Raw genomic sequence first — 54,565 nt, 5'->3', positions numbered from 1 at the left:
TCCCTTGCCGGCTTCGCTGGTCAGAGTCACATCGCCGCCCAGCAGCAGGCAGAAGCTCTTGGTGATGGCGAGGCCGAGCCCGGTACCGCCATAGGCGCGGTTCGTCGATTCATCGGCCTGAGTGAAGGCCTCGAACACCTTGGCCTGCTGATCTGGCGTCATGCCGATACCGGTGTCGCGCACCTGAAACTCGATCCCGTCGCCGGCGTCGGTTGTATCGCGGAGCGCGGTCAACGTGATCGTCCCGTTCCTTGTGAACTTGCAGGCATTGCTGAGAAGGTTGAACAAGATCTGCCGCACCTTGGTCAGATCGCTGTGGATCGTGCCGACCTCGTCGGCGCAGTTGACCATGAGCGCATTGCCGGTCTTCTTGGCTAGCGGGATGACGGTCGCGGCGACGCCATCGATCATGGGCCGCAGTTCGAACGCCTCCAGATAGAGCGTCATCTTGCCGGCCTCGATCTTGGATAGATCGAGGATGTTGTCGATCAGGCCGAGCAGATGCTTGCCGGCATCCTGAATTTTGCGCAGGTCCGCCGTCTCCGATTCGCGCCCGGCACCCTGGGCGTCCTCGAGCAGCATCTCGCTGTAACCGATGATCGCGTTCAAGGGCGTGCGCAGCTCATGGCTCATGCTGGCGACGAAGTCCGACTTCGCACGGGTCGCCTGCTCGCTCGCCCAGATCGCTTTGTGCAGCTCGCCTTCCATGCGCTTGCGGTCGCTGATGTCGGCGAGGCCGTTGATCATCGCCGGCCGCCCCTCGAACTGGACTTGCTGCGAGGCTATCAGCGCCCAGAACTCCTCGCCTCCGGCCCGCTTGAGCAGCATCTCCATGCCTCCACATGGCCATGCTCGGTCAGCGCGCCGATGAAGCGCTCGCGATGCTGCGGGTCGGCGTAGAGAGTTTTCGCTTGAACGCCCAGGGCGGCGGAACCTTCGAGCCCGAACATTTCGCCAAAACGTTGATTGGCATACCGGATGATCCCGTCGTCGAATGTGACGATCGCCACCGCCATCGGTGCGGCCTCGGCAATGACACGGAGCCGCTGCTCGCTCTCCTGAATCGCCTGCTCCGCCTGCTTCACGTCGGTGATATCGGTGTAGGTCGCGACCGTGCCGCCGTCGTCGGTTTTGCGCTCGTTGATCTGGATCCAGCGCCCGTTGGAGCGTCGTTGCAGATGCGTACCCTTGGGATCGTGGTGCCTGGTTAGGCGTTCCGCGACCCAAGCCTCGTCGCGCCCCTTGGCGTCGCGGATCTCGCCTCTTGCGACTGCATTGCGGAGGATCGTTTCGAATGATACGCCCTCCTTCACGACATCGATGGTGCGGGTGCCGTGCATGTCTAAGTACCGCCGGTTGTATATCACCAGTTTGTCGTCGGCGTCGTAGAGCGAGAAGCCCTCCGAGATGCTCTCGATCGCGTCGGTCAGCCGGGTCTGGGCCTGCGTAGCCTTGTCGCGCGCCTCCGACAGCTCCTCGACGCTCAGCTCCAGCGAGCGCTCGAGCATCGCCCGATCGCTGTCGAAATCGGCGTATGCGGCATCGACGGCTGCTACGAAAGGCTGCAGCCCAGTCGGCAATTCGCCCTCGACACCGAGGTGCTTTCTGAGCTGACGTCGTAGCAGCCTGTGCATCTGTGCCCTGTGACGGTCAGTCCTCGGCGAAAGTCGTGATGGTCATGGTTTGATTGTGCAGGCGGCACTCGCCACCGTGTACGAAGGGGCTAAGCTCGCCGTACGAGTAGAACCCGGAAATCTTCGTATCCTTCCCGAACACATTCCTGATTGCTTCGATCTCTTCTTCGGTACGCTGCTTCATCACAAGCTTGCGACCGACGCAGCTCACCAGAATGGCAAGATCCGGCTGCTTATCGCTCAGCCCGCTGAGGCTGGCCCTGGCGGCGGACGTCGCGCCGTCGACGAGATCGTCAACGTTGGTCTTCATCAACCGCGCCGTTCCGCCCTGTGGGATGTCGCCGGCGAAGGTCATCGACTTTTTCTGCTCGTCTATGGACAGGACGGTCCGGACGACACCCTGGCCTCCCTTTGCGTCGGTAACCAGGATTGGGAAAAGCAAGGCAGAGCTTGGCAACTGCTCGGCGTGCGAGCCCAGGTACGATTTATAGAGATCGAGCGCCGACCGCCCATCCAGCTCATAGAGGATGTTGCCCTCGGCCCGAGTGATGGTGCGCAGCGGCCCGAACGGCTCCCAGCCGCCCATCGATGCGTAGCCAATGCGCAAATCGTTGCCGTACAGACCGACCGCTGCCACGCGCTGAGGGCCCGCGGCATCGTCGGCAATGACCCAAGTCTCGGAAAAGTTGGTTCCATCTCCGGAAAGGCCGCCAGTGATCGACACGCCTTCCGAGACGCCGCCCGCGAGACCGCGCGCCAGGTCGGAGCCATTGACGTGTAAGCCATCAGAAAGCACGAACACGTGGCGCAACGAGGCGTCGTTGAGCTGCCGCGCGAGCTCCTTGCCGACGTCATAGCTCGCCTTCGCCTCGCCAATCGCAGCGGAGGCGAACCGGAGCCGCGTATGTTCGAAGTCCGCAAGGGTGGCAATCACCGAGTCGTCGACGACCATGTCGCCGACGATCTCGCCGGAAGTCGAGCAACCGAGCATGGCGGCCCCTTTAAAATGGTCGCGCAGCTCATCCACGGGGGCGCCTGCCTGCATCAGTGATCTCGCGCCAAAAACGAACACGACACTTTGTCGTCCGACTTCATCGGTCGGCAAATTCGGGCGCCATCCCTCACTTTGAGACCATTTGTATTGAGCCGTTTTCATGAGTTGCTCCCTCTCATCGCTCGTTCGGACCTTGTGATCGTCTACCGTCCCGCAGCCGCGAGGAGCGCCTCGATCTTACCAAGCAGCCTCTGCAGCTCGATCGGTTTTGTGTCATAGTCGTCGCAGCCGGCCTCGAGGGCCTTGGCCCGGTCGGTCGCCATAGCGTGCGCCGTGAGCGCGATGATCGGGATCTTGCGCAGCTCAGGCGCGGCCTTGATCCGGCGCGTCGCTTCCCAACCGTCGATCACCGGTAGGCTCATGTCCATCAAAATGAGATCGGGCCTCTCATTCGTCGCCATTTCGACGCCGCGCGCTCCGTCCTCGGCGACGGCAACTTCGTAGCCGCCGCGCACGAGGCGCCGCGAGAGCATGTCGCGGTTCATCTCGTTGTCTTCGATCAGCAGGATCTTGGGCATCGCACAGCCTCGAGCCGGACTGTGAGCACTGCTTACCGGGATCGCCCGGATGACATCAATAGACGCTAAAAAAAATAGCTTAGCACCCCAGCCTGCCTGTCGCATCACAAAAATGGCGAGTAGGCCGACAGGGAATTCCCAAAGTTCGAGGTGATTTTTCAGTGGTACAGTGGGTCACAGCCGAGTTTTTGTACTCAGGAACTGCAACCAATAGATGCGAGAGGCGATCATTCATACTCGATAAAGCCCATAATTCGCACATGTGGGAGGCTTTCCATTCCTTGCATGTATGTACGCTGACATGCCATATCGTAGCAGCAAGGCGAACTCGCTGTTCAAGACTGTGAGCGACGAAGCATCAATCAAGCGGGGCAGCCGTAAGTTGGCGCCCTCTTTCATTTTAGACCAAACTTGTGATGTCGCCTGTTGGCCCATCGCGTCGATATTGGCTTGTCTGCTCTTGCACCGCTCTTCAGGACTCAGCGGGCGTGAATCACTTTATGAGTGCACGGCCTGATCGTCGTTTCCGCCGCCAGTCTCCGCCGGCTCCGCCTGCGCGATCTCGGCCGCGGCGATATCCCCCTTGCTGACTTCCCCGGTATCGGCGATCCGCGCTTCCGCGGTCTCCTTCACGTGCGCGGCAAGCGCCGGCAGGCGTTCGATCAAAGCGTGAAAATCCTGGGCGTCGAGCGCGAGCAGCCTGGTCTTGCGTGTCGCCGTCACGGTGCCGGAGCGGCTGGTGCGCTTGAGCAGCGCGATCTCGCCGAAGAAGGTGCCGTCGGAGAGCCTGACTCGCTGGCTCGGCAATTCGATCTCCACCTCGCCCGCGGTGATGAAATACATCGAAGAGGCCACGTCGCCGCGGCGGACCAGCACCTCGCCCTGCTCGATGGTCTGGGCGCGGAGCAGCCGCATGATGTCGGCGATCTCTGCGGCGCCGAGATGGGAGAACAGCGGCACCCGCGCCAGCATGCCCCAGGTGACGACGAAATCGCGCCGGCGCACCTCGTCGGCGAAGGCGGTCGAGATGATCGCGACCGGCAGCGCGATCATGGCAAATCCGAACACGATCGCGAACACCGTAACGATCTTGCCGAGCGGCGTCACCGGGATCACGTCGCCATAGCCGACGGTGCCGAGCGTCACCATCGCCCACCACATCGCCTGCGGGATGGTGCCGAACTTGTCCGGCTGGACCTTGTGCTCGATGGCGTAGAGCAGCGAAGCGAACAGCAGCACCGCGCCGGCGAGGATCACGAGGCAGCCGACCAGTGTGCGCCGCTCGGCATGCAGCGCCGCCAGCAGCGAGCGCATCGCCGGCGAATAGCGCACAAGCTTCAGGAACGGCAGCATGCCGAACAACACCACCGCGGTCTTGTCGCCCAGCATCAGCGCGATCGCCGACGGCAGGAAGGCGATGAGGTCGATGATGCCGAAGCTTGAGAACACATATTCGAGCCGCGCCCGCGCGGCCGTCGTGGCGTGCAGGGAGTGGCCGGCCACGCTCCAGATCCGCACCGCATATTCCAGCGCGAAGACAATGACCGCGGCGATCTCGATGGTCGCAAACAGCGCCCCGAACGAGGCATCGAGTTCCGGCACCGACGCCAGGATCGCCGCCAGCACATCGATGGCGATGATGAGGACGAGCAGCCGGACCAGGCGCGCGCCGGGCGTATAAGGCAGATGGTCGTGCTCGAGCAATTCGTAGAGCCGGTCCCGCAACTCAGGGGCACCGGTCTCGCGCTTGCCGGGCATGGTCGCTTACACGCCGGCGAGCGCTTGCTCGATCGCCGATAGCGCCGCATTGGCCTTGGCGCCATCCGGCCCACCGGCCTGCGCCATGTCGGGCCGGCCGCCGCCGCCCTTGCCGCCAAGCGCCTCCGATCCCTTGCGCACCAGATCGACCGCGTTGAAGCGCGAGGTGAGATCGGCGGTGACGCCGACCACGATGCCGGCCTTGCCGTCCTCGGTGACGCCGACGATCGCGACCACGCCGGAGCCGATCTGCTTCTTGCCGTCGTCGACCAGGCTCTTGAGGTCCTTGGTCTCGACGCCCTCAACGGCGCGCGCCAGCAGCTTGACGTTGCCGACCTCGCGCACGCCTGCGCCGCCGCCGTTCGAGGCGGCGCCGCCGCCCATCGCGAGCTTCTTGCGCGCATCCGACAGGTCGCGCTCGAGCTTCTTGCGCTCTTCCATCAATGAGGCGATGCGCGCCGGCACGTCCTCGACCGACGTGCGCAGCTCCTGCGCCGCGGTCTTCGCCAGCGCGATGGTGTCATTGGCGTGCTTGCGGGCATAGCTGCCCGTCAGCGCCTCGATGCGGCGGACGCCGGAGGCTACGGCGCTTTCGTTGGTCACCGAGATCAGGCCGATGTCGCCGGTACGCCGCACATGGGTGCCGCCGCACAATTCCACCGACCAGCCGAGCGCGTTCTGGCCCTGCTCGCGCGGGCCCTTGCCCATCGAGACCACGCGGACTTCGTCGCCGTACTTCTCGCCGAACAAAGCGCGGGCGCCGGCTTCGCGGGCGTCATCGACCGCCATGACGCGGGTGGTGACCTCGTCGTTCTCGAGCACCACGTCGTTGGCGATGTCCTCGACCCGGGCGAGTTCCTCCGCCGTGATCGGCTTCGGGTGCACGAAGTCGAAGCGCAGCCGGTCCGGCGCGACCAGCGAGCCGCGCTGGGCGATGTGGTCGCCGAGCACCTGCCGCAGCGCCTCGTGTAACAGATGCGTCGCCGAGTGGTTGCGCCGGATCGCCGAACGCCTGCCGTGATCGACGTCGAGCTGCAGCGCGGTGCCGGCCTTCAGGGTGCCCTGCTCCACCTGGCCGATGTGAACGAAGAGATCGCCAGCCTTCTTCTGGGTATCGGTGACACGGAACGTGACGCCTTCGCCGGTCAAAACTCCGATGTCGCCGACCTGGCCGCCGGACTCCGCATAGAACGGCGTCTGGTTGAGAACCACCGCGCCGCTCTCGCCGGCCTTCAACCCGTCGACCTCCTGGCCATCCTTCACCAGCGCCGCGACCACGCCCTCGGCGCGCTCGGTCTCGTAGCCGAGGAATTCGGTCGCGCCGAGCTTCTCGCGCAACGGGAACCAGACGCTCTCGGTCGCAGCCTCGCCCGAGCCCGCCCAGGCCGCACGCGCCTTCTCGCGCTGGCGATCCATCGCGTCGGTGAAGGACGCCTGGTCGACGCTGATGCCGCGCGACTTCAGCGCGTCCTGGGTCAGGTCGAGCGGGAAACCATAGGTGTCGTAGAGCGTGAAGGCGGTGTCGCCGTCGAACATGTCGCCCTTTTTCAGGCCGGCGCTCTTCTCATCCAGAATGGCAAGGCCGCGCTCCAAGGTCTTGCGGAAGCGGGTCTCTTCCAGCCGCAGCGTTTCTTCAATCAGTTTCTCAGCGCGCACCAGTTCCGGATAGGCCTGGCCCATCTCGCGCACCAGCGCCCAGACCAGGCGATGCATCAGCGGCTCGCGTGCGCCGAGGAGCTGCGCATGGCGCATCGCGCGGCGCATGATGCGGCGCAGCACGTAACCGCGGCCTTCATTGGAAGGCAGCACGCCGTCGGAGATCAGGAATGAGGACGCGCGCAAATGATCGGCGATCACGCGCAGCGAGGCCTTGTGCTCGCCCCTGGGATCGGCGCCGGTGAGATCGGCGATGGCGCGGATCAGCGAGACGAACAGGTCGATGTCGTAATTGTCGTGCACGCCCTGCAGCACGGCGGCGACGCGCTCCAATCCCGCGCCGGTGTCGATCGAGGGCTTCGGCAGCGGATTGCGCGCGCCGCCCTCGAGCTGCTCGAACTGCATGAACACGAGATTCCAGATCTCGATGAAGCGGTCGCCGTCCTGCTCCGCCGAGCCGGGCGGGCCGCCCCAGACCTTGTCGCCATGGTCGTAGAAGATTTCCGAGCACGGGCCGCAGGGGCCGGTGTCGCCCATCTGCCAGAAATTGTCGGAGCCGGCGATGCGGATGATGCGCGAGTCCGGAAGGCCCGCGATCTTCTTCCAGAGATCATAGGCCTCGTCGTCATCGATATAGACGGTCGCCGTCAGCTTGTCCTTGGGCAGGCCGAATTCCTTGGTGACCAGGTTCCAGGCCAGCTCGATCGCGCGATCCTTGAAATAATCGCCGAAGGAGAAGTTGCCGAGCATCTCGAAGAAGGTGTGATGGCGCGCGGTGTAACCGACATTGTCGAGGTCGTTGTGCTTGCCGCCGGCGCGCACGCATTTCTGCGAGGTGGTCGCGCGCTGATAGGGGCGCTTCTCGACCCCGGTGAAGACGTTCTTGAACTGCACCATGCCGGCATTGGTGAACATCAAGGTCGGGTCGTTGCGCGGAACCAGCGGCGACGACGGCACGATCTCGTGGCCGTTCTTCGCGAAGAAATTCAGAAAGGTCGACCTGATGTCGTTGACGCTGCTCATAGCCATCCAACCGGAAAAGGGGCCCGGAATCCGCCACAAAAGGGTTAATCTTCCGGCCGAACGCTTTTAGACAAGGCGCACGGCGGTGTCCAGAAACTGTGCAAGCACATCATAGGCTTGCCGCGATCGCGTAAAGGGCCGTTGATAGTTGCCGCGGCCGCGTTGACAGCCTTGGCCGCGCCGTGTTTCCCTCCTATCTACTCTCAGTCACGTCGGGAGAGACCGGCCTTGCGCCGGCGCCGAAGGAGCAACCGCCCCGGAAACTCTCAGGCAAAAGGACCGCGTGACCACTGACATCTGGAAAGAGGTGCGTGAGGCTTCAAGCCGGGCGCGCCCGCCGACGGGATAATACTCTCAGGCAAAGCGACAGATGGGGCTTTTGGGTTTCCAGGGGATGGTCCCCAGGGGAACCGCGAGGGCCCTGCAATGCTTGCGCGAGACGAATCCGACCTCAAACGCACTCCCCTTTACGCGCTGCACCTCGCCCGCGGGGGCAAGATGGTGCCGTTCGCGGGCTATGGGATGCCCGTGCAGTACCCTGCGGGCGTGCTGAAAGAGCACCTTCATACGCGCAGCCACGCCGGGCTGTTCGACGTCTCCCATATGGGCCAGATTGCGCTGCGGCCGAAATCCGGCAAGGTCTCCGACGCGGCCGTGGCGCTGGAGCGGCTGGTGCCGCAGGACATCCTCGGCGTCGCGCCGGGACGGCAGCGCTATGCCCAATTCACCAATGCCGATGGCGGCATCCTCGACGATCTCATGGTCGCGAATTTCGGCGATCACCTGTTCCTGGTGGTGAACGCCGCCTGCAAGGCCGAGGATGAGGCGCACCTACGGAAACATCTGTCCGATGCCTGCGACATCGATTCGCTGTCGGGCCGCGCGCTGATCGCGCTGCAGGGGCCGAAGGCCGAATCGGCGCTGGCGAAAATTTGTGCAGACGCGCCGGCGATGAAATTCATGGACGCCGGCCCGCGCCGCGTCGCTGGGCTCGACTGCTTCGTCTCCCGCTCCGGCTATACCGGCGAGGACGGTTTCGAAATCTCCGTTCCCGCGCAGCATGCCGAAGCACTGGTGACCCGGCTCCTGGATAATCCCGATGTGCTGCCGATCGGGCTCGGCGCGCGCGACAGCCTCCGGCTGGAAGCCGGGCTCTGCCTCTACGGCCACGACATCGACACCACGACGACGCCGGTCGAAGCCGCGCTGGAATGGTCGGTCCAGAAGAGCCGCCGCAAGGGCGGCGCCCGCACCGGCGGTTTTCCGGGTGCGGAAAAGATCCTCGATCAGTTCGAGCGTGGCGCGCCGCGCCGCCGGGTCGGCCTGAAGGCGCAGGGACGCGCACCGGTGCGCGAGGGCGCGCCGCTGTTCGCCGATGCGGATACAGGCGAGGCGATCGGCAAGGTCACGTCGGGAGGCTTTGGCCCGAGCCTCAATGCGCCGGTCGCGATGGGCTACCTGCCCACCGCGCTCTCCGGCATCGGCACCACCGTTTTCGCGGAGGTGCGCGGCCAGCGCCTGCCGCTTGCGGTCGCCGCCACGCCTTTCGTTCCCAACACCTATAAACGCTAGAGGACACTTTTCATGACGACGCTCTACACGTCCGACCACGAATGGCTCCACATCGAGGGCGATGTCGCCACGATCGGGATCACCGACTACGCGCAGCAGCAGCTCGGCGACGTCGTGTTCATCGAATTGCCAAAGGTCGGGCGCGCGCTGAAGAAAGCGGAAGCCGCCGCCGTCGTGGAATCCGTGAAAGCGGCCTCCGATGTCTACGCGCCGATCTCGGGCGAGGTGCTCGAGGTCAATGACGCGCTCACAGCCGAGCCGGCGTTGGTCAATTCGGATGCCGGCGGCAAGGCCTGGTTCTTCAAGATGAAGATCGCCGACAAGAACGAGCTCGGCGGCCTGATGGACGAAGCCGCCTACAAAGCCCACACCGCCTGAGAGGTTTCCATGAACGCGCCGTTCAAACCGACCAGTGAAGCCGCGGCCACCTTCGTGCGCCGCCACATCGGCCCCTCGCCGCGCGACGTCGACGCGATGCTGCAGACCGTCGGCGCCACCAGCCTCGCCGCGCTGATGGGCGAGACGCTGCCCTCATCGATCCGGCAGACGGCGCCGCTCGACCTCGGCCGCGCGCTGAGCGAGACCGAGGCGCTGGCCCATATGAACGAGCTGGCGGCGCAGAACCAAGTGTTCACCTCGCTGATCGGTCAAGGCTATTCCGGCACGATTTTACCTGCGGTGATCCAGCGCAACATCCTGGAAAATCCGGCCTGGTACACGGCCTACACGCCCTATCAGCCCGAGATCAGCCAGGGCCGGCTGGAAGCACTGTTCAACTTCCAGACCATGATCTGCGACCTGACCGGGCTCGACGTCGCCAACGCCTCGCTGCTCGACGAGGCAACCGCGGCCGCCGAAGCGATGGCGCTCGCCGAGCGGCACTCGCAGGTGAAGGCGAAAGCATTCTTCGTCGATCACGAAGTCCATCCGCAGACGCTCGCGGTGCTGCGCACCCGTGCCGAGCCGCTCGGCTGGAGCCTGATCGTCGGCGATCCCCTCACCGATCTCGACAAGGCCGACGTGCTCGGCGCCCTCCTGCAATATCCGGGCACCTCGGGCGCAGTCCGCGACCTGCGGCCCGCCATCACATCGCTGCGCGCGAAGGGCGCGCTCGCGATCGTCGCCGCCGACCTTTTGGCGCTGACGGTCCTTGCGTCGCCGGGCGAGCTCGGCGCCGACATCGCCATCGGCTCGGCGCAGCGCTTTGGCGTGCCGATGGGCTATGGCGGCCCGCATGCCGCCTACATGGCGGTGCGCGATGCGCTGAAGCGCTCGCTGCCCGGCCGCCTCGTCGGGCTATCAGTGGATTCGCGCGGGATGGCGGCCTATCGGCTGGCGCTGCAGACCCGCGAGCAGCATATCCGCCGCGAGAAGGCGACCTCCAACATCTGCACCGCGCAGGTGCTGCTCGCCGTGATCGCCTCGATGTATGCGGTCTATCACGGCCCTGAAGGCCTCACTCATATCGCGCGCAATGTGCATCGCCGCGCCGCCGTGCTGGCAGCGGGATTGCGCAAGCTCGGCTTTGCGCCCACGAGCGAGGCGTTCTTCGACACGCTGACCGTCGAGGTCGGCGCGAAGCAGAACGAGATCGTCGCCCGTGCGCTCGCGGAGAAGATCAATCTGCGCGTCGGCCAAGGGATCGGCCAAGGGATCAGCCAAGGCACGCTCGGGATCGCCGTCGACGAGACCACGACATCGGAGACCGTCGAGGCGGTGTGGCGCGCATTCGGCGGTACGCTGGCCTATGCCGACGTCGAGACCGGCGCGCGCGAGGCGCTGCCGGCGGAATTGAAGCGCACCACCGCGTTCCTGACCCATCCGGTGTTCCATGCGCATCGCTCCGAGACCGAGCTGCTGCGCTACATGCGCAAGCTCTCAGATCGCGACCTCGCGCTCGATCGCGCGATGATCCCGCTCGGCTCCTGCACCATGAAGCTGAACGCGACCACGGAGATGGTGCCGCTGACCTGGCCGGCGTTCGGCAGCCTGCATCCGTTCGCGCCGGCAGATCAGGCCAAGGGCTATCACGCGCTGTTTGCACGATTGGAAAAATGGCTGTGCGACATCACCGGCTATGACGCGGTCTCGCTGCAGCCGAATTCGGGGGCGCAGGGCGAATATGCGGGCCTGCTCGCGATCCGCGGCTATCATGCCGCGCGCGGCGAGGACCATCGCAGGATCTGCCTGATCCCCTCCTCCGCCCACGGCACCAATCCGGCATCCGCCGCGATGGTCGGCATGGACGTCGTGGTGGTCGCCTGTGATGCGCGCGGCGACGTCGATGTCAATGATCTCCGCGCCAAGGCGGAGAAGCATTCGGCTGACCTCGCGGCAGTGATGATCACCTATCCCTCGACGCATGGCGTGTTCGAGGAGCACATCAGCGAGATTTGCGACATCGTGCATCAGCATGGCGGACAGGTCTATCTCGATGGCGCCAATTTGAACGCGCAGGTCGGGCTGTCGCGGCCCGGCGACTATGGCGCCGACGTCAGCCATCTCAATCTGCACAAGACGTTCTGCATCCCGCATGGCGGCGGCGGCCCCGGCATGGGCCCGATCGGCGTGCTGGCGCATCTGGCCCCTTATCTGCCCGGCCACCCCGCAACCAATGGCGGAACGCCGCACCCGGTCGGACCGGTGTCGGCCGCGCCGTTCGGCTCGGCGTCGATCCTGACCATCTCCTACATTTATATCCTGATGATGGGCGGCGAAGGCCTGACGCGCGCCACCGAGATCGCGATCCTCAATGCCAACTACATCGCGGCACGCCTGCAGGCGCATTTCCCGGTGCTGTACCGCAACGCCAAGGGCCGCGTCGCGCATGAATGCATCGTCGATCCGCGTCCCCTGAAGACCTCGGCCGGCGTCACGGTCGACGACATTGCCAAACGCCTGATCGACTACGGCTTCCACGCGCCGACCATGAGCTTCCCGGTGCCGGGCACGCTGATGATCGAGCCGACGGAATCCGAATCCAAGGCCGAGCTGGATCGTTTTTGTGATGCCATGATCGCGATCCGCCAGGAGATCGCCGAGATCGAAAGCGGCCGCTTCAAGGTCGAGGCCTCGCCGCTCCGGAACGCGCCGCACACCGTGCACGACATCGCGGACGATGCATGGAATCGCGCCTACAGCCGCGCCGAGGGCTGCTTCCCGGACGGCGTCTCCCGGTCAGACAAATATTGGAGCCCTGTCGGCCGCGTCGACAATGTCTACGGCGACCGTAACCTAGTGTGCTCCTGCCCGCCGGTGAGCGATTACGCGGAAGCTGCGGAGTGAGGTGACCACATCAATGCGGGGGCGTGCCAAAGCGCGCCCCCGGAATGACGAAATTGTAGAATTGTAAGATGGGTAGAGCGCTGCGAAACCCATCGCCCTATGCGCTTGGCGGCAATGATGGGTTTCGCTGCGCTCTACCCATCCTACGGGATCGTCAGGACGCGACCAGCCCTGGATTCCAGCGCCAGAGGTTATCGTTGGTCAAATGTGTGCCGCCCCACCAGCGGTCGATTGGGTTGTGACGGCTGAAATCTTCCTTGTGGGCAAGCACCGCCTTGCCAAACTTGGTGAGCGACAGTCGGCTTCGCTTGTATGCCGCGCCGCGGCCGCGGTAGTTATCTCTCCTGAGGGTACGGAGTTCATCATCGAGACCAGCCACGGCGGGCGTCGGACCGTGCGCCAGCCCCTCCAGCAGAGACCCGATCTCCCACTCCTTGAACACACGACGCTGGCGAAGGCCGCGAAGATGGAACAGCGAATTCGTATCCCGGTATCCTGCGGCAATCAGCTCCAGCAGGCGCATCTCCGTCGCGCCGAGTCCAGTTGTGCTGGAGGGAAGCTCTTCGAGAAGGTCAATCAGAGCTGTCCTCAGCAGCGGTAGTGCGCTCAACTCCTTGCCGAGGAGGTTGAAGCAGGCTTCCGGCGTCGGCGCCCGATACGCCTGCCAGCTCATGCTTCCCGTTTCAAGCTTCGCCTCGGTGACGTCGACTTTGCGTACGTCCGTCGCGGCGGGTCCCTCGTGGTCCATCATGAGCAGATCGAAGTCGACAATGAGCAACCTCAACTTGGCCACTGTTTCCGGGTGGGAGCGAAAGAAATCGAGCAGCGAGATCAATTGCAACTGATCATCCGGCCCTGGATCAAACCATAGCTCGACAGTTTTGTATGGCTCGCAGAAGTCGACCAAGGCGAGGTCCTTGCGAGCTTCGCTGTTGTTTCGAAACTCGCCGACGAAGTCCGACCAATGAGATCCCGGACCGTGCTGCTCAGAACGCGCGGCGACATAGGTGGCGAAACTGTCAGGAAACGGCAATGGACCCCATACAAGACGAGTGGTGAAAGGAATGACGGCTTCAGCTAGATCCATGCGCATGAGGCAGTAGCCGGACGAGCTGGTCAGGATCAGGCGCTTCATGGCCCCCTCGGCAATCACCCGAACAAAACGGGCGCCGAAGACGTCGGCAACTCAACGTCCTCAGCGCCCGCTTCCCGCGAAGAAATCGGATATCTTGAAACTTACTCTTCCGCCGGCTCATCGCCGTCGGCGTCACGCTCGGGGGTGCCGGCGAGGATCTGCTCGGCGATCAGGCCGGAGTTCTGCCGGATCGCGAGCTCGATCTTGCTGGTGATGTCGGGGTTGGACCTAAGGAACGCCTTGGAGTTCTCGCGGCCCTGACCGAGCCGCTGGCTGTCATAGGAGAACCATGCGCCGGACTTTTCGACGATGCCGGCCTTGACGCCGAGGTCAAGGATCTCGCCCATCTTGGAGACGCCCTCGCCATACATGATGTCGAACTCGACCTGCTTGAAGGGCGGCGCTAGCTTGTTCTTCACCACCTTCACGCGCGTGGTGTTGCCGACCACCTCGTCGCGCTCCTTGATCGCACCAATGCGGCGGATGTCGAGGCGGACGGAGGCATAAAACTTCAGCGCATTGCCGCCGGTCGTCGTCTCCGGCGAGCCGTACATCACGCCGATCTTCATGCGGATCTGGTTGATGAAGATCACCATCGTGTGGGACTTGTTGATGGAGGCGGTGAGCTTGCGCAGCGCCTGGCTCATCAACCGCGCCTGCAGGCCCGGCAGCGCATCGCCCATCTCGCCTTCGAGCTCGGCCTTTGGCACCAGCGCCGCCACCGAGTCCACCACCAGAACGTCGACCGCGCCGGAGCGCACCAAGGTGTCGCAGATTTCAAGCGCCTGCTCGCCGGTATCGGGCTGCGAGATCAGGAGTTCGTCGATGTTGACCCCGAGCTTGCGCGCATAGACCGGGTCGAGCGCGTGTTCGGCGTCGATGAAGGCACAGATGCCGCCCTTCTTCTGGGCTTCAGCCACCGTGTGCAGCGCCAGCGTGGTTTTCCCCGAGGATTCCGGCCCGTAGATCTCGACGACGCGTCCCTTCGGCAGGCCGCCGACGCCCAGCGCGATGTCGAGCCCGAGCGACCCCGACGATACCGTCTCGATATCCATCGAGCGGTCGCTCTTGCCGAGCTTCATCACCGAGCCCTTGCCGAACTGGCGCTCGATCTGGGACAGCGCAGCAGACAGAGCTTTGGACTTATCCATGGAGGATCCTTCGACAATACGCAGCGTAGTGACGGACATGGGATGTGCTCCTTATGACGGGGATTCGCTAGCGGGACAAACGGGGCGCGATAAGAAATCGATGGTTTATTGCGTCGGAAATTATGTACCACCTTTGTTCCATGTTCGCAATATGTTCTTTTTGAACTCGGGCGCCCCAAGTTCCAGAGAGAGAGAGAGAGCGACAATCCGTAGTTCTCCGACCGAGAACGAAGTTCCTTTCGAACTTAACGCAAGTTAGCGGGTATCCGGGTTTCCTTCCTAGCGAGAGAGCATCTCTTCCGTTCCGGAATTGTCTTTCGGACAGATCAGAACGGGAAATGCCATGAGAAACACGCTGCAAGACCCGCGCTACTGGCGAGAGCGAGCGGAAGAGACGCGCACCAACGCAGAGTCGTTTGCGTACCGTAACTCGCGCGAAAGGCTGCTTAAGATCGCCGAAGAATATGATCGACTGGCTGTCTACGCCGAGCAATGGCAGTTGCAACGGTAAGGCCGCGCCATCCCGCCGAGATGGGTGGGAAGAACTGGCAGTCGTGAACTCGGCTGCGATCGATCAGGGCGCTCGCGCAAAGCTCGTCGTGCGCCCTGCGAAGGTTTCTCGGAACACGCGTTCCAGATCGATGCTTGCGCGCGATCGTTTGCTCGCGGGCATCGATCGCCGCCGCCGGCAAGCAGTGGTGCAACGACTCGCGCAGACCCGCAGTCCCCATTGCTCAGCTACGATTGCCTCGCCGCGACGACAGCGATCGTCCGCGACTGAAACTCAATATGGGCGAGGACGGGTGCCCATGTACCGATCGAGCCCGCGCGGGCGCCGTAGTTCTCCGGAGAAGAACAAAGTTCCATCAAAATGTTCGCGATTTGGTGCATCTGCCCGAGAACGCACGGGTTTTCGAACGGGGGCTGCTTGACGGTATCCCTCCACGCCTGACGGGATCGCAGGGTGCTTCGGGTTCCTCGGACGACAAGTTGCTCGTGGGTCCGGACCTGTAGCGGGCTTGTCCGAGGGGCCGCGGCCGGCTGCCACGTTTCCGAGATAGTTCCGTCACGCATCGCATGAAGCAATTTGATCGAACGTGGCAACGGCGCGTCCTGGCGGAACTGACCAAGCTTTGGGAAAAATATGCACTCCGCTGGAACGGTGGGATTCGATCGATGTTAACTTACGTTAAACCCGGGGACGGCGATTGGTAGGGTTTGGGAATACCGGGACCAGCGATCGGATCGCGCAAGGCTGCGGCAACTGCCCTTCGGCAGATTGCGATGTGGCGCAACCTTTCGTTCGGCCTCGAATACCGCCGGCTGTGCGCGGAGCCTAAAAGATGATCCATAAGGGCGTCGAATATACCGTCACACTGGCCACCCCCGGTGTGTGGAAGTGGCAGTTTCAGATCGGCGATACAATCAAGACCGGCAAGACCGAGGCGAAGCTTCAATTGCTGGCGATCCGACGGGTTCAGTTACGCATCGACCGCGAGCTGAAGAAGGCCAGCCGCGAAGCGAGCAGCGCCGCAAACTCATCATTGCGCTGACAGCACTACCGTAAATAACCGGGATTGATCTTTCCCCTGTCAGGACCTCCACTGAGTTTTTGCTCCCAGTGGGTTGCCGGTCGGCGGCCTTTGATGCGCCGGTGCCATCTCATGCCGCTCTATTTCTTTCGCATCCGAACCGCCAACGGCACCGGCATCTGCAATGACGGTGCGGAGTTTGCTGATCGCGATGCTGCCTGGAAGGAGATGACTCGTGTCTGCGCCGACATGATCAGCGGCGTATCGCGTCATCTTCGGGAAAACGCGGAGTGGCAGATCGAACTGCTGGATGAGGCCAAGAGCCCGATCTTCCGGATTCGGCTGGTCGCGAAAACGCTGGACTAGGGCATATTCGGTTCTGATTGAATCAGAACCGAAGCTCTAGATTCTTGTTTTGACGCGTTTTCTTCACGCGAACCGGTGTCCACTTCGCTCGAAAACGCTCTACCTCTCAATCGGCGCTGGCAAGACGCCGCATCGTGAATTCGATCCTGTCGCCGGGCAATTCGCGCCAGCTTTCCACCGCGCTCATATAGGCGGCCTTGGGATACCGGTTGAGGAAGTCGCGCGCCTTCAGCCGCGCCTCGTCGCGCGGCAGGGTAAAGGTCTCGCGCATGAAGCCGTCGCCCCGCTTTCGCCGGGCAGCCATTCGGCTCGCAAGATCACGCGGACGCAAGGCCATGTCGCAATTCCAAACCAGGTGACGACCGGCCAAATATAGGGAGAGCGGAGACCGAATCCGAGTCTCCGCGTCGACGCCGGCGCTTACTGCTGCGCGCTGCCGGTCTTGGTCTTCGGCTTGGCCGGGGTGGCGGCCTTGGGGGCGTCGCTCCGCACGGTACCCCACGGATCGGATGACGTCTTGGCGTCCGGAATCTTCTTCAGCGATTCCCTGTAGGCCTTATCCCTGATCTGGTCCTGCTCGATCTCGTCCGGCGTCTTCGTCGGCCCGTCGCCAAGCAGGTTGATATGGGGGGTCGAAATTTGCGCGTAGGCCGGCGTTGCCAGCAGCGCCGCGACAGCGATGGCGCCCAGAATTCTCATGAGATGCTCCCTTACTACTCCCCTCGGGGTTGGCTTGGCGTATAGCATCGCCCAAGCCGCACCGCAAAGCAGGCCGCAGGTGCGATCCGGCGCCAAAAGTCTGGCAATTTCAAGCCGGCCGCCCTGCTGTTCCCTTCCCCGGAATGCCCTCTAGAATACCATCATCATCCAGGGAGAGGAACGAGCGCCCCATGCAAGAAGAGGTCACGGAATTCGGCATCGATGATGCGCGACGGGTGCTCGGCGAGGTATTTGCCCCCTGGGTGCTCGATCTCAATCTCTCGATCGAAGGCTTTGATGCTGCGCCGCCGCAGGAGGCCGGTGCCGATTGGCAGCCCGGTGCTGTCTTGCGCATGCCGTTCTCCGAACGGCTGTGCCGTCACGGCGGCGTCGTCTGTGGCCAGGCGCTGATGGCGTTCGCAGATACTTCGATGGTCATCGCCAACCTAGCCGCGAACCGCAGCTATCGGCCGATGACCACCGTCGACCAGACCACGCATTTCATGCGCGCGGTGAGCGCTGCCGACGTGCTGGCGGACGCGCGCGTCGTCCGCCTGGGCCGCACCATGAGTTTCGGCCGCGTCACGCTGCTCTCGGCCACCGACAACAAGCCGGTGGCGATGGTGTCGAGCGCGTTTGCGATGTTGTGACGGCATTTGGGGCGTAAGAGACGCTACGATCGCAATCTCGCGGTGAGATTTCCGTCATTGCGAGCGCAGCGAAGCAATCCATGTCTCCGCAAGTGGCGCGATGGATTGCTTCGCTGCGCTCGCAATGACGCGGTGTCCATTTCGACGCTTGCGCATGCGGTTCAATGGATTCTCTGATGTGCAATTGCACATCATAGTTCGCGCAAGCTCGGCACGCATTGAATCCAAGCGCATGTCGACTTCGTGCGCGGAGTGAGAAGTCAGATTGTGGATTTCGCTGAACGAGCACGACGCGTGCGGCGCCAGCGCCATGCCGCACCCACAATGATCGCAAGAACGAGCCCCGCTGAAATCGCGCCGCCAAGGAAGCGTCCGCCCGGCCGGTCGATCGTGCGCGACCACAGCGATGGCGCTTCGCCCTCTCGCGGCAGACGGAAAGCCACCACGCTGTCGCCGATCGTGGTGCCCGCTTCCGAATGGCCGCCGGCGCCGATCACGACATATTGCTCGCCCTTCCAGAGATAGGTCATGGGATTGGCAACGCCTGGCACCGGCAGCCGGCCCTGCCACAACTCCCGGCCAGTCCTGGCATCGAACGCGCGCAAATACGCATCCATCGCGCCGGTGAAGACTATTCCGCCCGCGGTGACCACCACGCCATTCACCAGCGGCGTACCCCAGTGGAAGGCGATACCGAGCGGCGCGCGATCCTCCGTCGTGCCGACCGTTGAACGCCAGAGAATCTTGCCGCCCCTCAGGTCGACCGCGACCATCTCGCCCCAGGGCGGCTTGTTGCATGGCAACCCGAGCGGCGAAGTCACCACCGCGCGCGACATCGCGAAAGGCGCGCCCTCCTGCCGGCCGAAATCGTGGCCGGGCGGCGGATTGAAGCCAATCGCCTGCTCGCGCGGGATCAGCTTCACCAGATGCACGGCACGGCTGACATTGGCGTAGAGGATCTGATGGAGCGGATCGAACGCGACGCCGCCCCAGTTCACGCCGCCGCCGGTGAATGGAAACAGCAGCGTGCCTTGCGTCGATGGCGGCGTGTAGAGTCCATCGCTGCGCGCGCTCGCGAATTGCTCTTTGCAGGCGGAGCGGCCGAGAAGCGGAAACGGATCGAACGCGTCGTCGACCGAGATCTTCTGCGGCACGAGCGTCGGCACGTGGGTCGGGAACGGCTCCGTCGGCGAAGGCCTCTCGCCGTCCGCCGTGCCTTGCGGCACCGCGCGCTCCTCGACCGGCCACACCGGTCTGCCGGTATTGCGGTCGAGCACGAAGACAAAACCCTGCTTGGTCGGCTGGATCACGACGTCGCGCATGGCTTCACTGACATCGATCCGTACCAGCGTCGGCTGGGCCGGCAGGTCGTAATCCCAGAGATCGTGATGCACGGTCTGGAACGACCATACCAGCTCACCCGTCTCGATGCGCAGCGCGACGACCGAGTTGGCATGCTCGTTATTGCCCGGACGCTTGCCGCCCCAGAAATCCGGGCTCGGCGAGGTCGTCGGCAGGAACACCAGGCCACGCGCTTGATCCACCGACATCGGCGCCCAGACATTGGCGTGACCCGCCTCGATGCCGTCATGCCGCAGCGGATCGAAATTCCAGCGCGGCGCTCCGCTGCGCGCATCGAAGGCGCGCACCACGCCGCGCGGCGCGTCGACGCGGCGGTTGTCGCCGATCGCGGAGCCGACCACGATCACGCCGCGGCCGACCACCGGCGGCGAGGTCACCTGAAACTCGCCCGGCCATTCCAGTGTCATGCCGATCTCGAGCCTGACCTCGCCGCCATTGCCGAAACCGGCGCAAGGAATCCCGCTCTTCGCATCGAGCGCGATCAGACGGGCATCGTTGGTGCCCATGAAGATCCGCGATCGGCAGACCGCTCCCGCGGGCGCATTGTCGTCGACCCAATAGGTGACGCCGCGGCAGACATAACGGTTGGCGGGACGCTGGTTGGTGTTGATAGCAGGATCGTAGCGCCACTTTTGCGCGCCGGTCCCGGGATCGAGCGCGATCACCTCGTTGAACGGCGAGCAGAACACCAGGCTGTCCTCGACGAACAGCGGCGTCGCCTGGAATTTCGTCCGCCGCATCACCTCCGGCGCGCGGCGGTCGAGATCGCCAGTCCGGAATTCCCAGGCGCGGATCAGGTTGGCGACATTGTCAGGCGTGATCTCTTTCAGCGGCGAGAAGCGCGATCCGCCGGGATCACCGCCCCAATGCTCCCATGCGAGGGCCGGCGTCGCGAGACACAACACGGCAAGCAGGCGGACAAGATGGCGCATGGCGTCCCGCTGAAGATGTGGTCATCGACTACTGCATCTTCCCCGGATGAATTACGCCACTACCGGCTCAGTATCCACCCCTGCGACCGCTCCAGCCATCGCCACCGCGTCCGCCATAGCCGCCGTAGCCGCCGGGTCGGCCATAGCCGCCGCCCACGCCGATCCCGATTCCGATCGAGACTGGCGGTCCGGCGGGCTCGTAGACGACGCGCGGCGGCGGACGGCGCACGACCACGACGTCCTCCTCCTCGACGTAGCGGCGCGGCGTGCTGGCGCGCTTGGGCGGCGCCGGCTCGGCACGCTTCCTGGCTGGTGTATCGACCCTCTTGAGCGGCGCCGGTTGCGACGGCGCGTTGCAGGGACAGGTCAGCGCGGCGTTGGTCGGGGGCACGCTGACGGGCGCGGCGAGTGCCAACGCCATGTTCGGGCGGTTGCGCAGCCGCTCCTCCAGCTTGCGCGCGGTCGCGGCGAGATCGCTGTCGGGATATTGCGCGAGGAACGCGCGATAGCCGGCCGCGGTGTTGATCAGGACGGCGTTATTCCAGGCCACCATGCGGCGATGGCGATCGAGCCAGTCGCGCGCCTGCAGCCCGCGCGGCGTTGAGGCGTAGAGCGCGGCAAAGGCTTCATAGGCCTCGTCGGTGCCGTCGGCGACGATGATCTCATTGGCGGTCTCGACCGGCTTGCCCTGCAAGTCGCGCTTCCATTGCTCGACCGTGCGCCTGGCCGATGCGAGTTTTGGCGCGGCGGCGTTCGTGCCGGCGGGAGCTGCCACGAAGCGGAAATCCTCGGTCAGCGACGAGCTGTCCCACGGCGTCTGACGGCCATCCGTCGCCTTGTTCACGGCGACACGAACGCGCTTGAGGGTCTCCTCGATCGGCGCTGTCTCCTTTGCTGCCGCGAGCAGCGCCGTCGTGTAGGGACTGTTGCTGCCGTCGCCGTCTTCGGCTTCCGCGCCGGGCGAGGTCGAGAACGACAGGAAGGTGCCGGGCGCGCCGGTCTTGGCGTCGACGACCGCAAGCCCGTGGCCGGCGCTCTTGAGCTCCGGGAACGGGTTGTTGCGGCATGCGTCGAGCAAAAGGATGCGCATCTTGCTCGGCACCGAATTCAGCGTGTTCAGGACATCATTGAGGCGCACCGCCTGGATCGGAATGTCGGCCTCGCGCTTGGGATCGACATCGGTCGGAACGAGGAAGTTCTCGCCATCGACCTGCAGGCCGTGGCCGGCATAGAACACCAGTGCCACCGTATCCGCACCCTTTGCCGCGACCTCGCCGGCGAATTCGCTGACCTTGGCGCGGAATTCATTCTGCGAGAGGTCGGAAGCCGATACCACCTGGAAGCCCGAATCGGTGAGGAGCTGCGTCATCGCCTTGGCGTCATTGGCCGGGTTGGGCAGCACTGGCACCGACTTGTAGGCGGATTGTCCGATCACCAGCGCCAGCCGGTTCTCGGCCAAAGCGGGCGAGGTGCCGAGCAGCACGGCAGCGGAAACAAGCAGTCTGGCGAGCGAGCGGCGCGACATCGAACGACCTCCGGCAATGCGATGGCTTGCCGGATTGGTCGTGAGCTTTGACGGCAAGGTTCAACCTCGCCGGCCGATCGCAGGATGGCTTGCGTATCGAGGGCGATGTGTCGCAGGCCCCCATCAACATCGCAGCGTTGTTCGACGACGGATTGCCGTCAGCTCATTTCGACTTCTTCGCAGCCTCGGTCGGCCGTGCCACGCCCCAGGGATCGTATTTCTCCTTGGGCTCGGGGATGCGTTCGAGCGCAGCCTTGTAGGCCTTCTCGTCGACCTTCGGCTTGCTGTCCTGCTTGCTTCCGGCCCCGTCGCCGTGATGCCGCTTGCCGCCCATCTGGGCATAGGCTGGCATCGCCATCAGCGCCAATACCGCCGCGGCGACCGTTAACTTGCGCATTGTCGTTCTCTCCCTGCCACCCAGTCCCGGTATCTTCATACTGGAAAACGGCAGCATAGCGTGCCGCCGGACCAATTTCAGCAATAGTTGATCGGTAGCGCCCCCCGCGAGGTCACCAATGTTGGTTTGAACAAGGTAAGTACATCGAAATGGGACAGGGCGGCGCTCGCATTACATTGCTGTTAGGTTTGGCGGCTACGCTGGCCGGTTGCGGCTTCGTGGATAGCCGCTCGCCGCTGCCAATGCCGGCGTTCTTGCGCGCCAGGGAGGCCGAGCCGCCGCCGCTTGAAGCACCGCCCGACATCAAGCGGCTGGTCAGCGAAAAACTGGACTCGGTGTTCGTATCGACCTCGCGTCCCGCCAATGTCCGCGTCTCGCAACCCCTGCATGATCCGCGCGGACTGGGATGGACCTCCTGCGTGCGCGCTGAACTGACATCGGTGATGGGCCAGCCCTTGGGCACGCAGACCTATCGCGTCTTCATCAATGAAGGAGGCATCGCCGACCGCCGCCGTGTCGACGGCGACGATACTTGCGCGACGGAGAATTACGAGCCGATCTGATCTCTGCTCCCAATCGCGGAATCGTTCCACCTCAGTGCCGAAAAAAACAATGCCCGTTCGCGAGCGAGCGCCTCACGCGCGCGAACGGAACCTACCATCAAGCCAGTTCCTTCGGAACGAAACCCTCCGCGCAGCTTTGTCAGACGCGAGGGCAGTATCTATGCGGAGGCGGAACCATGAAGACGTTTGCAATCGCTTTGCTGGCCGGCGTCGGCGCGTTGTCTGTCGGCAGCGCGGCCAAGGCCACTGACATTTACAGCACCACGGAGTACAGCAACCCTGAAGTCGTGCAGCAGGTCCGCATGGTCTGCGACGATGACGGGCGCTGCTATCGCACCCGTGGCGGCAGTCGCGTGATCGTCCGCGATTCCTATAACTACATGCCGCGCGAACGCTACATCGAACGCCGCGAATATCGCGACTACGATGGCGGCCCGCGCGCAGGCGTCGGCATTCGTACGCCCGGCGGGACCGTGGGTATCGGCGTCGGTGACGATCGCTGGTAAGCACTGAACAAGACAAAAGGAGCCGCCGAACGCGTTTCGGCGGCTCCTTCTTGCTGAACAACCCGTTAACATTCCCGCTCGAATTGCAGCGCCGAACCAACCGTATTTTGCATTTCTTCCGCTAGTCTTCCGAGTGCGATGACGAGGGGCGACGTCGACAGTTCCTCCATCGCTCACGCACGGGGAAGCGGGGAAAGTGGCCGAGATCGCCGATAAAACGGTTGTCCATCGCGCATCGATCGACGATGCCATGCCGGCGCATGCGCCGTCGAACGGCAGTCCTGCGCTCGCGCCGCTTGCCAATATTCCCATGGGCCAATGGCGCGCGCTCGCCGAGCACGTGGCCGAGCCGAACGCCTATTACCTGCCGGACTGGGTGTTGGCGGTGAGCGCCTCCGCGCGCGGCCGCACCGGCGCGTTGGCGCTCAGCGCCTTCAGCGATGCTCCGCTCGCCTATGACGGACCGGCGCGGATCATCGGGCTGTTGCCGGTAATCTCGCTGTGGCGCGCCTGTAAGATCCCCCTGCCCGCGCTGGTGAGCGCACAACCCTATGGCACGCTGTGCACGCCGCCGCTTGATTGCGACGTCGCCGAAGCAGCAGTGGAGCGGTTGATGCAGGAAGCGCGCAAGGCCGGTGCGCATGCGCTGATCCTGCGCGACATGTCGCTGGACGGCAAGGCGATGCGGGCCTTCACCGAGGTGCTGCGGCTCAACGGCATGCGTCCCCGGCTGATGCAGTCATGCCTTCGCGCCTGCCTCGACGCGACGCGCAATGCCGACGAACTGCTGCTCGAAGCACTCGGAGCCAAGAAGCTGAAGGAGATGCGCCGGCTGCGTCATCGCCTCGCCGAGCACGGCGCTATCAGCTTCGAGGTGGCGCGCACGCCGAATGAAGTCGCAGCCGCGCTTGAAACCTTCCTCGCCCTCGAAGCCAGCGGCTGGAAAGGCAAGCGCGGCACCGCGCTCGTCCAGCACGATGGCGATGCCACCTTCATCCGCCGCGCCACCGCGGCGCTTGCCGAAACTGGCCAATGCGAGATCGTGACGCTCCGCGCCGGCGACAGCCCGGTCGCAGGCGCGATCGTGCTGCGGCACCAGGACCGCGCGTTCTATTTCAAGCTCGGCATCGACGAGCGCTTTGCGAAATATTCGCCGGGCGTGCAGTTGACGCTCGATCTGACGCGCCATCTCTGCAGCGATCCGGCGATCCGCTCGGTAGATTCAACCGCAGCGCCCGACCATCCCATGATCAACCCGATCTGGCGCGGGCGCTTTGCCATCGGCGACGTGCTGATCCCGCTGCGGCGACACGATCCGCTGGTGCCAATGATCCACGCCGCCCTGACCCTGCACCGTTCTGCGGAAGAGACCGCACGTGGCGCTGTTCGGTTCATCAGAAATCGCGGCAAATCCCATTAGCAATCGTAGCCCGGGTGAAGCGCCAGCGTAACCCGGGGCCGCTCGCCATGGTGAGCAGCGGTCCCGGGTTGCGCTGCGCTCCACCCGGGCTACGGGTCACCGCGTTCGTCCCATACCTCATTGCAATGGCGAGTGAGGTGCGGGCAGCATGATGGTCGAGTGCATCTCGTCGAGCAGCGGGCCGCCTTTGCGGAGGAATTCCTGCCACGCCGGATCTTTCAGGGCGTTCGCGCGGGCTTCAACGCGGGCGTTGAGGCTGGGATAGGCCCAGATGTGGCAGACTTCGTTCGGCTGACCTGCCTCGGTCTGCCAGAGGCCGACGATTTTGGAGTATTTCTCGCGTGCCGGCAGCGCCTCGGCGAGCGCTTCGAGCCATTGCCTGACGGCGCCGCCTGGCTTGGCGCGATAGTTGCGGAATTCGTAGATGTTGCCCGTCGATGCCGGAGCAGCCGGTGGCTTCACTGCGCTGAGCAGGCGGATATCCTGACGCTGGATCAGTGGGCGGATCAGCGGAACATACTCGCCGGTCCAGCGCGGATTTTTGGCAAGTTCGCCGCGCAGCCTGCTCCGCTCGTCAAAATCCTTATAGCTCCACAGGTGCATGACTTGATTGAGGGGACCGATCTCGGTCATCCAATAGCCTTCGAGCTTGCCGTAGTCATCCTTGCGGATATCGCGCGACACGGTACTCGCTGCTTTGACCATCTCGCCGACGGACCCGGGCTTCACCGTGTAGGTCCGGAGCTCATAGAGCATGACGTCCTCCCAATTTTCTTTTGATGTTTTTGGCAGCCCGTAGCCCGGGTGAAGCGCAGCGCAACCCGGGACTCTCGAAGACGCTGATGCAGATGTCCCAGGTTGCGCTGCGCTCCACCCGGGCTACGGCCGTTACTCCGCCGCCTCGGCGTTGATCTCGGCGGAAACCTGGCGGATGGCGCGGGCGAGTTGTTCGGCGGGCTGCGCGCCGGAGACTGCGTATTTCTGCGCGAACACGAAGGTCGGCACGCCGGAGATGCCCTTGTCGGACGCCTCCTGCGCCTGCGCCGAGATCAGCGCGACATCTTCATCGGTTGCAAGACGCTTGCGCACGTCGTCGGCATCAAGCCCGACATCGGCCGCAGCCTGCACCAGCACGTCGATGTCGGTGAGGTCGCCGCCGTCGCGGAAGTAAAGCTCCATCAGCCGCTGCTTCATCTCGGCGGCCTTGCCGCTCGCTTCCGCCCAGTGGATCAGGCGGTGACAATCGATGGTGTTGGGCTGGCGCTTCACGAGATCGGGGCGATAGGTCAGCCCCTCCTCGCCCGCGGCGGTGACGACCCGCCCGGCGATGCCCTTGTAGGCCTCGACCGAGCCGAACTTCGCGGTGAGATATTCGTCGCGGCTGATGCCCTCGCGCGGCACCCAGGCGTTGAGGAAGAACGGCCGCCAGTGCACTTCGACAGGCACATCCGGCACCAGCTCGAGTGCATTCTCGATCCGCCGCTTGCCGATATAGCACCAGGGGCAGACGACGTCGGAAACGATGTCGAGACGAAGCGGCTTCAGGGTGCTCATCGGGCGTTCCTCCGCTGGAAAGACGCAGAGATAAGCTCCGAAGGGAACCCCGACAAGCCGCTATTTCATGGCGTCAGCCATCTGCTTTAGCCGCTCGGCGGTCACATCGTCGGCGGGAAAGAAGGTTTCCAATGCCAGTTCCGACAGCGTGATATCGACCGGCGTGCCGAATACCATGGTGGTGGAGAAGAAGCTCAACACCCCGCCATCGTGGCGCAGCTTGAGCGGGATTGCGACATTGTCCGGCGGCAGCGGTCCCGAGCGCGCCGGGATCGGATAGCTCTTCAGGTCCTGATAAAGCTTCAGCAATTCCGGATCGGCCGTCGCCTCGCATTGCCGGTGCAGCCGCTCCAGAAGGTGACCGGTCCATTCGGCAAGATTGACCGTGCGTGCCGCCAGCCCTTCGGGATGAAAGGCAAGCTTGAGGATGTTGAAGGGCTGGCCGAGCAGGCGCTGCGGAATGCCCTCGAGCAGCGGCGCCACCATGCGGTTGGCGGTGACCAGATTCCAGTGCCGGTCATAGGCCAGCGCCGGATTCGGCTCATGCGCCTTCAACACCAGGTCGATCGCCTGCCGCGCGGATTTCAGCGCGGGATCGTCGAGCGAGCGCTGCGGGAAAGCCGGCGCGAAGCCGGCGGCGACCAAGAGCACGTTGCGTTCACGCAAGGGCACCTCCAGCCGTTCGGCCAGCTTCAGCACCATCTCGCGCGACGGCGCAGCACGGCCGGTTTCCACGAAGCTCAAATGGCGCGCCGAAATATCCGCTTCGACCGCGAGATCGAGCTGGCTCAGATGGCGGCGCTGCCGCCATTCGCGCAAGTGATCGCCGACATGAATCGGCCTGCTTGGTTCGGCCCGCGCCGTGGATGCATGTGCGTTCATGAATGGAAAACTACCACGCGGCTTTCGGCCATTCCATTACGTCCGAGATAATCGAAACCTCCTACGTGCGAGGTAATCGAAAAGGCGCGCGGACCGGATCATCTTTTGGGGGCACGAGGAGATGATCATGAGACCCAACCCAAGCCCCTTCCCGTCCGCCGCCGACATCGTCGCGTGGCTGCTCAACCTGGCGACGTGGCTGATCGCGCGTTCGCTGCAACTCCCGGAACCACTGATCTACTCGACCGGCGTCTACGTCGTCGCGCAGGTGCAGGCGGCCGAGACCGGGGCGGCGAAGCGGCTTTGTCCGTTGCGTCTCATGCGTCAGCTCCGTCGGCTGTTCCGCTGAACCATCAACCAGGCTGCGCTTTTACCAGCCGGCTCAAAAACAACGGCCGCCGTGAACGCTCGCGGCGGCCGATTTTTTCTCTTGGGTTGGACCGCAGCTCAGGCGTTTGCGGCCTCGCCGCGCCGAAACCGCTCGCCCTTGCCGAGCATCACGCCTTGCGACCCAGCGATGCCGAGTTCGAGGCTGGCGGCGATCCGCTCCGCGCGCTCGATGAAATGCGCCGCTGCCTCCGGCGGACAGATTTCGCGCGCGGCCTGTTCGAACAATTCAAGCCAGCGGTCGAAATGACCGGCGTCGACCGGCAGCGGCAGGTGTTTTGCCATCGGCGTGCCATGATAACGGCCGGTCATCAGCGCGACCGACGACCAGAACGCGCACATCTGCGAAAGATGCGGCCCCCAATCCCGGATGCGTGCTTCGAACACCGGCCCAAGCACCGCATCGGCACGAACTTTGTCATAGAAGCCGTGCACGAGGTGCTCGATCATGGCCTCGGTGATGCCGGTCTTGGCGACGATGTCGGCCGTGATCTGCTCGCGCCGCTTTGCCCCTGTCATGCCAGCTCTCCTCAAATAGGTATTCTAAATACCCATTTAGGGCAGTATAGCTGTTTCGCAAAACCGGATTTTTGCGGGGCTCCCATGCGCCTCACTTTGTTTACCGATTTCGCCCTGCGCGCCCTGATGCGGCTCGCGGGCGAACCGACGCGCTCGTTTGCGACCAGCGAGATCGCCGCGGAATTCGGCATTTCGCGCAATCACCTGGCGAAGATCGTGCGGAACCTTGCAGATAGCGGCTTCATCATCACCCAGCGCGGGGCCGGCGGCGGTTTTGCGCTGGCGCGGCCGCCGCAGACGATCACGCTCGGCGAGGTCGTGCGCGCGCTGGAGAACGACCAGGCGCTGGTCGAATGTTTTCGTGAGGATGGCGGCGCCTGCGTGCTGACGCCGCGCTGCCGCCTGAAGGGCAGACTGGCAGCGGCGCGAGAGGCCTTCTTGCACGAGCTCGATACGACGACGCTCGCCGAATGCGCCTATCCGGCGCGGCCAAAGGCGGTCAGGCCAATCTAGGCGTGAAGTGGCGCCGCGGAGCTCTTGCGCTTTCCGGCGACGACCTTCTTGCCGGCAGGCTTGGGGCGGCCCGAGCCGTTCAGATACTTGCCGTTGGCCTTGCCGTTCTTCTTTTTCGCCTTTTCTTTGGCCTTCTCTTCTTTGGCCTTCTCTTGGGCCTTGGCCTTTTCCTTGGCGACCTTCTCGGCCTTGCGTTTCGCCTTGCGCTCGGCTTTCTCCTTCAGCCTGAGCCGTTCCGCCCGCGCCTCGGCGCGCTTCTTCTTGCGCTTCTTCTCGCAGGAATCGCATTTGCAGCCGATCGGCTTCAAATAGGCTTTGAAATAATCGGTGCCGTAATCGTAGTTGATTTCCTCGCCCGGCTCGATGTTCTTGACGGCGCGGATATAGATCTTGCGCTTGCGCGGCTTGACGTCGGATTCCGAGTTCGGCCTGCAGGAATGGTTGATATAGCGAGCGACGTTCTCGCGGATCGAGCCGTCGATGGTCCAGCGGTTGGTGAGCTCGAACAGATATTTGTTCTCGATCTCGTCCTCTTCCTTCTTCTTGGAATCCAGAAGCGGCCCGAAATAGCGGATGATCCTGCTACCCTTCTTGATCGGCTTGGTGGCAAAAAGGCCGAGTCCGGTGCGGGAACGGCCGACGCGATAGGGTTTATTGGGCGATATCGAGGGCATGGTAATGTTGAATGAACGGACGCTTCGCACAAGCGACGGCTGTGCGGAGCCGCTCTTCTAGGACAATTCAGCGCCGCTGTCAGGTGTTTCGCGCTCGCTATTGAACCTTGCCCACAATGAACGCGTCTGAATGAGGGGCGGGTTCCTCTGAAGGCCTGCATGATGAAGCTTGTCATAAATGCATGCGTATTTGCCATCCTGTTGACCGGCAGTATTGGCCATTCAGGCGCCCAAACAATCAGCAGCAGCTATACGTCGACGGCGCCAAAGGGCTGCCGCACGGTCGGCAAGCCGAGCGAGTCCGGCGGCACGACGGTTCCGATTGAGTCAGAACCGAAGCTCTAGATTCTTGTTTTGACGCGTTTTCTGCGCAGATAAGTCTACGCAATCTGCGTAAACTTGATTGCTATGCGAACCAGTGTCCACCCTCGGATCAAGTCCGAGGGCATGCTTCGCTCGAAAATGCTTTAGTTGGCCGGCGGACGGAAGGCCGAACTGCGCAGCATCGCATCCAGCAGCGTCTCGACCGATGTGCCCTCGGGCAGCCGCTTCAGTATGTTGGAGAGGCGGTCGTCGAGCAGCAGCGTGGTGAAGCCGTGCACCAGCGACCAGGCACGCACGATCGCAGCGGCCTGGTCGAGCGACAGCTTCTTCTCCTCGATATGCTCATGGCGGCTTTCGCCGACCGCACCGGCAAGGCCGGCGAAGGCAGCGCCTGCGGCCTCGTGCAGCGACGGCCTGGACATATCGAGCCGCTCGGTGCGGAACATCAAGCCGTACATGCCCGGATGCGCCTGCGCATAGGCGATATAGGCCTTTGCGCGCGCCAGCCCTTTCTCCGCAATGGTAGCGCCGCCTGCGACGGCGGTGCGCATCGCGTCGTTGAACTGGCGGAAGCCGATGGCGGCGAGCTCGCTGACCAGGCCGGTCAGGTCGCCGAAATGATGCGTCGGCGCGGCGTGCGAAACGCCGGCCTCGCGCGCCACCGCGCGCAACGTCAGCCCCGCCAGCCCGTCGCGCTCGAGCACGCGCTCGGCCGCCGTCAGCAGCGCCTCGTGCAGCGCGCCATGATGATAGGGTGCCTCGCCCGACCGGCGCTGCCGGCGCGCTGGCCTCGCGGCCGCTTGTTTCGCCGCCCTCCGGGCTTTCGGCGGCGACGTCTTCGCCTTGTTTTCTCTCGACAATCTCGTCATGCGAATCCTTATAGGTCGCAATTTTGACACTGTAAAGATTTTGCTTGACGATCAGCGCGACCACCTGTATTTCTATCTTTACGATGTAAAGATAACATGGAGGGAGTGACGATGCTTGATCAGGCGATCGCTGAGACACCGCGGCCCAACCTGGCGCCGATCCCTTTTGAGGCGGACGCGCCGTTCTTGAAAATATCGGGCGAGTTGCCGCGCGAGCTTAACGGCACGCTCTATCGCAACGGCCCCAATCCGCAATTCGAGTCCCCCGGTGCGCATTGGTTCGTCGGCGACGGCATGCTGCACGCCTTCCATCTCGAGAACGGCCGCGCCAGCTATCGTAATCGCTGGGTCCGCACGCCGAAATGGCAGGCCGAGCATGACGCCGGCCGCGCACTGTTCGGCGGCTTCGGCCGCAAGCTCGCAGATGCACCGCCCGCGACCACCACTGACGGCGGCGTCGCCAACACCAACATCATCTTCCACGCCGGCCGCCTGCTCGCACTCGAAGAAGGCCATCTGCCGACCGAGATCGAGCCCGGCACGTTGAAGCGAACAGAATACTGCGATTATAACGGCGCCATCCAGGGCCCTTTCACCGCACATCCCAAGATCGACCCGAAGACCGGCGAGCTCGTGTTCTTCGGCTATAACGCCGCAGGTCCCCTGACCCCTGCCCTTTCCTTCGGCTCGGTCAATTCGTCCGGCGTGGTCACGCGCTTCGAGCGTTTTGAATCGCCCTATGCCAGCATGGTGCACGACTTCATCGTCACCGAGAACCATCTGCTGTTTCCGATCCTCCCGGTTACCGGCAGCATGGAGCGCGCGATGCGCGGACGCGCGCCTTACGCCTGGGAGCCTGAGAAGGGCGCCTATGTCGGCGTGATGAAGCGCAACGGCTCCGCGCAAGACATCACCTGGTTCCGCGCCGAGAGCTGCTACGTCTTCCACGTGGTGAACGCCTGGGAGGAAGGCAGCCGCATCATCGCCGACGTGATGCAGTTCGAGGAAGCGCCGCTGTTCAACCATCCCGACGGCTCGCCGACGGACCCGAAGAAGAACCGCGCGCGCTATTGCCGCTGGACCTTCGATCTCGCCGGCAATACCGACCGCTTCACGCAAACCTATCTCGACGACCTCACCGGCGAATTCCCGCGCATCGACGATCGCCGCGCCGGCTATGCCTTCGCCCATGGCTGGTACGCCTGCGCCAATCCTGAGCTGCCGATGTTCGGCGCGCTCTCCGGGATCGTGCATGTCGATGGCACGGGCAAGCGCGTTGGCCAGTATCTCCTGCCCGCCGGCGACACCATCTCGGAGCCGGTGTTCGTTGAGCGCGGCAGCGATGCCGCCGAGGGCGACGGCTGGTTGCTCGCGGTGGTCTGGCGTGCCCGGGAGAACCACAGCGACCTCGCCGTGTTCAACGCGCACGACGTCCAGGCCGGCCCGATCGCATTGGTCCATCTCGGCCACCGCGTGCCCGACGGCTTCCACGGCAATTGGGTTGGCGCGAATTGAGCTCGCGCCACGCTCTGCGTCATTCCGGGGCGCAGCGATGCCCCGGAATCCGGCGGTGATCGGCTCACAACTCCGGCATCGCGCTGATGCGCACCCGGAGCGACGCTCTAAACAGCTGAAAAATCTGGACTTATCCGATCTCGCCGTTATTTTGACACTGTAAAGATTTCGCTTGACGGCTTCCCTCGGCGCCTCTAATTTATCTTTACATTGTCAAGATCAGCCTGGAGAGGCGGCCATGACGATCTTTCTCATCCTCGCCCCCTATGGTGCCTTCGCTGCCTTGCTGCTGGTGACGTCGGCGACTGCCAGCCTGTTTGCCGCCGCCGCGATTTGCCTGGCGGTCATCGCATTCGACGCGATGCGCGGCCTCTCGATCAAGATCCTCGGCGTCGGCTCGGTGATCACCTTCGCCGCGATCGGCCTCTATGTCGCTTTCGTCGATCAGCACCTCGGCACGGCTTCGGTGAGGTTCGCAGTCGATACGGGCATTTTCCTGGTTTCGCTTGGTTCGATCCTGGCCGGCCGTCCCTTCACGCTGCAATATGCACGCGAAGTGGTTGACGCCAAGACGACGCAGCAACCCGGCTTCCTGCGCGTCAACTACGTCATCACCTGGGCCTGGACCATGGCAGCGGTGCTGATGATGGTCGGCAACATCGCCATCGTCTATATGCCGAGCTTGCCGCTGTGGAGCGGGCTGCTGATTGCGTTCGCCGCGCGCAACTGTGCGGTCTTCTTTACCAAGTGGTATCCGCACTACCGGATGACGAAATACGGCACGCATCCGGTCAGCGCGCTACCCAGTGCGAACTGAGTATCGCAGGGGGAACATCACGATGAAGGACGTCTTCGCAAGGCTCGCCTCCGATTTCTTCTCGACCATCGTGTTCCTGGCGGTGTATTTCGCCACCGACAACGTTCTGCTCGCGACCGGGATCGCGATTGCCGGCGCGATCGCGCAGGTGGTGCATTCCCGCATCAAGGGCGAGACGCTCGGCTTCATGACCTGGGCGAGCCTTGCGCTGGTGATCGTGCTCGGCAGCGCCACCCTGCTCACCAAGGATCCGCGCTTCGTCATGGCAAAGCCGTCGATTGCGCATTTCGCGATCGGCGCGATCATGCTCAAGCGCGGCTGGATGCTGCGCTACATGCCGCCGATCGTGGTCCAGACCATTCCTGAGTATGTCACCCTCGCCGGCTATGCCTGGGCGCTACTGATGTTGGCGATCGGCGCCGGCACCATCGCGGTGGCGGCGACCGGCGACATCAAGCTGTGGGCGGCCTATGTGACGGTGGTCGCCGCCGGCTTGAAGATCGCAGCCTTCGCGATCCAATACGTCCTCTTCCGCATCATTGTGACGAGCCGGCTGCGCGCCGCCGCCCGCGCTTAATCACCGCACGCCGGAATAGATCGTTGGGCTTGCGCGGCGAGATAGGCTATACCCGCCGCCCAAGCTTCACCATTGAACCTCGGGGAGACAGGCATGGCGGTGGACGGAAACTGGAATCTCACCATGAGCACGCCGATGGGCGATCGGCAGGCGACGCTGTCGCTGAAAAACTCGGGCGGCACGCTCACGGGCACGCAGGGCGCCGAGGGCGATTCGGTTGAGATCTTCGACGGCACGGCCAAGGGCGACGACGTCGCCTGGAAGGTTTCCATCACCAACCCGATGCCGCTCACGCTCGAATTCACCGGCAAGGTGTCGGGCGACAGCATCACCGGCGAAATGGGCATCGGCCCGATGGGCAGCTTCCCGTTCTCGGGGACAAGGGCGTAAACCGGCGCCACTATAGGCGCGGCATTTGCCGCAAACTCAGTCGACATACGCGGGCTTGACCCGCGTAGCTATCTTCTTGGAACGATGGATGGCCGGGTCAAGCCCGGCCATGACGTGTTGTGAGGCCGTTGCGCAACCTCAGCCCAGATTCAACTCCTTGAAGAAGTCGTTGCCCTTGTCATCGACGATGATGAAGGCCGGAAAATCCACGACCTCGATGCGCCAGATCGCTTCCATGCCGAGCTCGGGATATTCGACCACCTCGACCTTCTTGATGCAGTGCTCGGCGAGGTTCGCCGCGGCGCCCCCGATCGAGCCGAGATAGAAGCCGCCGTGCTTCTTGCAGGCTTCGCGCACCGCCGGCGCGCGGTTGCCTTTCGCCACCATCACCATCGAGCCGCCGGCAGCCTGGAACTGGTCGACGAAAGAATCCATGCGCCCGGCCGTGGTCGGACCGAACGCACCGGACGCATAGCCATCCGGCGTCTTGGCGGGCCCGGCGTAATAGACCGGATGGTTCTTGAAGTAGTCCGGCAGCGGCTCGCCGCGATCCAGCCGCTCGCGCAGCTTGGCATGCGCCGCGTCGCGCGCCACGATCATGGTGCCGGTCATCGACACCCGCGTCTTGATCGGATGCTTGGAGAGCGTCGCGAGGATGTCCTGCATCGGCTGGTTGAGATCGATCTTGACGACCTCGCCGCCAAGCGACTGCTCGACCTGCGGCAAATACTGCGCGGGGTTATGCTCGAGCTCCTCGAGATAGACGCCGTCCTTGGTGATCTTGCCGAGCACCTGGCGGTCCGCCGAGCAGGAGACGCCAAGCCCGATCGGCAGCGAGGCGCCATGGCGCGGCAGCCGGATCACGCGCACATCGTGGCAGAAATACTTGCCGCCGAACTGCGCGCCGACGCCCAAGCTTTGCGTCATCTTGTGGATTTCCTGCTCCATCTCCAGATCGCGGAACGCGTTGCCATCGGCCGAACCATGCGTCGGCAGCGCGTCGAGATAGCGGGCGGAAGCGAGCTTCACCGTCTTCATGCAGAGTTCGGCCGAGGTGCCGCCGATCACGATCGCCAGATGATAAGGCGGGCACGCCGCGGTGCCGAGCGTGAGGATCTTCTCCTTCAGGAACGCCAGCAGCCGATCCTTGGTCAGCACCGACGGCGTCGCCTGGAACAGGAAGCTCTTGTTGGCAGAGCCGCCGCCCTTGGCCATGAACATGAACTTGTACGCATCGTCCCCCTCGGCGTAGATCTCGCACTGCGCCGGCATGTTGTTGGCGGTGTTCTTCTCCTCATACATCGACAGCGGCGCTACCTGCGAATAGCGCAGGTTGCGGCGCAAGTAAGCGTCTCGCGCGCCTTCCGACAGCGCCGCCTCGTCATCGCCCTCGGTGATGACGTTGCAGCCCTTCTTGCCCATGATGATCGCGGTGCCGGTGTCCTGGCACATCGGCAGCACGCCGCCGGCGGCGATATTGGCGTTCTTCAGGAAGTCGAAGGCCACGAACTTATCGTTGTCGCTGGCTTCCTTGTCGTCAAGGATGCTGCGCAACTGCTTCAGATGCCCCGGACGCAAATAATGGTTGATTTCGCCGAACGCCGCCTCCGACAACGCCCGCAGCGCCTCGCGCGACACCACCAGCATGTCCCTGCCCAGCACCTTCTCGACCCGCACGCCCTCGGCCGTGACCTTCTTGTACGGTGTCGTGTCCTGCCCCAGCGGGAACAGCGGCGTGTGCTTGTAGGGCGGAACGGGCTTGGACTGGTCGGGGAAAGCGGTGGGAGCGTTCATGGACATGATCTCAGGTTGGGGCCGGGAACGTCGGCCCGGCATCTAGAGCCGTTCTAAGCATTTTTGCCGTAAAAGGAAGGGAATCCGGGAATACCGACTCATCGTTTCGGGGGCTTGCCAGCCTCTCGATCCTGGGCTCCGTGAAACACCGCGGCGACGATGATCCGCTCCTGCGCTCGATCGACTTCATTGACGGCGATGTAGGGCAGCCGCGGTACTGGCCATTCGAAAGTGTCGGCGTCGCGGCCAACTCGCCCCATGAATGGAAACGAGGACAGCAGTTCGATGCTGCTGAATAGCCGCTCCACCACGGCCTTGGCCGCAGCGGGACTGTCCTGAGCGATCCAATGATAGATATTTTCGATATCGGCGATCGCTTGATCGTCGAAGACGAGTTTCATCTATCGCCGCCGACCAGCCGTGCAATGCGGTTGCGCGCCTCTTCGTGAGACACGAGCTGCCGATTAGGATCAGACCTGCGGCGGCGGACTTCCTCGACCTGCTCCTCGGTCAGCTGCATCTCGCGCATGTGCTTGACGTAGTCGAGCAATGCACCCGCGGCTGCGTCCTGTTCGCTGGGCGGCAATTGCTCGACCTGCCGCAGTGCTTCCTGAAGTAGCTTTGTCATAACATCAGTCTAGCACAACAAGCCCTGCAAATCACCCTGGTCAGGGCGCTCTGGATCGCCAGCAACGCCCGGACGCCCATGCTCAACATATTGACGTAATCCGGCAGACCTTGCATGAACCCTGACGGTACAGTTGTGTGCCGCTGGGGGGTATTTCATGACGAGAACACTCGTATCAAGCGTTCATGCCGCAGCGCTCGCCGCCGTGCTCGGGCTTTTCTCCGCCCTCGCCGCTTCGCCGGCGCACGCCGACCAGTGCGACGACATCGCCAAGCAGCTTGCCAGCCAGATCGACGGCCTCAAGGTCAATTTCAAGGCCGCCAACATCGTCTACCTCACCCATCCCGCGACCAGGGAATTGTCGCTCGGCTGCCGCGGCAAGAGCTACTCCGTCGAACTCTATGCCAAGGGCGACCGGCGACCGAAGCCGGAATTCTTTCAACTGGTCAGCTCGGCGGCGGCGATCATCTTCACCGTGCCGAAGGACGACACCACGACCGGCGCCACGCGCTGCCTGAAGCGCATGGGCCTCTTGCGCGGCGACAAGGTCAGCATGCGCTTCCGCCGCCTCAACATGGAATGCACGCGCACCAAGACCGAGGCGTCGATCGCGATCACCCGCGGCAAGGACGAATAGCGCTTCCGCGGCCCGGGACCTGCTGACCGCGCCGAGCCGCTGCGTTATCATGCATTCCCCGGATGCGGTGAGGAAGAGTCATGCCTGACAGCAAAACCTATACCGGCGGCTGCCATTGCGGACAGGTGCGCTTCGAATGCACCTCCGATCTCGCGGTGGTGACCAATTGCAACTGCTCGATCTGCACCAAAAAGGGCCTGCATTTCACCTTCCTGCCGCCGAGGAGTTTTCAGCTCCGCGCCGGCGTGGAGAATTTGAAGGAATATCTCTTCAACAAGCACGCCATCCGCCATCAATTCTGCCTCGACTGCGGCGCCGAGGTGTTTGCCTACGGCAAGAAGCCCGATGGCACCGATGTGGTGGCGCTGAACGTGAGCTGCATCGACGGCATCGAACTGTCGAAGCTCGCGATGACGCCGTTCGACGGGAAGAATCTGTAAGACAGCGCCGTAGGATGGTGGTGTCGTAGGGTGGGCAAAGCGGAGCGTGCCCGCCATTACGAGCAGTGAGCTTGACGGTGGGCACGCTTCGCTTTGCCCACCCTACGCTCCGTCTTGCCCGGCCATGACGGATAGATCGCACTACAGGTCCAATTCCTTATAGTGGCGGAAGATACCCTGCTCGTTGAACGGAATCCTCCGCTCGCTTGCCAGATAGGTCTTGACGTTGGGCCGCTCGGCGATGCGGTCACGCAATTCGATCAGGCGGGGAACGTTCTCCTCGAACGCCTGCATGTGCTTCGGAAAGGCGTAGCGCAGGCCCTCGACGATCTGGAACAGCGACAGATCGACATAGGTGACGCGGCGGCCGGTGACGTAAGCGCCGCCATTCGCCGCCACGATGTCTTCGAAATAGCCTGTGAATTTCGGCACGCGCTCCTTCCAGAATTCCGCGGTACGCTTTTTCGCCGGCGCCTTCTGGTCCTCGTAATAGAGGCCCGGCCCGAGCGGGTGATGGGTGTCGTGAACCTCCAGCACGAGATCAGCGATGGTGAGCTGCATTTGATGCACCCAAAGCCGCGCCGCTTCCGCCTTCGGCGCCAGGCCATGGCGCGCGCCGAGAAAGAAGAGGATGTTGGCGGTCTGCCCGATCACGAGCTTGCCGGCTTTCAGGAAGGGCGGCGCGAAGGGCGGTGTGCCCTTTCCCGCTTCCATCATCGACATCATCGCGCTTGTGCCGCCCGCGCCGCGCGCGACATCGTCATAATCAGCACCCGCATCCTCCAGCGCGAGCCGCACATACTCGCCGCGGCCCTGGATGTCGGGCCAGTAATAGAGTTGATAACGCATTGACGATGCCTCCCTGCGACAGGCTCACGGCAATACCACACTCCTGTGGCCCGCGCTCCGCAGCCGCCTGATCGCAATTGTTTGAAAGCGCGCGCGACGATGTTAGCCTGTTCCGGTCTTGGAACATCCGATTCCCGATCGGACAGGAGAATGTGATGGCGGATAGCAAGAAGAAACGCGGCAGCGCTGATCGCGCACGGATCGCGTTGGGCGAGGCTTATGAGGTCGCCTACTGGTCGAAGAAGTTCATGGTCACGCCGGCCAAGCTGAAATCCGCCGTCAAGAAAGTCGGACATTCCGCCAAGAAGGTGGAAGCCTACTTCAAGGAGCAGAAGCACCTCGCCGCGGACCGTGCGCGGATTGCGGTAAGCGAGCCCTATGAAGTGCGCTATTGGTCCAAGAAGTTCAAAGTCACGCCGGCCAGGCTGAAGGCCGCCGTCGCCGCCGTGGGCCATTCGTCGAAGAAAGTCGCGGCCTATGTGGCGAAGAAGAAAGCTGCTCCCAAGAAGGTAGCGAAGAAGAAAGTCGCGAAGAAGAAAGCCACCAAGAAGAAAGCCGCCTGACGCTCGGCAGGCGGCTTGGGATTCACCAGCTTCAGTTCACGGCGAAGCAGTACAGCAAGCCGTCGCCACCGGTGCTCCTGAGATCGGCCTGCGAGCAACCACCGTCGGGACCGCGCGAAGGATGCGACGAGTTCCAGGATTTCGACGGCTCGTCGTCGCGCAGGCCGATCCGGTCGGAATGGCCGACGATGGCGGTGCCCTGCGTGCTGCTCGTCCAGTTCTTGCAGGTGCGATCCTCGCCGACGGCAAACGCCGTGCCGTCCGCTTGTGAGCCGGTCAGCACGTCGTGACGATTCGGCGTGTCGCCGCGGCCGTTGATGACCTCGCCCTTTTCGGAAAGCGCGGTCTGCTTGGTGAGATTGTTGCCGGCGCTGTGGAGGTCGGCGACGTCCTTGGCGACCACCACACCCTTCACATTCTGCCACGGCCCTTTGCCGATACGATCGCGCGCGTTCACGGCGGGCTGGCCGTCGGCCGCCTGTGTCGAGAGATAAGCGTGCCAGGTTTTCGGCGCGCCAAAGCCCGCCGCCTGCGCCAGCGTCTGGCAATGATTGTCGGCGTCCGCAAGCCCACCGAGATTGCCGCCATTGCCGATGCCGTTGCTGGTCAGGAAGAAGCTCGCGTTGGCCGACTGCGCCTGCGCCGGTTGCACCGCGAAAGCGGCGAGTGCGAAACATGTCGGCACGAAGATGCTGGCACCAATCTTCATTTGCTCCTCCCGATTGTCTTTGGCTTCTGAGATCAACCCGTAGCCGTACCCATTATTCCGGCGCTGTGACCGCGAAATGACCCGCGCAAAAGCAAAAGGCGCTGCGGAATGAACCGCAGCGCCTCGATGTTACGTTATCTGGCGGACGATCAGTTCGCCTGCTGGATCGCCGAGAGCTCCCAGTCGCTGCCGCGCCGTCGCACGAAGGTCCAGACCTCCGTCACTTCCTGCGGCTGCTCGCTGCCGGCGACCGGCCGGCCGGTGGTACGGTCGAGCGTCTGGTCGACCAGCGAGAACCGCATCGCCACCGTGGCGTAATCGGACTCGCCCTCGCGCCAGGCTTCGGCAAGATCGCCCTGCAGCAGCTTCACATTCGTCACCTTGTTGACGGCGTTGCGAGCCTTGTTCTCCTCCAGGTCCTTCGAGAAGTAGGAGACCATCTCGGGCGTCGCGAGCGTGTGCAGCTTGCCGACATCCTCGTTCGACCATGCAGCCTGGATCTCGCTGAGCAGGCGCTCGAAGGCCTCATAGTCGGCCGGCGCAATCTCCAGCGGCGCGCTGGCCGAACCAAGCCCGAAGCCCATGCCCGAGCGATAGTTCGGCTGCGGGCCGACACCGGCTGCAGGTCCGCCGGCGTAGGCGGCGGCCGTTGTCTGGCGGCGCTGCCACCACGACATCGCCAGCCGCACCACCAGCACGATCAGACCGATCTGCAGCAACAGGCCGAGGATCGACGACAGGCCGCCGAGACCCGAGAACAGGCCGCCACCGAACAGCAGGCCAAACAGGCCGGCGCCGAGGAAGCCCGCGGCGAGGCCGCCGAGCAGACCGCGGCCCATGCCGCCCCGGTTGAACATGCCGCCCGAATTCGCGGCCGGAGAGTTCATGCCGGTGCCCGGCTGGCTATAGGTGCGGTTGAGCGGTTGCGTCATGCCCGGCGCCGTGTTGGTGCTGGGCGGCGCGGAGAAGCTCCGCGAGCCACGGGAACCCGAGCCGAAGCCGCCGCCGGCGCGGGCGTCAGCAGCCGATATGCCGATAGCCGTCAGAGGCAGCGCCAGCGCTATCGCCACGGCGATGGCCCGAACAATTCCGCGCGTATGTTGCGTGAAATTCATCTGTGTTTCCTTGAATCCCCAGAATGGAGAAAGTGGCACTAAGATGGGCACGGCTGCCCAAAAGGGAAGCCGTAAACGGGAACAACCACTGCGGCCCTCAGTCGCGGGGATGTGACAAAAGCCCGTCTTTCCACGGGTTTTTGCAGCTTCTTAACCCTGTCATTGCGACCGGAGCGAGGCGCTCCAGGATGCTATCCGTGAGGCAGGCCCAGCGGGAAAAGAGAAAGGCCGCCTCGCGGCGGCCGCGCGAGGTTAGCAAGTTACTCCGCGAGCGCACCTGCTTGCGGCACGTCGGGTGGGAGTCCTGATGCAAACACCATTCGCAGTGCGGCGCATACCTGGACCGCATGCTTCGCGGACTTGAATGACAATCTCGTCCGGCTGTTGGAGGGGTACTAGAGGCATGGCCTGCGCTGATGACGCCAAGGCCAGTGCGAAGGCAACAGCAAATAACCTGATCATTGTTACTCTCCTGTTGAAGTCGCCCAAAACAGGATTGTCGCCCTTAGTGGCGCACGAGCCCACATCTGGGGCCGGAGAACTTTGATCTGGATCAACGAGTGTAGCCTGCCGAGTTGGGTCATTCGCGTACGCGGTGCGGTGTCAAAGTCACCACTGCGCCTCTCGCGCGCCGCCATTGGGTGCAAACTGCCGAGCAGCGCCTCCTCGCTCACCGGGTCTTGTGCGCTGACCGATCTGCATGAATGACCGCTTCGGGTCCAAAATACGACTTGGCAGGGGGCGCAGATCTTGTGAAGGGTTTCGGATGCCGGCCGCTTGAGGGACGGCGCCGCGAATTCGGCGGCCGGCATCCGAAACCCTTCACATAAGCAGTCGTGCCCCATCGCTAGTTAACTGATCACCGCGGTGCTGTCGTGCTGCGGCAGAAGTGGTCACGCGGATGGCGGGAACGGGGTTCGCGCCCGCTTGAGAGCGCAAACGCCTATTCAGATGCCGGCTAGAAACGCGGTGCTAGTCTTAGGGACTGTAGGTCCCTGCGTCGTCGCCGCCAACCAAGCCGCCTCTGTTGTTCGGGCTGCCGTAGTACTGACCGTAGCCGCCATAGTAGCGCGGAATCAGCGTTGGTCGTCCGGTGACGTAACTGCGGTTGGCGTAGCCGCCGTAATAGCCAACAGGGTAGCCGCCAGCGGCATAACTGCCGCCGTAGTAGCGCGGAAACAGCGTTGGCCGTCCGGTGACGTAGCTGCGGTTGGCGTAGCCGCCGTAATAGCCGCCAGGGTAGCCATAACTGCCGAAATAGTTGCCGGGGTAGCCGCCATAGTAGCCCCAACCAGTGCCTGCATATGGGCCACCACCATAGTACCCATAAGGTGAGGTGGCCGCTACCGCGGCCGTCCCAATCGCGCCGGCCGCCAGGCCAGCACCGACCACACCGGCACCGTAGCCGTACGCAGCCCGCCGGTAATGGCGACGCGCAACGCCGGCACCGCTTAGGGGGGTCAATGGGCGACCGATCCGCGCCTGCGCGCCCTCAACTGACAGCGAGACGCCGCGCTGTTCAGACCAGCTGAACGAGAGCAACGTAGCGCACGCGAAGGCCGAGGTCGCAATCGCAAATGTCCTCAAGCTCATCTGCTTCATGGACGTTCTCCACTAAGCCTGCCCCTTCGTAAAATGCGTGGGCATTGCGCTAGATCAAGAGCCTTCAGCGGATATGCCCGCTTTAGATGAGGTAGAAACGCTGACGCATTGAAGACACTCTTGCCGGTCAGCGCGCTACTACCGGGCACGCCAGCGTCCTCCGCTTACAGTGTCAGCTGGGTCAAAAGTCAGACTTGCGTTACATGTCGGCTTTCAGGCCGGACCGAACGTTCGGCGAGCAGGGGTTCACGACCGCCGGTGCTACGACGTGCTGGGGACACGTTACTGGGTTAAATCGACTCGTTTCTGCTCATAGGCACAGCTATCGTCACGGCGCCATCGTCTCCTTCACGGCCGCGACGAGCTGCGTCAGCGTGAACGGCTTCGGCAGGAAGGCGAATTGCTGGTTTTCCGGCAGGCTCTTCTCGAACGCATCCTCGGCATAGCCCGAGACAAAGATGATCTTCAGATCCGGATTGCGGCTGCGCATCTCCTTCAAGAGCGTCGGGCCGTCCATCTCGGGCATCACCACGTCGGAGACGACGAGGTCGATCTCGCCATTCTTCTCGTCGAGCGCTTCCATCGCCTCAATGCCGTTGGACGCCTCGATCACGCTGTAGCCCCGCGAGCGCAGGCCGCGGGCGTTCAGTGAACGCAGGCCATCCTCGTCCTCGACCAAAAGGATCGTGCCCTGCCCGGTCAGGTCGGGTTTTGGCTTCGGCGGCTCGGCTGCGGTCTCCTTGGCCGCGCCATTGGTCGGCTGCGGCTCCGGCGCGACCTCCTGCTCGGGCCGGTGGCGCGGCAGGAAGATGCGGAACGTGGTGCCCTCGCCGGGCGAGGAATCGACATACACGAAGCCACCGGTCTGCTTGACGATGCCATAGACCGTCGACAGGCCGAGCCCCGTACCTTTGCCAACCTCCTTGGTCGAGAAGAACGGCTCGAAGATCTTGTCGATGATCTCAAGCGGAATGCCGGTGCCGGTATCGGTGATGTCGATCCGCACATAGTCCGCCGCCGGCAGGCCCTTGTAGGCGAGCTGGCCCGCTTCCTCTGCCGCGACATTCTGGGTCTTGATGATCAGCTTGCCGCCATCAGGCATCGCGTCGCGCGCGTTGACGGCGAGGTTGACGACCACCTGCTCGAACTGGGAGACATCGACCTTCACCGGCCAGAGGTCGCGCCCGTGCACGAGGTCGAGCTTCACCTTCTCGCCGATCAGCCGGCGCAGCAGCATGGTCAGGTCGCTCAATGCGTCGCCGAGATCCAGCACCTGCGGCCGCAGCGTCTGGCGCCGCGAGAAGGCGAGCAGTTGCCGCACCAGCGTCGCCGCGCGGGTCGCGTTCTGCTTGATCTGCATGATGTCCTGGAACGACGGATCGGTCGGCTTGTGCGCGTTCAACAGGAAATCGTTCGCCATCATGATGGCTGAGAGCACGTTGTTGAAATCGTGCGCGATGCCGCCGGCCAATTGGCCGACCATGTCCATCTTCTGCGACTGATTGATCTGGTTTTCCAGCGTGCGCCGCTCGGTGGTCTCGAGCATGTAGACGATTGCGGCTTCCGCGTCGCGGTCGTCCTCGTCGACTGCAGTAATAAAGAACTGGCCCCAGCGTTCCTTGGCGCCGTCGAGCATGACGTCGACGGGTGCGATGTCGCCCCTGCCCTCGGCCGCCTGGTTGATCGCCGCGATCACCAGGCTGCGGTCGCGCGGATGGACTGCGCGGAAGATCGACTTGGCGGCGGAGCCTTCCGCATTCAGGCTTTGCGCCAGCTTGGCGTAGCGCGCATTGGCCCGCACGACATTGCCGCTGCGATCGACGGTCGCGATCGCCATCGGCGTGTGGTCGAAGAAGCGCATGAAGCGGACTTCGGCGGCGCGTTCGGGATCGTGATGCTCGTCCCGGGCGCGGCTGATGACGAGCGTGCGCGAGGCCCCGGGCGTGCCGTCGGCGCCGAAGGCGAGCTTGTGATAGAGCCGCACCGGCATCGGCTTGCCGCTCCGCATCCTGAGATCGATGTCGAAGACTTCGGTCTTCACCTCACTCGGCGCCGGCACGATCGAGGTCAGCAGCGCTGCGCCGTCGCCGGACACGATGTCGGTGAGCTTCAAGCCGCCCGAGCCGATCTCGGCGAGGTCGTAGTCGAGCCAGTTCGCGAGCGTCGCGTTGACATAGGCGATCTCGCCGGACGGAGTGACCGAGAAGAAACCGCAAGGCGCGTGATCGAGATATTCGATCGCGTGCTGCAATTCCTTGAAGACGTCCTCCTGGCGCTCGCGGTCGCGGGTGATGTCGGCGATCGACCACACCGCATATTTCTGTTCGCGCTTGCTCTGGCCGAGCGGGCGCACCCGCATCCTGAGCCACCGTCCACGCAGGCCGTCATGGCCGGCGATGCGGACCTCCTCCTGCTGCCGCTTGCCTTCGCGCGCGGCCTTGAGCAGGCGGAACACGGCCTCGGAGACATCCGGATTGCCGATGAAGACGCGCTCGACCGGCCGAACCTCCTGCGGGCTCGCCGCGCCCGTCAGCGCGAGATAGGCGGCGTTGGAATAGACCACGTGCCCGTGCGAATCCGTGACCGCCAGCCCGTCATAGGCGTGGTTGGCGATCCGGCCCATCACGGGATCGTCGGTGGAACGGTCCGAGAAACGGACGATTCCGGCGGCAAAGGCGAACAGGCTGAACAGCCCGACCATGGCCAAGAGCGCCAGCACACCGACGATATAGGGCTGCGCCTGGGCGCGGCCGATCGTCATCAGCGCGATCGCCACCGCGACGAGGCCGGCCGCCACCAGCAGCACCAGGACGATGCTGCCGCTCCGCCGCGCCGGTTCGTGGGCCACGAACGGCTCGGCAGCTTGGTTGTGATCGGTCTCGGCGGTCATTAAAGGAAACTGCCCGTCGGCGGTGAAGGCGTGCAGATTCGCCCGCCCTCCTGAGTGCCTCAATCGGAGCTTGGAGCGCAAGTCCATCAGGCCGCTATTTCCCAGGTTAAGCCCATCTCAGGCCGCTTTCGTTCCATTCCCGGAGCCCCATCCCGCGTCAGCTTCGCTGTCCCGACAGCCAGCGCCGCTTCAGGCCCATGACGTAGCCGATGATTTCGGCGACCGCGTGATAGTGTTCGACCGGAATTTCCTCGTCGATATCGACGGTTGCATAGAGCGCGCGGGCCAGCGGCACGTTCTCGACGATCGGGATGTCGTGATCCTTGGCGATCTCCCTGATCTTGAAGGCGATGATGTCGACGCCCTTGGCAACGCAGACCGGTGCCTGCATGTTGCGGTCGTAGGCGAGCGCCACCGAATAGTGGGTCGGGTTGGTGATGATCACGCTCGCCTTGGGAACCGAGGCCATCATCCGCTTCTTCATGCGCTGCTGCCGCAACTGGCGGATGCGCCCCTTGATGTGCGGATCGCCTTCCGACTGCTTGAACTCCTCCTTCATCTCCTGCACCGACATCTTCTGCCGCTCGTACCATTGCCGGTACTGGAAGAAGTAGTCGGCGATGGCGACCGCGGCGAGCATCGCCACCACCGCGCCCATCAGGTGCACGGTCAGGCTGGTGGTCGCGGGCAGGATCGAGGCGACGTCGATCCTAAGCAGCGATTCCAGCCGGTGCCACTCCGGCCACAGCACCGCGGTCATGACCGCGCCGAGCGCGACGACCTTGAAGATGCCCTTGAGGAAATTCGCCGCCGCCTGCTTGCCGAAAATGCGCTTGAAGCCGGCGCCGGGCGAGATCTTGCTGAATTTCGGCGTCAGCGACTCCGCCGACCACACCAGGCGGTGCTGGATCATGTTGCCGGCAATCGCCGCCAGCATCAGCATCAGGAGCGGCACGCCGATTGCCGCGATGACAGCGATGCCCAGCGTCTGCATCAGCGACAATAGCCCCGGGCCGTCGGTCCTGATCATCCAGGAATTGGCGATCAAGTTGCGCAGCGGCGTCAGGATGCCTGCTGCCGTCGAGGTCGAGAAGGTCGACAGCACCAGCGTGCCGCCGGCGATCACGAACCAGGTGTTGACCTCCTGGCTCTTGGCGACATCGCCCTTCGCATGTGCGTCATCGAGACGTTTTTGCGTAGGGTCTTCTGTTTTGTCGTCGCTATCCTCGGCCATGGCGGCTCCCTATTTCAGCGGCGTCAGTTGGTGCATGACGCCGATGAAGTATTCGAGATAGGTCCCCATCATCGCCGCGAGCACCACGGCGAAGATCAGGAACCCGGCGAGGATCGAGAGCGGCACGCCGACGAAGTAGACCTGCATCTGCGGCATCAGCCGCGCCAGCACGCCAAGCCCGATATTGAAGACGAGACCGAAAACGAGAAACGGCGCCGACAGTTGCAGGCCGATCTTGAAGGCCTCGGCGAAGGCGCGCGTCGCCAGCGCCGCCACGTCGCCGGTCGGCATCAAGGCGCCCGGCGAGAAGATCTTGTAGCTCTCGTTCAGCGCCGCGAGCACCAGATGGTGGGTGTCGGTCGCAAACAGCAGCGTCATGCCGAGGATGGTGAGGAAGTTGCCGATGAGCTGGCCCTGCTGTCCCTGCGTCGGATCGATCGCGGTGACGAAGCCGAGGCCGAGTTGCTGGGCGATCACCGAGCCCGCGACGGCAAGCGCCGACAGCGTCACGCGCGCGGTCGCCCCGAGCACGATGCCGATGACGATCTCGTGCCCCATCAGCACCATCAGCGACGTCACCGACGTGACGTCGACATGGTAGTCAGCACGGTGCAGCGGCAGGATGATCAAAGTCAGCAGCAGTGCGATCCCAAGCTTGATCCGCGCCGGGATATTGCTCTCGCCGAATCCCGGCAGCAACATCACCATCGCCCCCATGCGGGCAAACACCAGCACGAAGGTCGCGGCGAGCGCCGGCAGCAGGGATATGTCGATGCGCATTCAGTCACAGTGCGATGTATTTGACATTCGCATCGGCATTTTCCGCGATTCCTCCATGCGAATGTCAAATACATCGCACTGCAAAAAAATGATCTTGCTAATGTCCCTTCGGCCCTGACATTCGCAACCCCGCCTGCCGCGACTGAGCGCGAATGTCAGGGCCGGGACATTAGTGCATCAACCGCCGATGATTCGCGACGATATCCGCATCATGTGGGCGTGCATCGAATCCGCCATGAACGGCAGCGCGAGTAGCAGCGTCACAAAGATCGCGATGATCTTCGGCACATAGATCAGCGTCTGCTCCTGGATCTGTGTCAGCGCCTGGAACAGCGACACGATCACGCCGACCACGAGGCCGACGATCATCAGGGGTGACGACACCACCACGATGGTCCAGATCGCATCGCGCGCCACGTCGAGGGTTTCAGCACCGGTCATTTGGTTTCTCGCTTTCGGTTACTTGCGTCGGATCCGCGAATGGCGAGTGGCGAATAGCGAATGGATCACACCTCTTCCCCTATTCGCTATTCGCCACTCCCTATTCGCCCCAATCAAATCGGCATCTTCATGATGTCTTCATACGACTGGATCACCCGGTCCCGCACCGACACCAGGGTCGAGACCGCGACGTCGGTCTCCGCGACCGCGGTCACCACGTCCATCACATTGGCCCGGCCCGCGGTCATCGCCACGGTCTGGGCGTCGGACTTGCGGCCGGCATCCATGACGCTGCCGATGGCTTCCTTCACCAGCGCGCCGAACGAGGGGCCTGCGGTCTCGCCGCCCTTCTCGGCGCCGCCCCGCTCCATCATGCGGGCGAGGCTGGCATAGGCGTTGGCGGCAACTGTCGGTGTGGCCATGTTGGATCGCTTCCTGTTTCTTAAGACTTGAGGATATCGAGCGTGCGCTGGATCATCCGCCGCGTCGCGCTGATGATGTTGAGGTTCGCCTCATAGGAGCGCTGGGCGTCGCGCATATCGGTCATTTCGACCAGCGGATTGACGTTGGGATATTTCACGTTGCCGGTCGCATCCGCCGCCGGATTGCTCGGCTCGTATTTGACGCGGAACGCCGACTGGTCGGGCCGCACCCGGCCGAGCGTCACCACCTTGGCGTCCAGCGTGCGGTCGAGCGCGGAAGAGAAGGTCGGCACCTTGCGGCGATAGGGATCGCCGCCCGCGGTCTGCGCCGTCGAATCGGCGTTGGCGATGTTTTCCGAGATCACCCGCATCCGCCCGGCCTGCGCGCGCAGGCCGGAGGTGGCGATCGTCATCGAGCGGGCGAAATCGCTTCCATCGTCGGCCATGATCCTTCCTCCCTAGAAACCCGTCAGCGCCTGCCGATGGCGGTTTTGATCAGCCCGAGGCTGCGGCTGTAGAGCGAGGTCACCGCCGCATAGTCCATCTGGTTGGCGGAGACCTTCAGCATCTGCTCTTCCAGGTTGACGGCGTTGCCGGCCGGCCTGGTCATGAAGGCGTTCTTGCCGCCGTCATGGTCGAAATTCTCCGGCGCGCCGGAGGCCGCGATGTGGCCGGATGTGGTGCGCATCATCGGCAGCGTGCCCATCGACCCGCCGACGGTCGCACCATTGCGGTCGAAGGTCGGCTCGACCAGGTCGCGCGGCTTGAAGTTCGGCGTATCGGAATTGGAAACGTTCTCGGCGAGCACCCGCTGGCGCTCCTGGTGCCACTGCATCTTGGTGCGCAGCGCCGACAGGATCGGTAGATCGTTGACGGACATCGCCGTGCCCCCGTTAACCTCTGGGGCCATCCCCGAGGTAGGCAGAATTTGCCCGGTGTATGGTTAACGGCTGGTTAAATTGTTCCGGGAGGTCGTGGCAGGTCCGGTGGCAACCTCCGAATCATCCGAAAGTGCACATTTTCGCCACGATGGCTGCGTTAACCAGCGCGCGTGGGCGGGCTCAGAAGTCGTTTTGGAACAATCGATTCTTGGTCTATTAGTAAACATGGGCGGCGTGACTGCCGTGGGGAATTAAGAAATAAGGCTGATCTCGGGCGTGATTCGCTGATCGGATCGCTTCAGCCCGCATCCGTCTAAGCCAGCATGAAAGCAGGGCCAGATGGCCGGGGACAGTAATATGCAGATCCTGTGGTTCCTCTTTGCGTTCATCGCCGTATTGGCGCTGATCGGCCTGGCCGCGTGGCTGGTGCGACGCTTTGCAGGCAATCGCCTCGGGGCCAACACCAATCGCGGGCGGATGCCGCGGCTGGCGGTGATCGATGCGGCCGCGGTCGATGGACGACGACGCCTCGTGCTGGTCCGGCGCGACAATGTCGAGCATCTGCTGATGATTGGCGGCCCCACCGACATCGTCGTCGAACCCAACATCGTGCGCGCGATGGCGGCCCGCGATCAGGCGCCACCACGTCCGGTGGTCGCCAGCGCCGAGCCGCCACCGCGGGTAGCGCCACTTCCGGATACCGCCTGGGCGGAGGCCGAAAGCGCCCGCACCGATATTTTCGACACTCCGGAGCCGACGATGCCAGAGCCGCCGCCGCGGCCTGCGCGCCCGTCTTTCGCCGAAGAGCTGCGCCGTCCGGCGGCGCCGCCGCTGCCGGAGCGACGCGATCCGCTCGCCGGCTTCGCGCCGGAGCCGATCGGCAGCCGTCCCGAGCGGACCGAACCGCGGCCCGAGCCGATCCCGCCGCGCGTGCCCCGCACCGAGCGTTCCGAGCCCCTGATCCCGCGCCCGCCGCGCACGACCGAGCCGAAGGTCGCGCCGCTCCGCACCCCCGAGCGCGCTGCGGCACCGCCGCCACCGCCCCCGCCTCCTCCGTCTCCTCCGCCGCCACAGGATACGTCCAGCGCCGACGCCAATCTCGCCGAGATGGCGCAGCGGCTCGAGGCCGCGCTGCGCCGTCCACCGAGCGAAGCCGCCGCGCCGCCGGTCGCGCCCGAGCCGGCACCCGCGCCGCGCCCCGCACGCAGCGAACCCTCGCCCCCGCCCGCGCCGCAGAAGAGCGGCTTTGAGAATCTCGAAGACGAGATGGCCTCCCTGCTCGGCCGCCCGAAGAACCCTTCGTGAGGCGGCCGAAGTTTCCGCGTAGAGTTTTATTCACCGCCGTCCTGATCACCGCCAGCTCGCTGGCGGCGCCTGCGCTTGCGCAGGACATCAGCATCAATCTCGGCCAGGGCAATGGCGGCGTCACCGAGCGCGCGATCCAATTGATCGCGCTGCTCACGGTGCTCTCGATCGCGCCGTCGATCCTGATCATGATGACGTCGTTCACGCGCATCGTCGTGGTGCTGTCGCTGCTCCGCACCGCGCTCGGCACCGCGACCGCGCCGCCCAACTCGGTGATCATCGCGCTGGCGATGTTCCTGACCGCGTTCGTGATGGGCCCGGTGCTGCAGAAATCCTATGACGACGGCATCCGCCCGCTCGTCGCCAACCAGATCGGCGTCGAGGAAGCGCTGCAGCGCGCCTCCGTCCCTTTGCGCGGCTTCATGCAGAAGAACGTGCGCGAGAAGGACCTCAAGCTGTTCATGGATCTCTCCGGCGAGCCGCCGCCGGCGACGCCGGACGAGATGTCGCTGCGCATCCTGGTGCCCGCCTTCATGATCTCCGAACTGAAGCGCGCCTTCGAGATCGGCTTTTTGTTGTTCCTCCCCTTCCTCATCATCGACCTCGTGGTCGCCTCGGTCCTGATGTCGATGGGCATGATGATGCTGCCGCCGGTCGTGGTGTCGCTGCCGTTCAAGCTGATCTTCTTCGTGTTGGTCGACGGCTGGTCGCTGGTCGCCGGCAGCCTGGTGCAGAGCTACGGGGGATAGCCGAATCTCACAGTCCCGTAGCCCGGATGGAGCGAAGCGTAATCCGGGAACAGTATCGCCAGCCGCAGCAATCCCGGATTGCGCTTCGCTCCATCCGGGCTACAAGAGCCCAAAAGAGCTGGTAGGTAGCACTACGAGCGCGCGCGATCGCCCAATAGGCCGACCACGAGATCGACGGCGAGAGCGGCGGTGATGGCGGCTGCGCCGATCATGAACAGGAGCGCGTAGTTGCCGCCGGTCTGCTCGAAGCAGTAGGACAGGCCGTACGCGCCGCCGGCCTGAAACAGCGCGAAGCTCGTGGTCGCTTGCGCCCAGGCCGCGCCCTGCGCGGCGCTGTTGTGCGGAACGAGCTCATGGATGCGGCCGAGCGTCAGCGGCACGATGCCGGGGGTGAAGGCGCCAGCGATCACGCTCGAGACGATCATCGCCGCCGGAGCCACGCTGACCGCAGGCAGCACGATTGCGACCGCCTGCACCAGGAAGGCGACGCGCAGCGCCGGGCCGAAGCCTGCGCGGTCGGCGAGATGCCCGGTCACGAGCGGGCCGGCGATCGCGCCGATGCCATAGAGCACCCAGTATTGTGAAGCAGCCAGAATCCCCTGCCCGAGCCCGCGCGCCACGAAGTCGACCAGGAAGACCATGTGCGGCACCAGCGCCAAGGCGTTGAGGCCATATTCCGCATACAGCGCGCGGATCGCCAGTGATCGCGGCCGCGACGCGACGTGATGGTGGGCGAGCGTTTTCGCGCCACGGACCTCGGCCGGCCAGGCCTTCCAGCTCGCCAGGGTCAACAGCACGGACAATATCCCAATTCCATACCAGGTTTCTTGCAGCCCTTGCCGCAGCAACAGCGGCACGAGCGTGCCGGACGCCGCAACGCCGAGGCCCACGCCGGCGAAGATCACGCCGCCGACCACGCCCTTCTTGTTCGGCGGCGTGTGCGGCAGGATCGTCGACGCCGCGAGCACCATGATCACGCCTCCGGACAAGCCGGCAAGGAAGCGCCACACGAAGAACCAGGCGAAAGAGATCGGCACCGAGCAGGCAAAGCAGCAGAGCGATGCAAGCACCATCATGGCGCGCAACGAGCGCACCGGCCCGGCGCGGGCCCCGACCTCGCGCGCGATAATCGCGCCGGCCAGATAGCCCGCAAGATTGGCAGCGCCGAGATAGACGACATCCGCCGGACTGAACCATTTTGCCGCGATCAGCGCCGGGATCAACGGCGTGTAGGCGAAGCGCGCCAATCCGAGACCGACCAGCGAGGCGCAAAGCCCAGCCGCAGCCGACAGCCAGACCGGTCCGCCTTCATGATGATGATTGGCCGCCGCTGAATGCGGGTGACGGTGAGCGTGGGTGCTTGACATCGACATGGGTTAAGCAGCCTCGCTGCTCGAAAGGGAAATGGTTAGTTCTGATGCCAGCCATCGCCGACGGCGATGGCTGACTAAAGCGTTTTCGAGCGAAGTGGACACCGGTTCGCGTGAAGAAAACGCGTCAAAACGAGAACCTAGAGCTTCGGTTCTGATTCAATCAGAACCGAAAATGCTCTAGCGCTCGAATTAGTGACCGGCGCTCTGGCCGCCATCGACATGCAGGATCTCGCCGGTGACGAAGCCCGCGCTTTCGAGATAGAGCACGGCATCGACGATGTCGCGGCTCTCGCCCATCCGCCCGACCGGATGCAGCTTGGCGAGGAAATCGTAGGTCTCGCGCCCATGCATCGGCGTTTTGATCACGCCGAGCGAGACCGCGTTGACGCGGATGCCCTTGGCTGCATATTCGATCGCGAGCGACTTGGTTGCCGCGTTCAATCCACCCTTGGCGACTGAGGCGAGCACCGAGGGAACGCTGCTGTTGGCATGATCCACCAGGCTGGTCGTGATCTGGACGATGTGTCCCGATCCCTGCTTCAGCATCTCGCGCGCGACGCGCCTGGTGAGATGGAAGAAGCCGTTGAGATTGATGCCGAGTATCGAAGCGTAATCTTCATCGGTGTAGTCGGTGAACGGCTTGGCGATGAAGATGCCGGCGTTGTTCACCAGCGTGTCGATGCGGCCGAAGCGGTCGAGCGCCTGACCGACGATGCGCTCGGCGGTCCTGGGATCGGCGATGTCGCCGGCCACTGTCAGGATATCAGGATCGGACGATGGCTTGATCGAGCGGGAGCTTGCGACCACACGAAAATTGCGGTTCCGATATCCATTGACGAGATCAGCGCCGATGCCCTGCGACGCGCCGGTAATGATGGCAACCTTTTGTTCTGCACCCATGACGGGCCTCCATGATCGCTGAAGCGGCGACACCGCCGCTTGCGCCCTATCGGCGCTCATGAAGGCAAGCTAGGCAGATCAACCTGCGGAGCGAATACGCGCTACTCGGCAGACACTCTTCCGCGCCGCGAACGAATGGTTGCGGCGCTGTCCTTGGCTTCGCGCGACAGCCGCTCGAAATAGCGCTTCAGCCGCGGCACCGCGAAATCGACGAAGGCGCGCACCTTCGGCACGGAAAACCGTCCTTGCGGTGCGAGCAGGTGCACCGGCAAGGGCGGGTATTCGTCCTTGCCAAGGATGATCCGCAAGCGCCCGCTTCGGATCTCCTCGGCGATATGATAGGAGAACAGCCGCGTCACGCCGTGTCCTTCCGCAGCGGACGCGACCGCGGCACGCACGGTGTTGACGACCAGCCTCGGCGTGAACTGCACCGTTCTGGGCACCGAGGAGTTTTTCAGAGGCGGGAAGCTCCAGGAGTCCTGACCGAAATGCGTCATCGAGACGATCTGGTGCTTTGCCAGGTCGGCAGGCTCATTGATGGCCGGATTTCGCGCCAGGTAGGATGGCGAGGCTGCGACCACGCGGCGGACTTCGCCGAGCCGGATCGCCACGAAGCTCGAATCCGCCAGATGCGCGATGCGCAGCGCGACGTCGATGCCCTCGTCGATCAGGTTCACCGGCCGGTCCAGGAGAAGCAGCCGGACCGACACCGTCGGATAGTCGTTCATGAATGGGTCGAGCACGGGCCGCAACACGTCCTCGCCGGTGATGACGGGCGCGGTGATCGTAAGCGTGCCCCGCGGCGCGGCGCGCTCGCCGGCTGCGGCAATATCCGCTTCCTCGAGCTCGGCCAGCACGCGCCGGCAGCTCGCAACATAGCGCTCGCCGGCCTCGCTCAGCTTCAGCGACCGCGTCGTCCGATGCAAAAGCTCCGTGCCGACATGAGTTTCAAGAAACGCGATCGCCCGGCTCACCGCGGCCGGCGACCGCCCCAGCCGCCGTCCGGCGCCGGCCAGACTTCCCTCGTCGACCGCCGACACAAATACTTTCATCGCGTCGATGCGGTCCATGGCTTCTCTCGACCAGGCATGTGCACATAGATCAGGGCGCGTTCGATGACGGCGGCGTACGCGCGCCTCCTACGCTACCAGTTGCCAACATAGTGCTTCCACTCTAGCTTCCGGTAGTCCAATGATGACCAGCCACACCGTGTGCCTGTGCTTCGCTTGCGATTTTTCGCGTGTGCTTGCCAACGTTCGGGCCGCTGCGGCATGATGCTTTCGTGCCGTTCTTCCATTTCTACGGCGGCCGGATGCACCGCGATATTCTGAGTGAGGGAAAAAAGCCAAGGGAGGTCTGACCATGCGGTTGGGGATGTCCCGATCGGTGTTGAACTACGTCGGGCCGACGTTGCCAGAATGAATGTTACGCGGCCCTTGTGACATGGGCAACGGGCTTGATCGTCATGGGATTGTGGTGAGCTTGAAGGGCCGC

The 54,565-nt window shown here is 63.8% G+C and carries 57 protein-coding genes, 1 pseudogene and 1 riboswitch (1 of these 59 cut by a window edge); of the genes and pseudogenes, 22 read left to right on the top strand and 36 right to left on the bottom strand.

All coding sequences use genetic code 11. From position 1 onward, the window contains the following. The 6 genes from ACZYOF_RS16665 to alaS form a co-directional block, all read right to left on the bottom strand. Positions 1–828, bottom strand: partial view of a hybrid sensor histidine kinase/response regulator gene (locus tag ACZYOF_RS16665; protein WP_463716434.1) — the 5' end (the start) only. Its footprint begins 867 nt before the window's first position; the window shows 828 of its 1,695 coding nt (coding positions 1–828); the start codon lies at positions 826–828; the stop codon falls past the left edge of the window. After that, complete coding sequence (locus tag ACZYOF_RS16660) at positions 786–1,508, bottom strand: PAS domain-containing protein (protein ID WP_463716433.1); 723 nt, start codon at positions 1,506–1,508, stop codon at positions 786–788. Before ACZYOF_RS16660 ends, ACZYOF_RS16665 begins: the two co-directional genes overlap by 43 nt. Positions 1,509–1,650: 142 nt before the next feature. Next, the gene (locus tag ACZYOF_RS16655) at positions 1,651–2,790 is read right to left on the bottom strand and encodes an FIST signal transduction protein (RefSeq protein WP_130581572.1); all 1,140 of its coding nucleotides are present in this window, start codon (positions 2,788–2,790) and stop codon (positions 1,651–1,653) included. Positions 2,791–2,831: 41 nt separating this feature from the next. Then, the gene (locus ACZYOF_RS16650) at positions 2,832–3,206 is read right to left on the bottom strand and encodes a response regulator (RefSeq protein WP_130581571.1); all 375 of its coding nucleotides are present in this window, start codon (positions 3,204–3,206) and stop codon (positions 2,832–2,834) included. Positions 3,207–3,704: 498 nt separating this feature from the next. Then, complete coding sequence (locus ACZYOF_RS16645; RefSeq protein WP_463716432.1) at positions 3,705–4,964, bottom strand: cyclic nucleotide-gated ion channel; 1,260 nt, start codon at positions 4,962–4,964, stop codon at positions 3,705–3,707. Between the two features lie 6 nt (positions 4,965–4,970). Next, positions 4,971–7,643, bottom strand: coding sequence for an alanine--tRNA ligase (gene alaS / locus ACZYOF_RS16640; RefSeq protein ID WP_463716431.1), 2,673 nt, complete (start codon positions 7,641–7,643; stop codon positions 4,971–4,973). A 203-nt stretch (positions 7,644–7,846) separates the two neighbouring features. After that, a riboswitch (glycine riboswitch) is annotated at positions 7,847–7,934 on the top strand. Positions 7,935–8,069: 135 nt separating this feature from the next. Between alaS and gcvT the strand changes: the two genes are divergently transcribed. Genes gcvT through gcvP form a run of 3 tightly spaced genes read left to right on the top strand, consistent with a single transcriptional unit; the run spans position 8,070 to position 12,500 of the window. Further along, on the top strand, positions 8,070–9,215 hold the full coding sequence (gcvT, locus tag ACZYOF_RS16635) for a glycine cleavage system aminomethyltransferase GcvT (protein ID WP_463716430.1): 1,146 nt from the start codon (positions 8,070–8,072) through the stop codon (positions 9,213–9,215). Between the two features lie 12 nt (positions 9,216–9,227). After that, positions 9,228–9,593 carry a glycine cleavage system protein GcvH gene (gene gcvH / locus ACZYOF_RS16630; protein WP_463716429.1) on the top strand — a complete coding sequence of 122 codons (366 nt, stop codon included), beginning with the start codon at positions 9,228–9,230 and terminating at the stop codon, positions 9,591–9,593. 9 nt (positions 9,594–9,602) lie between these two features. Then, positions 9,603–12,500, top strand: a complete 2,898-nt coding sequence (gene gcvP, locus ACZYOF_RS16625; RefSeq protein WP_463716428.1) for an aminomethyl-transferring glycine dehydrogenase — start codon at positions 9,603–9,605, stop codon at positions 12,498–12,500. Between the two features lie 154 nt (positions 12,501–12,654). Here gcvP and ACZYOF_RS16620 read toward each other — a convergent pair whose 3' ends face one another. Both ACZYOF_RS16620 and recA read right to left on the bottom strand, forming a co-directional pair. Further along, positions 12,655–13,635, bottom strand: coding sequence for a hypothetical protein (locus ACZYOF_RS16620; protein ID WP_463716427.1), 981 nt, complete (start codon positions 13,633–13,635; stop codon positions 12,655–12,657). A 101-nt stretch (positions 13,636–13,736) separates the two neighbouring features. Further along, positions 13,737–14,825, bottom strand: a complete 1,089-nt coding sequence (gene recA, locus ACZYOF_RS16615; RefSeq protein WP_130581564.1) for a recombinase RecA — start codon at positions 14,823–14,825, stop codon at positions 13,737–13,739. A gap of 304 nt (positions 14,826–15,129) precedes the next feature. On the opposite strand from recA, the gene ACZYOF_RS16610 reads away from it, so the two are divergent. The 3 genes from ACZYOF_RS16610 to ACZYOF_RS16600 all read left to right on the top strand — a co-directional run bounded on the left by ACZYOF_RS16610 (position 15,130) and on the right by ACZYOF_RS16600 (position 16,684). Continuing rightward, positions 15,130–15,297, top strand: coding sequence for a hypothetical protein (locus ACZYOF_RS16610; RefSeq protein ID WP_463716426.1), 168 nt, complete (start codon positions 15,130–15,132; stop codon positions 15,295–15,297). A gap of 832 nt (positions 15,298–16,129) precedes the next feature. Next, positions 16,130–16,339 (top strand): hypothetical protein, encoded by a 210-nt coding sequence (locus ACZYOF_RS16605; protein ID WP_282532394.1) that lies wholly within the window; start codon positions 16,130–16,132, stop codon positions 16,337–16,339. Positions 16,340–16,450: 111 nt separating this feature from the next. Continuing rightward, complete coding sequence (locus tag ACZYOF_RS16600) at positions 16,451–16,684, top strand: DUF6894 family protein (protein ID WP_463716425.1); 234 nt, start codon at positions 16,451–16,453, stop codon at positions 16,682–16,684. 106 nt (positions 16,685–16,790) lie between these two features. Here ACZYOF_RS16600 and ACZYOF_RS16595 read toward each other — a convergent pair whose 3' ends face one another. Next, complete coding sequence (locus ACZYOF_RS16595; protein ID WP_130582301.1) at positions 16,791–17,021, bottom strand: hypothetical protein; 231 nt, start codon at positions 17,019–17,021, stop codon at positions 16,791–16,793. A gap of 83 nt (positions 17,022–17,104) precedes the next feature. Beyond that, positions 17,105–17,383 carry a hypothetical protein gene (locus tag ACZYOF_RS16590; protein WP_130582300.1) on the bottom strand — a complete coding sequence of 93 codons (279 nt, stop codon included), beginning with the start codon at positions 17,381–17,383 and terminating at the stop codon, positions 17,105–17,107. A 191-nt stretch (positions 17,384–17,574) separates the two neighbouring features. On the opposite strand from ACZYOF_RS16590, the gene ACZYOF_RS16585 reads away from it, so the two are divergent. Beyond that, complete coding sequence (locus ACZYOF_RS16585; protein ID WP_130582299.1) at positions 17,575–18,033, top strand: PaaI family thioesterase; 459 nt, start codon at positions 17,575–17,577, stop codon at positions 18,031–18,033. 260 nt (positions 18,034–18,293) lie between these two features. Here ACZYOF_RS16585 and ACZYOF_RS16580 read toward each other — a convergent pair whose 3' ends face one another. The 3 genes from ACZYOF_RS16580 to ACZYOF_RS16570 form a co-directional block, all read right to left on the bottom strand. Next, the gene (locus ACZYOF_RS16580) at positions 18,294–20,327 is read right to left on the bottom strand and encodes a pyrroloquinoline quinone-dependent dehydrogenase (RefSeq protein ID WP_463716424.1); all 2,034 of its coding nucleotides are present in this window, start codon (positions 20,325–20,327) and stop codon (positions 18,294–18,296) included. Positions 20,328–20,394: 67 nt separating this feature from the next. Then, positions 20,395–21,852: a caspase family protein gene (locus tag ACZYOF_RS16575; RefSeq protein WP_463716423.1), complete on the bottom strand. Its 1,458-nt coding sequence runs from the start codon at positions 21,850–21,852 to the stop codon at positions 20,395–20,397. Between the two features lie 163 nt (positions 21,853–22,015). Then, positions 22,016–22,249, bottom strand: a complete 234-nt coding sequence (locus tag ACZYOF_RS16570; protein WP_463716422.1) for a hypothetical protein — start codon at positions 22,247–22,249, stop codon at positions 22,016–22,018. A 218-nt stretch (positions 22,250–22,467) separates the two neighbouring features. Between ACZYOF_RS16570 and ACZYOF_RS16565 the strand changes: the two genes are divergently transcribed. From ACZYOF_RS16565 to ACZYOF_RS16555, 3 genes are all read left to right on the top strand, one after another. Beyond that, positions 22,468–22,812 (top strand): hypothetical protein, encoded by a 345-nt coding sequence (locus ACZYOF_RS16565; protein ID WP_463716421.1) that lies wholly within the window; start codon positions 22,468–22,470, stop codon positions 22,810–22,812. A gap of 176 nt (positions 22,813–22,988) precedes the next feature. After that, complete coding sequence (locus ACZYOF_RS16560; RefSeq protein ID WP_130582294.1) at positions 22,989–23,318, top strand: hypothetical protein; 330 nt, start codon at positions 22,989–22,991, stop codon at positions 23,316–23,318. A 196-nt stretch (positions 23,319–23,514) separates the two neighbouring features. Further along, positions 23,515–24,738 carry a GNAT family N-acetyltransferase gene (locus ACZYOF_RS16555; RefSeq protein ID WP_463716420.1) on the top strand — a complete coding sequence of 408 codons (1,224 nt, stop codon included), beginning with the start codon at positions 23,515–23,517 and terminating at the stop codon, positions 24,736–24,738. Positions 24,739–24,855: 117 nt separating this feature from the next. Here ACZYOF_RS16555 and ACZYOF_RS16550 read toward each other — a convergent pair whose 3' ends face one another. The 3 genes from ACZYOF_RS16550 to ACZYOF_RS16540 form a co-directional block, all read right to left on the bottom strand. Continuing rightward, on the bottom strand, positions 24,856–25,494 hold the full coding sequence (locus tag ACZYOF_RS16550) for an NIPSNAP family protein (RefSeq protein ID WP_463716419.1): 639 nt from the start codon (positions 25,492–25,494) through the stop codon (positions 24,856–24,858). 132 nt (positions 25,495–25,626) lie between these two features. Then, entirely contained in the window at positions 25,627–26,292 is a 666-nt protein-coding gene (locus ACZYOF_RS16545) for a DsbA family oxidoreductase (RefSeq protein WP_463716418.1), read from the bottom strand. A gap of 60 nt (positions 26,293–26,352) precedes the next feature. Beyond that, the gene (locus ACZYOF_RS16540) at positions 26,353–27,174 is read right to left on the bottom strand and encodes a helix-turn-helix domain-containing protein (protein ID WP_463716417.1); all 822 of its coding nucleotides are present in this window, start codon (positions 27,172–27,174) and stop codon (positions 26,353–26,355) included. A gap of 127 nt (positions 27,175–27,301) precedes the next feature. On the opposite strand from ACZYOF_RS16540, the gene ACZYOF_RS16535 reads away from it, so the two are divergent. Continuing rightward, positions 27,302–27,523, top strand: a complete 222-nt coding sequence (locus ACZYOF_RS16535; RefSeq protein ID WP_463716416.1) for a hypothetical protein — start codon at positions 27,302–27,304, stop codon at positions 27,521–27,523. 98 nt (positions 27,524–27,621) lie between these two features. Here the strand turns inward: ACZYOF_RS16535 and ACZYOF_RS16530 are convergent, their stop codons facing one another. Then, on the bottom strand, positions 27,622–28,080 hold the full coding sequence (locus ACZYOF_RS16530; RefSeq protein WP_463716415.1) for a group III truncated hemoglobin: 459 nt from the start codon (positions 28,078–28,080) through the stop codon (positions 27,622–27,624). Positions 28,081–28,164: 84 nt separating this feature from the next. Here ACZYOF_RS16530 and ACZYOF_RS16525 point away from each other — a divergent pair, with 84 nt between their 5' ends. Next, positions 28,165–28,593: an RrF2 family transcriptional regulator gene (locus ACZYOF_RS16525; protein WP_394568227.1), complete on the top strand. Its 429-nt coding sequence runs from the start codon at positions 28,165–28,167 to the stop codon at positions 28,591–28,593. On the opposite strand, the gene ACZYOF_RS16520 is transcribed toward ACZYOF_RS16525, so the two are convergent. Next, positions 28,590–29,267: an SET domain-containing protein gene (locus tag ACZYOF_RS16520; protein WP_463716414.1), complete on the bottom strand. Its 678-nt coding sequence runs from the start codon at positions 29,265–29,267 to the stop codon at positions 28,590–28,592. The two genes, ACZYOF_RS16525 and ACZYOF_RS16520, sit on opposite strands and share 4 nt — an antisense overlap. A 159-nt stretch (positions 29,268–29,426) precedes the next feature. Here ACZYOF_RS16520 and ACZYOF_RS16515 point away from each other — a divergent pair, with 159 nt between their 5' ends. Then, positions 29,427–29,612 carry a hypothetical protein gene (locus ACZYOF_RS16515; RefSeq protein WP_463716413.1) on the top strand — a complete coding sequence of 62 codons (186 nt, stop codon included), beginning with the start codon at positions 29,427–29,429 and terminating at the stop codon, positions 29,610–29,612. A gap of 122 nt (positions 29,613–29,734) precedes the next feature. Here ACZYOF_RS16515 and ACZYOF_RS16510 read toward each other — a convergent pair whose 3' ends face one another. Beyond that, positions 29,735–30,460, bottom strand: coding sequence for a TetR/AcrR family transcriptional regulator (locus ACZYOF_RS16510; protein WP_463716412.1), 726 nt, complete (start codon positions 30,458–30,460; stop codon positions 29,735–29,737). A gap of 111 nt (positions 30,461–30,571) precedes the next feature. Here ACZYOF_RS16510 and ACZYOF_RS16505 point away from each other — a divergent pair, with 111 nt between their 5' ends. The 4 genes from ACZYOF_RS16505 to ACZYOF_RS16490 all read left to right on the top strand — a co-directional run bounded on the left by ACZYOF_RS16505 (position 30,572) and on the right by ACZYOF_RS16490 (position 33,759). Next, on the top strand, positions 30,572–31,975 hold the full coding sequence (locus tag ACZYOF_RS16505) for a carotenoid oxygenase family protein (protein ID WP_463716411.1): 1,404 nt from the start codon (positions 30,572–30,574) through the stop codon (positions 31,973–31,975). 238 nt (positions 31,976–32,213) lie between these two features. Then, positions 32,214–32,792 carry a hypothetical protein gene (locus ACZYOF_RS16500; protein ID WP_282527820.1) on the top strand — a complete coding sequence of 193 codons (579 nt, stop codon included), beginning with the start codon at positions 32,214–32,216 and terminating at the stop codon, positions 32,790–32,792. A 22-nt stretch (positions 32,793–32,814) separates the two neighbouring features. Beyond that, complete coding sequence (locus ACZYOF_RS16495) at positions 32,815–33,369, top strand: inner membrane-spanning protein YciB (protein WP_463716410.1); 555 nt, start codon at positions 32,815–32,817, stop codon at positions 33,367–33,369. Positions 33,370–33,462: 93 nt separating this feature from the next. Then, positions 33,463–33,759 (top strand): hypothetical protein, encoded by a 297-nt coding sequence (locus ACZYOF_RS16490; protein ID WP_463716409.1) that lies wholly within the window; start codon positions 33,463–33,465, stop codon positions 33,757–33,759. 138 nt (positions 33,760–33,897) lie between these two features. Here ACZYOF_RS16490 and ACZYOF_RS16485 read toward each other — a convergent pair whose 3' ends face one another. The 3 genes from ACZYOF_RS16485 to ACZYOF_RS16475 form a co-directional block, all read right to left on the bottom strand. Beyond that, entirely contained in the window at positions 33,898–35,553 is a 1,656-nt protein-coding gene (locus ACZYOF_RS16485) for a fumarate hydratase (RefSeq protein ID WP_463716408.1), read from the bottom strand. Between the two features lie 98 nt (positions 35,554–35,651). Further along, positions 35,652–35,954 carry a type II toxin-antitoxin system RelE/ParE family toxin gene (locus tag ACZYOF_RS16480; RefSeq protein ID WP_463716407.1) on the bottom strand — a complete coding sequence of 101 codons (303 nt, stop codon included), beginning with the start codon at positions 35,952–35,954 and terminating at the stop codon, positions 35,652–35,654. Next, the gene (locus ACZYOF_RS16475; RefSeq protein WP_130583767.1) at positions 35,951–36,181 is read right to left on the bottom strand and encodes a hypothetical protein; all 231 of its coding nucleotides are present in this window, start codon (positions 36,179–36,181) and stop codon (positions 35,951–35,953) included. Before ACZYOF_RS16475 ends, ACZYOF_RS16480 begins: the two co-directional genes overlap by 4 nt. Positions 36,182–36,338: 157 nt before the next feature. Here ACZYOF_RS16475 and ACZYOF_RS16470 point away from each other — a divergent pair, with 157 nt between their 5' ends. Together ACZYOF_RS16470 and ACZYOF_RS16465 are read left to right on the top strand one after the other, a co-directional pair. Beyond that, positions 36,339–36,818, top strand: coding sequence for a hypothetical protein (locus ACZYOF_RS16470; RefSeq protein ID WP_463716406.1), 480 nt, complete (start codon positions 36,339–36,341; stop codon positions 36,816–36,818). Between the two features lie 80 nt (positions 36,819–36,898). Next, positions 36,899–37,258: a GFA family protein gene (locus tag ACZYOF_RS16465; protein WP_130583863.1), complete on the top strand. Its 360-nt coding sequence runs from the start codon at positions 36,899–36,901 to the stop codon at positions 37,256–37,258. A 141-nt stretch (positions 37,259–37,399) separates the two neighbouring features. On the opposite strand, the gene ACZYOF_RS16460 is transcribed toward ACZYOF_RS16465, so the two are convergent. Beyond that, complete coding sequence (locus ACZYOF_RS16460) at positions 37,400–38,107, bottom strand: glutathione S-transferase (protein ID WP_463716405.1); 708 nt, start codon at positions 38,105–38,107, stop codon at positions 37,400–37,402. Positions 38,108–38,262: 155 nt separating this feature from the next. Between ACZYOF_RS16460 and ACZYOF_RS16455 the strand changes: the two are divergent. Next, positions 38,263–38,577, top strand: a pseudogene (locus ACZYOF_RS16455) (DUF3606 domain-containing protein); the annotation flags it as partial. A 124-nt stretch (positions 38,578–38,701) separates the two neighbouring features. Here the strand turns inward: ACZYOF_RS16455 and ACZYOF_RS16450 are convergent. From ACZYOF_RS16450 to flgB, 10 genes are all read right to left on the bottom strand, one after another. Next, complete coding sequence (locus tag ACZYOF_RS16450) at positions 38,702–39,379, bottom strand: lectin (RefSeq protein WP_463716404.1); 678 nt, start codon at positions 39,377–39,379, stop codon at positions 38,702–38,704. 149 nt (positions 39,380–39,528) lie between these two features. Then, positions 39,529–40,494, bottom strand: a complete 966-nt coding sequence (locus tag ACZYOF_RS16445) for a Tim44 domain-containing protein (protein ID WP_394569099.1) — start codon at positions 40,492–40,494, stop codon at positions 39,529–39,531. Positions 40,495–41,472: 978 nt separating this feature from the next. Further along, positions 41,473–41,958 carry a hypothetical protein gene (locus ACZYOF_RS16440; RefSeq protein ID WP_463716403.1) on the bottom strand — a complete coding sequence of 162 codons (486 nt, stop codon included), beginning with the start codon at positions 41,956–41,958 and terminating at the stop codon, positions 41,473–41,475. Between the two features lie 466 nt (positions 41,959–42,424). Continuing rightward, complete coding sequence (gene cckA, locus ACZYOF_RS16435; RefSeq protein WP_130583335.1) at positions 42,425–44,986, bottom strand: cell cycle histidine kinase CckA; 2,562 nt, start codon at positions 44,984–44,986, stop codon at positions 42,425–42,427. 157 nt (positions 44,987–45,143) lie between these two features. Next, on the bottom strand, positions 45,144–46,220 hold the full coding sequence (gene flhB / locus ACZYOF_RS16430; RefSeq protein WP_463716402.1) for a flagellar biosynthesis protein FlhB: 1,077 nt from the start codon (positions 46,218–46,220) through the stop codon (positions 45,144–45,146). A 9-nt stretch (positions 46,221–46,229) separates the two neighbouring features. Beyond that, positions 46,230–47,000, bottom strand: coding sequence for a flagellar biosynthetic protein FliR (fliR, locus tag ACZYOF_RS16425; protein ID WP_463716401.1), 771 nt, complete (start codon positions 46,998–47,000; stop codon positions 46,230–46,232). Positions 47,001–47,177: 177 nt separating this feature from the next. Beyond that, positions 47,178–47,441, bottom strand: coding sequence for a flagellar biosynthesis protein FliQ (fliQ, locus tag ACZYOF_RS16420; protein WP_130583338.1), 264 nt, complete (start codon positions 47,439–47,441; stop codon positions 47,178–47,180). A 113-nt stretch (positions 47,442–47,554) separates the two neighbouring features. Next, positions 47,555–47,863: a flagellar hook-basal body complex protein FliE gene (gene fliE, locus ACZYOF_RS16415; RefSeq protein ID WP_130583339.1), complete on the bottom strand. Its 309-nt coding sequence runs from the start codon at positions 47,861–47,863 to the stop codon at positions 47,555–47,557. 20 nt (positions 47,864–47,883) lie between these two features. Then, positions 47,884–48,309 carry a flagellar basal body rod protein FlgC gene (flgC, locus tag ACZYOF_RS16410; protein ID WP_028163547.1) on the bottom strand — a complete coding sequence of 142 codons (426 nt, stop codon included), beginning with the start codon at positions 48,307–48,309 and terminating at the stop codon, positions 47,884–47,886. Positions 48,310–48,332: 23 nt separating this feature from the next. Then, the gene (gene flgB / locus ACZYOF_RS16405; protein WP_130583341.1) at positions 48,333–48,743 is read right to left on the bottom strand and encodes a flagellar basal body rod protein FlgB; all 411 of its coding nucleotides are present in this window, start codon (positions 48,741–48,743) and stop codon (positions 48,333–48,335) included. 340 nt (positions 48,744–49,083) lie between these two features. Between flgB and ACZYOF_RS16400 the strand changes: the two genes are divergently transcribed. Next, on the top strand, positions 49,084–50,049 hold the full coding sequence (locus ACZYOF_RS16400) for a flagellar biosynthetic protein FliO (protein ID WP_463716400.1): 966 nt from the start codon (positions 49,084–49,086) through the stop codon (positions 50,047–50,049). Next, the gene (fliP, locus tag ACZYOF_RS16395) at positions 50,046–50,798 is read left to right on the top strand and encodes a flagellar type III secretion system pore protein FliP (protein WP_394569095.1); all 753 of its coding nucleotides are present in this window, start codon (positions 50,046–50,048) and stop codon (positions 50,796–50,798) included. The genes ACZYOF_RS16400 and fliP overlap by 4 nt, the downstream gene beginning before the upstream one ends. A 131-nt stretch (positions 50,799–50,929) precedes the next feature. On the opposite strand, the gene ACZYOF_RS16390 is transcribed toward fliP, so the two are convergent. The 3 genes from ACZYOF_RS16390 to ACZYOF_RS16380 all read right to left on the bottom strand — a co-directional run bounded on the left by ACZYOF_RS16390 (position 50,930) and on the right by ACZYOF_RS16380 (position 54,141). After that, positions 50,930–52,165 carry a YbfB/YjiJ family MFS transporter gene (locus tag ACZYOF_RS16390; RefSeq protein ID WP_463716436.1) on the bottom strand — a complete coding sequence of 412 codons (1,236 nt, stop codon included), beginning with the start codon at positions 52,163–52,165 and terminating at the stop codon, positions 50,930–50,932. 195 nt (positions 52,166–52,360) lie between these two features. Beyond that, positions 52,361–53,071 carry an SDR family NAD(P)-dependent oxidoreductase gene (locus ACZYOF_RS16385; RefSeq protein WP_463716399.1) on the bottom strand — a complete coding sequence of 237 codons (711 nt, stop codon included), beginning with the start codon at positions 53,069–53,071 and terminating at the stop codon, positions 52,361–52,363. Between the two features lie 101 nt (positions 53,072–53,172). After that, positions 53,173–54,141 (bottom strand): LysR family transcriptional regulator, encoded by a 969-nt coding sequence (locus tag ACZYOF_RS16380; protein WP_463716398.1) that lies wholly within the window; start codon positions 54,139–54,141, stop codon positions 53,173–53,175. Positions 54,142–54,565 lie beyond the last annotated feature (424 nt).

The sequence above is a fragment of the Bradyrhizobium sp. LeoA1Lang genome (assembly GCF_055413685.1).
The sequence above is the reverse complement of the archived record's forward strand: the minus strand, read 5'-3'. Positions and strand labels throughout refer to the sequence as shown.

Coding starts and splice junctions, on each gene's coding strand:
- ACZYOF_RS16660 (WP_463716433.1), bottom strand. CDS start 1,508: ATGCTCGAGCGCTCGCTGGAGCTGAGCGTCGAGGAGCTGTCGGAGGCG.
- ACZYOF_RS16655 (WP_130581572.1), bottom strand. CDS start 2,790: ATGAAAACGGCTCAATACAAATGGTCTCAAAGTGAGGGATGGCGCCCG.
- ACZYOF_RS16650 (WP_130581571.1), bottom strand. CDS start 3,206: ATGCCCAAGATCCTGCTGATCGAAGACAACGAGATGAACCGCGACATG.
- ACZYOF_RS16645 (WP_463716432.1), bottom strand. CDS start 4,964: ATGCCCGGCAAGCGCGAGACCGGTGCCCCTGAGTTGCGGGACCGGCTC.
- alaS (WP_463716431.1), bottom strand. CDS start 7,643: ATGAGCAGCGTCAACGACATCAGGTCGACCTTTCTGAATTTCTTCGCG.
- gcvT (WP_463716430.1), top strand. CDS start 8,070: ATGCTTGCGCGAGACGAATCCGACCTCAAACGCACTCCCCTTTACGCG.
- gcvH (WP_463716429.1), top strand. CDS start 9,228: ATGACGACGCTCTACACGTCCGACCACGAATGGCTCCACATCGAGGGC.
- gcvP (WP_463716428.1), top strand. CDS start 9,603: ATGAACGCGCCGTTCAAACCGACCAGTGAAGCCGCGGCCACCTTCGTG.
- ACZYOF_RS16620 (WP_463716427.1), bottom strand. CDS start 13,635: ATGAAGCGCCTGATCCTGACCAGCTCGTCCGGCTACTGCCTCATGCGC.
- recA (WP_130581564.1), bottom strand. CDS start 14,825: ATGTCCGTCACTACGCTGCGTATTGTCGAAGGATCCTCCATGGATAAG.
- ACZYOF_RS16610 (WP_463716426.1), top strand. CDS start 15,130: ATGAGAAACACGCTGCAAGACCCGCGCTACTGGCGAGAGCGAGCGGAA.
- ACZYOF_RS16605 (WP_282532394.1), top strand. CDS start 16,130: ATGATCCATAAGGGCGTCGAATATACCGTCACACTGGCCACCCCCGGT.
- ACZYOF_RS16600 (WP_463716425.1), top strand. CDS start 16,451: ATGCCGCTCTATTTCTTTCGCATCCGAACCGCCAACGGCACCGGCATC.
- ACZYOF_RS16595 (WP_130582301.1), bottom strand. CDS start 17,021: ATGGCCTTGCGTCCGCGTGATCTTGCGAGCCGAATGGCTGCCCGGCGA.
- ACZYOF_RS16590 (WP_130582300.1), bottom strand. CDS start 17,383: ATGAGAATTCTGGGCGCCATCGCTGTCGCGGCGCTGCTGGCAACGCCG.
- ACZYOF_RS16585 (WP_130582299.1), top strand. CDS start 17,575: ATGCAAGAAGAGGTCACGGAATTCGGCATCGATGATGCGCGACGGGTG.
- ACZYOF_RS16580 (WP_463716424.1), bottom strand. CDS start 20,327: ATGCGCCATCTTGTCCGCCTGCTTGCCGTGTTGTGTCTCGCGACGCCG.
- ACZYOF_RS16575 (WP_463716423.1), bottom strand. CDS start 21,852: ATGTCGCGCCGCTCGCTCGCCAGACTGCTTGTTTCCGCTGCCGTGCTG.
- ACZYOF_RS16570 (WP_463716422.1), bottom strand. CDS start 22,249: ATGCGCAAGTTAACGGTCGCCGCGGCGGTATTGGCGCTGATGGCGATG.
- ACZYOF_RS16560 (WP_130582294.1), top strand. CDS start 22,989: ATGAAGACGTTTGCAATCGCTTTGCTGGCCGGCGTCGGCGCGTTGTCT.
- ACZYOF_RS16550 (WP_463716419.1), bottom strand. CDS start 25,494: ATGCTCTATGAGCTCCGGACCTACACGGTGAAGCCCGGGTCCGTCGGC.
- ACZYOF_RS16545 (WP_463716418.1), bottom strand. CDS start 26,292: ATGAGCACCCTGAAGCCGCTTCGTCTCGACATCGTTTCCGACGTCGTC.
- ACZYOF_RS16540 (WP_463716417.1), bottom strand. CDS start 27,174: ATGAACGCACATGCATCCACGGCGCGGGCCGAACCAAGCAGGCCGATT.
- ACZYOF_RS16535 (WP_463716416.1), top strand. CDS start 27,302: ATGAGACCCAACCCAAGCCCCTTCCCGTCCGCCGCCGACATCGTCGCG.
- ACZYOF_RS16530 (WP_463716415.1), bottom strand. CDS start 28,080: ATGACAGGGGCAAAGCGGCGCGAGCAGATCACGGCCGACATCGTCGCC.
- ACZYOF_RS16525 (WP_394568227.1), top strand. CDS start 28,165: ATGCGCCTCACTTTGTTTACCGATTTCGCCCTGCGCGCCCTGATGCGG.
- ACZYOF_RS16520 (WP_463716414.1), bottom strand. CDS start 29,267: ATGCCCTCGATATCGCCCAATAAACCCTATCGCGTCGGCCGTTCCCGC.
- ACZYOF_RS16515 (WP_463716413.1), top strand. CDS start 29,427: ATGATGAAGCTTGTCATAAATGCATGCGTATTTGCCATCCTGTTGACC.
- ACZYOF_RS16510 (WP_463716412.1), bottom strand. CDS start 30,460: ATGACGAGATTGTCGAGAGAAAACAAGGCGAAGACGTCGCCGCCGAAA.
- ACZYOF_RS16505 (WP_463716411.1), top strand. CDS start 30,572: ATGCTTGATCAGGCGATCGCTGAGACACCGCGGCCCAACCTGGCGCCG.
- ACZYOF_RS16500 (WP_282527820.1), top strand. CDS start 32,214: ATGACGATCTTTCTCATCCTCGCCCCCTATGGTGCCTTCGCTGCCTTG.
- ACZYOF_RS16495 (WP_463716410.1), top strand. CDS start 32,815: ATGAAGGACGTCTTCGCAAGGCTCGCCTCCGATTTCTTCTCGACCATC.
- ACZYOF_RS16490 (WP_463716409.1), top strand. CDS start 33,463: ATGGCGGTGGACGGAAACTGGAATCTCACCATGAGCACGCCGATGGGC.
- ACZYOF_RS16485 (WP_463716408.1), bottom strand. CDS start 35,553: ATGAACGCTCCCACCGCTTTCCCCGACCAGTCCAAGCCCGTTCCGCCC.
- ACZYOF_RS16480 (WP_463716407.1), bottom strand. CDS start 35,954: ATGAAACTCGTCTTCGACGATCAAGCGATCGCCGATATCGAAAATATC.
- ACZYOF_RS16475 (WP_130583767.1), bottom strand. CDS start 36,181: ATGACAAAGCTACTTCAGGAAGCACTGCGGCAGGTCGAGCAATTGCCG.
- ACZYOF_RS16470 (WP_463716406.1), top strand. CDS start 36,339: ATGACGAGAACACTCGTATCAAGCGTTCATGCCGCAGCGCTCGCCGCC.
- ACZYOF_RS16465 (WP_130583863.1), top strand. CDS start 36,899: ATGCCTGACAGCAAAACCTATACCGGCGGCTGCCATTGCGGACAGGTG.
- ACZYOF_RS16460 (WP_463716405.1), bottom strand. CDS start 38,107: ATGCGTTATCAACTCTATTACTGGCCCGACATCCAGGGCCGCGGCGAG.
- ACZYOF_RS16450 (WP_463716404.1), bottom strand. CDS start 39,379: ATGAAGATTGGTGCCAGCATCTTCGTGCCGACATGTTTCGCACTCGCC.
- ACZYOF_RS16445 (WP_394569099.1), bottom strand. CDS start 40,494: ATGAATTTCACGCAACATACGCGCGGAATTGTTCGGGCCATCGCCGTG.
- cckA (WP_130583335.1), bottom strand. CDS start 44,986: ATGACCGCCGAGACCGATCACAACCAAGCTGCCGAGCCGTTCGTGGCC.
- flhB (WP_463716402.1), bottom strand. CDS start 46,220: ATGGCCGAGGATAGCGACGACAAAACAGAAGACCCTACGCAAAAACGT.
- fliR (WP_463716401.1), bottom strand. CDS start 47,000: ATGCGCATCGACATATCCCTGCTGCCGGCGCTCGCCGCGACCTTCGTG.
- fliQ (WP_130583338.1), bottom strand. CDS start 47,441: ATGACCGGTGCTGAAACCCTCGACGTGGCGCGCGATGCGATCTGGACC.
- fliE (WP_130583339.1), bottom strand. CDS start 47,863: ATGGCCACACCGACAGTTGCCGCCAACGCCTATGCCAGCCTCGCCCGC.
- flgC (WP_028163547.1), bottom strand. CDS start 48,309: ATGGCCGACGATGGAAGCGATTTCGCCCGCTCGATGACGATCGCCACC.
- flgB (WP_130583341.1), bottom strand. CDS start 48,743: ATGTCCGTCAACGATCTACCGATCCTGTCGGCGCTGCGCACCAAGATG.
- ACZYOF_RS16400 (WP_463716400.1), top strand. CDS start 49,084: ATGGCCGGGGACAGTAATATGCAGATCCTGTGGTTCCTCTTTGCGTTC.
- ACZYOF_RS16390 (WP_463716436.1), bottom strand. CDS start 52,165: ATGTCAAGCACCCACGCTCACCGTCACCCGCATTCAGCGGCGGCCAAT.
- ACZYOF_RS16385 (WP_463716399.1), bottom strand. CDS start 53,071: ATGGGTGCAGAACAAAAGGTTGCCATCATTACCGGCGCGTCGCAGGGC.
- ACZYOF_RS16380 (WP_463716398.1), bottom strand. CDS start 54,141: ATGGACCGCATCGACGCGATGAAAGTATTTGTGTCGGCGGTCGACGAG.